Source organism: Streptococcus infantis SPAR10 (assembly GCF_000279535.1).
Classification (GTDB): Bacteria; Bacillota; Bacilli; order Lactobacillales; family Streptococcaceae; genus Streptococcus; species Streptococcus infantis_I.
This window is the reverse complement of record NZ_ALCH01000007.1, coordinates 1-45705: the sequence shown is the minus strand read 5'-3', so window position 1 is coordinate 45705 and position 45705 is coordinate 1. Positions and strand designations below refer to the sequence as shown.

Genomic DNA, 45705 nt, shown 5'->3' with positions numbered 1-45705 from the left:
TGATTGGAGACTTTTTTTAACTGTGTTCAGTAATATATTTATAGGCTTCTTGACCTGCAATAGCACCATCTCCAACTGCTGTTGTAACTTGGCGAAGGTCTTTCTGACGAACATCTCCAACTGCAAAGACACCTGCAACACTTGTCTTCATGTGGTCATCTGTCACAATCCAACCTGACTCATCTTGGATTTGTAAATCTTTTGTAAAATCGCTAACTGGATCTAAACCAACATAGATGAAGACGCCTCCAAAGGCATGTTCAGTCACTTGATTTGTTTTAACATTTTCAATGACAACTGACTCCACACGGTTTTCACCCTTAATTTCTTTGACAACAGAATCCCAAATGAAGTTGATTTTTTCATTGGCAAAGGCGCGATCTTGCAAGACTTTTTGAGCACGAAGCTCATCACGACGGTGAACGATGGTTACAGTTTTGGCAAACTGTGTTAAGAAGATTGCTTCCTCAACCGCTGAGTCACCACCACCTACAACCAACAAATCTTGGTCACGGAAAAAGGCTCCATCACAAACCGCACAGTAAGAAACACCTCGACTGTTGAGTTCTTCTTCTCCTGGAACGCCTAAGAGTCGGTGCTTAGAACCAGTCGCCACAATAACTGTGCGAGTTTCAAATTCTTCATTGTCTGTGATTACTTTCTTAACATCACCATGGTCCTCAATATTTTCTACAAAGCCATAGAGATGCTCAACACCTAGATTTTCAAGAGGTTCAAACATCTTTTCTGCCAACTCAGGTCCACTAATGTTAGCATAACCTGGATAGTTTTCAATGTCAGAAGTATTGTTCATCTGACCGCCAGGAAGACCACCTTCAATCAAAGCTACTTTGAGATTGCTGCGAGCTGCATACAAGGCTGCAGTCATCCCAGCAGGACCTGCACCGATAATAATCGTATCGTACATTCTATTTCCTTCTTTCTTGTTGTAACTATTCTTATTCTAACGGATAAAATCCTATTTGACAACTATTAAGCCTTGAGAACCAACAAGATGCTCATGGTTGCAAAAGACAATACTGGAATTGTTAAGACTCCAATCATAATCATATCATAGAGGTGAGCCTGACGCTCCTTGGCAGTTTTATCCACACCTGATAGAGCTCTAAAACCAATCCAAATCCCTAAGACAACCAAGACTAGTAAAATCGTCAAAACCAAACTCTCTAAATACAAAGCAAATAGCTGAACTAACATGCTTTCTCTCATTTCTATTATTTTTAAAGAGTAAACCCAGTTAGCTTAGCCAACTGAGTTTTTCTTATCTTCTATTATATCAGATATAGGTCCGTTTGTAACTAGCAAAGAACTCTTTTGTTCGTTCTTCTTTGGGATGGTTGATAATCTCATCCGGTGTTCCAGATTCAATAATCTTTCCTTTATCCAAGAATAAAACCTTATCAGCTACTTGAGCAACAAATGACATATCGTGACTAACTAAAACCATGGTTTGACCTGATTTTGCAGCATTGGCAATCGATCTTTCTACCTCACCAACCAATTCTGGGTCCAGTGCTGAAGTTGGTTCATCCAAGAGTAAGACGTCTGGTTTCATGGCTAGGGCACGCGCTATAGCTACCCGTTGTTTTTGCCCCCCTGACAAGTGACGCGGATAATGCTGTTCACGATCAGAAAGTCCAACCTTAGCTAGCTCTTCCTTAGCAATTTCAGTCGCTTCTTCGTCCGATAGTTTTTTAACGACCACCAAGCCTTCTTTAACATTGTCTAGTGCTGTTCTACGCTCAAACAAATTAAACTGTTGGAAAACCATCGATAGTTTGCGACGAAGAGTTAGAATTTCTTCTTGCGTAATTTGAGAAAAATCAACTTTGAAATCATCAATCTGAATACTTCCACTATCAGGTGTTTCTAGATAGTTTAGGCTACGAAGAAAAGTTGATTTCCCAGCTCCTGAAGAACCAATTAAGGCAACAACTTCTCCTTTTTGAATATCTAAGTTCAGATGATCCAAAACGGTTTGACCTGAAAAGGATTTGCTTAAATTTGAAATTTTAATCATTAGCGAAGCTCTCCTTTCACATCTGTCTCAACATTATCTGGTGCTGTAATAGCCATTTTTCTTTCAATGAAACGGCCAAGATTTTCAATAACGATATTTACCACCCAGTAGACAAGGGCAACTGAGATAAAACGTTCAAAGTAGCGATAGTCTGCACCACCCAAAATCTGAGCTTGGGCAAAGACTTCTACAACACCTGCACTGAAGGCTAGGGAAGTCCCCTTGGTCAAGCCAATCAAGGAGTTAATCAAGGTTGGTGTTGCAACTACTGCTGCATTGGGAATAATCACACGACGATAAACTTGTGCACGTGTCATACCAAGACTACGAGCAGCTTCAATCTCACCTGGATTTACAGAAAGAATTGCCGCACGAAGAGTTTCGCTGGCATAGGCCGCCTCGTTAAAAGCAAAAGCCACAATCGCAAATGTTGCTGCTGGAATAGCATTAATGTTCAGAGAAGTTCCCCATTGTTGATTCAAGGCTTTCAAAGCTAATGGAATCCCGTAATAAGTCAACATCAGTTGGACTAAAATTGGGGTTCCTTTTAGGAAACTAACAAAAAAGGCTTGTAATGGGTAAATAAATCTAACTCGGTTGATTTTCACGATAGCAAAGATTAGGGCTAGCATGATACCAAAAAAGGCACCGAATACCGTTAACATCAATGTTGTAGGTAATTGCTGTACAATTCTTGGAATCCCATCAAAGACCGAACGCCAACTAAAAAGTTTGCCATCTGGAATATATTGCATCAAATTTTGATACCAATCAGATGCTAAAATCGTTGTAACATTCATAGAAACATCCTCTCAAGATAATGATTCATTCTATCATACTTATGCTCTAATTAAAAATATTTGCTACGAGCATATCAGATTTCATCTACCTTCTAGTTTATCATACTTTAAAAGTGGGAGGTTATATATTTTATCTATCAAGGAGATAGAAAAAAACTAATTCAAATCCAAGTTATTGTATGTCTTACGGTAGCCAATTTGTTTTACAAGACCATTTTCAACAAGTATTGGACGTTTTAACAGCATACCATCACTGGCCAAGAGTTTGGCTGCTTCTTTGTTAGACAATGTTCCAACCTTATCTTTCAATCCGAGTTCACGATATTTGATTCCACTAGTATTAAAAAATTGCTTCAATTCAAATCCCGAAGTTTCGAGCCAGTTTAAAATGACCTTTTCACTCGGAGTCTCTTCAACGATATGAACATCCTGATATTCTAGTCCGAGTTGATCTAATTCTTTCTTAGCTTTTTTACAAGTTGTACATTTTGGATATTCGATAAATTCTAACATTTTTTCTCTTTCTATTTTTTATTTTCTTGATAACTTGCACCTTCATGCCTCAAGAGCCAAGCCTTCTTTTCGAGTCCCCAAGCATAGCCTGTCAGACGTCCTCCAGCACCTAGCACACGGTGACAAGGTACAAGGATAGACCAGGGATTGCGACCTACTGCTCCTCCGATTGCTTGAGCAGAAGCCACCTGCAAATCCTTAGCTATTTGCCCATAAGTAACTGTCTGACCGAAAGGAATTCCTCGCAAGTAGTTCCAGACTCTTTTTTCAAAGTCACTACCGACAGGAGCTAAAGGTAATCCAGATAAGTCTTGATCTTGCCCCTTAAAATAAGTCTCTAAATAGGAAGTAATTTGATTTAAAATGGGATGACTGTCAACAACAGTTACATCATTTTCAGATAATCCCTTCTCAAAATCGCTCTCTTCTTCAATCCATATCCCAAACAAATAGTGGTCATCTGCTAGCAGAGATAGGGGGCCAATCGGTGACTTGTATAGCATCTTTACATACTTCTTAGGCATTTGATTTTAATTTTTGATAGGCCAAGCGTTCCCCGTCTACTGGAACTTTACCAACCTGTTTGAAGCCAAGTTTCTCAAAAATATGTTGCATAGCCTTGTTTATTTCATGTGTATCTGAACGAAAATCTAGGTAATCAAAGCCTTCAATCAAGCCTTCCAAGAAGGTCTGAGCAACACCTTGACCTTGCACATCTCTAGCAACAGCAATACGGTGAAATACTAAGTATTCTGCTTCATTTCCCTCCCAGTTACCATCATAAATTGCTTCATAAGCTTTTTCGGGGCTCTTAGTCACTGCTGCATAGGCTAAGAGATCACCTTCGTCTAGGGCTACATAAGCTTGACCAGAGATGATATCTTCAATAATGGTATCTGCATCTGGGTAGCCGTTTTGCCACTGAGTGCTACCAGCTTCTGCCAAACATTTCTTGGCTCCCTCAATCACTTGTATAATTGCATCAACTTCGTTTGGAAAGGCTAAGCGAATCTCCATCATTTATCCTCTTTTCATACTATTTTCTTTCATCATAGCATAAAATATTTCTTTCTACAAGCACTTGAAACTTGACTTATTATTTCTAATATTTTATAATCTAGTTATTAAAACTAGATAAAAAGGAGTTGAAAATGAATACCACTTTTTCCTATCCAAAATGGGAAGAAATTCCAAGTATCAATCTCTATCTGGACCAGGTTCTGCTCTATGTCAATCAAATCTGTCCTCCAGCTTCTCCTGACAAGGAGAAAGGTTTGACAGCATCCATGGTGAACAACTATGTCAAACACGGTTATATCAGTAAACCTGAAAAGAAAAAATATCAACGCAAACAAATCGCACGATTGATTGCTATTACCACTCTCAAGTCTGTTTTTTCTATCCAAGAAATTGCTCAAACCCTTAATACCCTTCACACAGACACTAATTCAGAAGAACTTTATAATGCTTTTGTGGACTATATGAATGAAGATATTGATCCAGCTAATCCCATTATCCAGGCCAGCTGCCAAACGGTCAAACTCTATCATCAAACACTTGCACTAGTCTATACAGAAACCGAAGAGGAGGAAACAAATGAATACTAGTTTCAAACTTAGTAAACGACTTAGTTTTGGAGAAGAAATTGCCAACAGTGTCACCCATGCTGTAGGAGCATTTATCATGCTCATCCTACTTCCCATTTCATCTACTTACAGTTATGAGGCCCATGGTTTCTTATCGTCTATCGGTGTTTCCATCTTCGTCATCAGCCTCTTTCTCATGTTCTTATCATCAACTATTTATCATTCTATGGCTTATGGTTCAACTCATAAGTACGTGCTTCGTATCATCGACCATTCTATGATTTATGTTGCGATTGCAGGTTCTTATACCCCGGTGGTTTTAACCCTGATGAATAATTGGTTTGGTTATCTCATTATTGCTATCCAATGGGGGACAACTATTTTCGGTATTCTTTATAAAATCTTTGCCAAGAAGGTCAATGAAAAATTCAGTCTCATCCTTTACCTCATCATGGGATGGCTTGTATTGGCTATCTTACCAGCAATCATCAGTCAGACAAGTCCAATGTTTTGGAGTCTTATGGTATCAGGTGGCCTTTGCTATACAGTTGGCGCTGGATTCTACGCTAAAAAGAAACCATACTTCCATATGATTTGGCATCTCTTTATCCTAGCAGCCTCTGCTCTCCAATATATTGCTATTGTTTATTACATGTAAAAAAGAAGTTGGAAAATCCCAACCTCTTTTTTTATTTACACATATTCATAAAGTACTGATGCAAACGAAGATCATTTGTCAATTCAGGATGAAAGGAGGTTACCAGCATACTCTTTTCTTGAGCCGCAACGATTTGATTGTTCACAATCGCTAGAACATCAACACTGTCACCAACACTACTGATAATTGGGCCACGGATAAAGGTCATTGGAATTTTACCAACACCCTTGCAGTCAGCTTCTGTATAAAAGCTTCCTAGCTGACGTCCATAGGCATTGCGCTCTACTACTATGTCCATGGTCGCTAGATGGCTTTCCTCTTGAGAAGTGATTTGTTTTGCTAGCAAAATTAAACCCGCACAAGTTCCAAAGACTGGTAAACCATTGAGAATAGCCTCTCTTAGAGGAATTAGCATCTGCTGATCTCGCAACAGTTTCCCCATGGCCGTTGACTCACCTCCTGGCAAAATCAAACCTGATAGCTCACTTCGATGTTGCTGAAAATCTTCTAGGTTTCGTAGTTCAATACTTTCAACTCCTAGTTGAGCAAGCATTTTCTCGTGTTCTACAAAGGCACCTTGCAAGGCCAAGATTCCGATTTTCATCTATTTTCCTCGCTCCGCCATGAGAATTTGGATTTCATTCTCATTGATACCAACCATGGCTTCTCCCAAGTCTTCCGAAATTTGAGCCAGAATTTGAGGATTCTGATAATTGGTAACAGCTTTGACAATTGCTGCCGCACGTTTAACAGGATCACCTGATTTGAAAATCCCTGAGCCAACAAACACACCTTCTGCACCTAGCTGCATCATAAGAGCAGCGTCCGCTGGTGTTGCAACCCCTCCAGCTGCAAAGTTGACAACTGGTAATTTCCCATTTTCGTGGACATATTGAACTAATTCTACAGGTACTTGGAGTTCTTTTGCAGCAACATATAACTCGTCCTCACGGAGGTTTTGAATGCGGCGAATTTCTTGATTCATCATACGCATATGACGAACCGCCTGAACGATGTCTCCTGTTCCTGGTTCCCCTTTTGTACGGATCATAGAAGCTCCTTCAGCGATACGGCGCAAGGCTTCTCCTAGGTCTTTAGCACCACAAACAAAAGGAACTTGAAATTCTTTCTTGTCCACATGGAAACGATCGTCAGCTGGAGATAGAACTTCGCTCTCATCGATATAGTCAATCTCGATAGCTTCTAAAATCTGTGCTTCAACAAAATGCCCAATTCGAACCTTAGCCATAACTGGAATGCTGACTGCTTCTTGGATTTCCTTAATCATCTTTGGATCACTCATGCGAGAGACACCACCTGCTGCACGAATATCAGCTGGGATTCGTTCCAAAGCCATAACTGCTGCCGCACCTGCAGCCTCAGCAATTCTTGCTTGTTCAGGGTTTTGGACATCCATGATGACGCCACCTTTAAGCATCTGTGCCAAATTCTTATTTAATTCATAACGATTTTCAGTCATTTTTTTCATCCTCAATAGTTGTATTGGTAGCTACAGTTTTATTGTAAGGTATAAAAGACTGCATAACAAGATAAAATAAATCGATTTGTCCGGGTACAATTATCTCTATCACAAAAAAAGCACCCACATTGGGTACTTTTTATTTCTTAGTTTTTTTAATACTTTTTACAAGATAAAAGAGATATCCTGAAACCATGTAGGCAACAAAGATAGTTGCTGCCCATTTAAAGACAAAGCTCCAACCATGTTTGGTAGCATTCAAAAAGAAATAAGGGAAGGGACTATCCTTAGCATTAGGGACATCCATCTTTAAAACAAAACCGTTTAAAAGGGCAAAAATCATATAAAGCAAAGGAAGGCTAGTCCAAAGCATGGGATCAACTAACTTATATTGACGACTCTTATCAAAAATAATTGTATCTGCTAAAAACCAGAGAGGGACAATATAATGGCAAAGGAAATTTTCCAAACGGTAAAAATCTGTCGTCAAGGGAGCTAGCATGAAATGATAGATGACACAAGTAATCATAATACTCATAGTGACGCCACCTTTGAGACGTAGAATACCAGGATTCTGCCAACTATCACCGCCACTACGCATCTTTAACAAAAGATAACCTGTAAAAAGTACAACCAAAAGGTTAGAAAGTACTGTGTAGTAAAGCAACATCCCTAAACCACCGCGTTTGGTGATCTCCAAGTATACACCGGTAAAGGCTGCTATAAATAAAAAGATACGACTATAAAATATTACTTTTTCATTTTTAATCATGATTAAATCTTCTTCACAAATTCTGATTTAAGCTTCATAGCACCAAAACCATCAATCTTACAGTCAATGTTGTGGTCACCTTCAACAATACGGATGTTTTTCACACGAGTTCCTTGTTTGAGGTCTTTAGGAGCACCTTTAACCTTCAAATCTTTAATCAAGGTTACTGTATCTCCATCAGCTAGTTTGTTTCCATTTGCATCAATAGCAACAATGCCTTCTTCAACTTCTGCTTGTTCAGCAGGATTCCACTCATAAGCACATTCTGGACAAACAAGAAGTGCGCCATCTTCATATACATATTCTGAATTACATTTTGGGCAATTTGGTAATTGACTCATGTTATCTCCTTAAAAAATTTATGATTATTTGAATGTCAAATTTTCTTCAACAGCAACTATTATACCTTAAAACAGACTATTTGACAAATCATGATAAAAAAACGACAAACCGAAATTCAGTTCATCGTTTTTATAGTTCTTATAGATGTTTTTGAGCTTCTGATTTAATTTTTTCAACAACTTCTAAAATAGAGAGGCCAGTCGTATCCAAATAGATTGCATCCTCAGCTTGCTTGAGAGGTGAAGTTTCACGATGACTATCTTTATAATCACGCGCAGCAATCTCTTCTTTCAAAGTTTCCAAATCTGTTTCGATTCCCTTTGAAAGATTTTCCTTGTAGCGACGTTCCGCACGCTCATCTACAGATGCTACTAGAAAAATCTTCAATTCAGCCTGAGGCAAGACTACTGTTCCAATATCGCGGCCATCCATAACGATACCACCTTGTCGGGCAATTTCTTGCTGAAGGGCTACCAATTTTTCACGAACAGCTGGAATAGCAGCAAAGGCAGAAACAGCATTGGTTACTTCATTTTCTCGGATTGGATTTGTTACATCGACATCTCCAACAAAAACAAGCTGTTCTCCTGTTTCAGCGCGACCAAAGCTAATCGGATATTGTTCCAGTAATTCAAGAAGTCGTGAAGACTCCTCTGGACTTATTTGGTTGTTCAAAGCGATGTAAGTGGCAGCACGATACATAGCACCCGTATCCAGATAAGTATAGCCAAAGTCTTTAGCGATAATCTTAGCTACTGTACTCTTACCACTGGAAGCTGGCCCATCAATAGCAATCTGAATTGTTTTCATTGTCACTCCTATCTTGTCTTAAGGACATCACCAGGATTTGCAAACCAAGTTCCAGTAGACATATGACCAGGGTTTAAAGCTTCAAGTTGAGCAATGGAGATTCCAGCTCGAGCAGCAATGGCTGCTTCACCCTCTCCTGGCAAGACTGTAATTGTTCCTTCAGAATCAGTATGCGCCTCTGTATGTTCTTGTTGAGTTGTCTCTGCTTCTGTTGACTGAGTAGTTGTAGCAACTGTTGTAACTTCTTCTACTTTTGGAGCTGAAGAATCATAAAAATCTTTCAGAGCTGAAGTACGGTTGCTTCCACCTGATGACAAGTAGACCAATACAACTACCATACCAACAACAATGACAAAGAAAAGAACAGCCAAAACAGTTAAAATATGATTCGCAATGACACCTGAATCATTTTTGTTTCGTTGACGGCGTTCTGTTCTTGATTCCTCTTCTTGGTTTTCATAAATATCTTCTTGCCACGGTTCCTTTTCCATACCTTACTCCTTGAGTTTTTTTAGTTTCTTATTACAATATAAATATGAAGATTAGACTTATACCTGAACGTTGCATAGCTTGTGGGCTCTGCCAAACTTATTCAGAATTATTTGATTACCATGATAATGGTATTGTCCGTTTTTTCGATGATCCTAAGCAATCAGAAAGAGAAATTTCTTGTAGCGGCGATGTTTTAGAAGCCGTTAAAAATTGCCCTACTCGTGCTCTGATTATAGATGAATCTTAAAATTTGGTGGAACATTGATCTCTAATTTCCACTCCTTCTAGTTTAGCATATTTTTCTAGAAAATTATAGTCTTTTGCTAGCTATTTTTATACAATTTCACTTTTATTTTTTCTGATATTTTAATAATAAATAAAGTGTTCTTTTAAGACGTTTTCTATCACATAATCACTAAGCAAATTTTTTATTTCAACCACATATAAATTTATAAGAAAAGAGGAATTACTTCCTCTTTTTTTGTTTAATCAAACGATTAGTCTTCAAATCCATTTGGATGCTTGCTTTGCCAACGCCATGCATCTTCACACATTTCTGTAATACCAAGTCCAGCTTTCCAACCTAGCTCTGCTTTCGCTTTTGCTGGGTCTGAGTAGCAGGCTGCAATATCACCTGGGCGACGTTCAACGATACGGTATGGAATTGGGCGCCCAACAGCTTTTTCCATATTTTGAATAATTTCAAGAACTGAGTAGCCTTTTCCAGTACCAAGGTTATACACATTGAGTCCAGAGCCTTTTTGAAGTTTCTTAAGGGCAGCAACGTGTCCTTTTGCTAGGTCAACGACGTGGATATAGTCACGAACACCTGTTCCATCTTCAGTATCGTAGTCATCTCCGAAGACTTGAACTTGTTCTAACTTACCAACTGCGACTTGTGTTACATACGGTAGAAGGTTATTTGGAATGCCGTTTGGATTTTCTCCTAGGTCACCACTCTCATGCGCCCCAATTGGGTTGAAGTAACGAAGTAAGACAACGTTCCACTCTGAGTCTGCTTTATGGATATCTGTCAAGATTTCTTCCAGCATAAGCTTGGTACGGCCATAAGGGTTGGTAGCTGAAAGTGGGAAATCTTCTAGGATTGGAACAGAATGTGGATCTCCATAAACAGTTGCTGATGAACTGAAGATGATATTCTTACAGTTTGCCTCTTCCATAACTTTCAAGAGACTGACAGTTCCAGCTATATTGTTATCATAGTAGGCAAGCGGGATACGTGTAGACTCACCTACAGCTTTCAAACCAGCAAAATGAATCACACCTGTTGGCTCTTCATGTTTGAAGATATCACGAAGTGTATCTGTGTCACGAATATCTGCCTCGTAGAAAGGAATTTCTACCCCAGTGATTCTTTCGACTACTTCAAGACTTTTACGACTACTGTTTACCAAATTATCCACGACAACTACTTGGTGTCCAGCTTGGACCAATTCAATGACAGTGTGAGTTCCGATAAAACCTGCTCCACCTGTTACCAAAATCTTTTCTTGCATCATTTTTCCTCTATTCTTGAAACATTTTTTTCATTTTACCATTTTTGATAGGGAAAGTCATTTGCTATCCTAATCCTATCGTAAAAACTAGGTAAAAAGTTTACGATTATTTCTCTTTAATATATCTTTCAGTCGGATAATCTGCTGGATCCAATACTCCTTTTCTCCCTTGAAGCATTTGAGCTAGATGATAACCGATAATAGGACCAGTCGTTAACCCTGAAGATCCTAATCCACTCGCAACAAATACTCCTGACAAGTTTGGCACCTGTCCGAAAAACGGCGAAAAATCACTCGTATAAGCACGAATCCCCACACGTTCACCACTTATCATTGTATCTTTTAAGCTAGGATAAAACGAACTTGCTGCTTCAGCCATTTGTTGGAGCAAATTCTCATCAACGGCTAGGTCAAATCCCATATCATTTTCATGGGTAGCTCCTAGAGATAACTTACCACCGGGAAATGGTATCAAATCCCACTCACCTTCCGGCATAACTACAGGGTAAGCTCCCATGTCTTGTGGCACTTGGTAATCTCGGAGTTGCCCCTTTTGAGGACGAACGTCTACCTCATATCCTAAGGGCTCTAAGATGTGGCCAAGCCAAGCTCCTGTGGATAAGATGACTTGGTCAAACATTTGATTGTCTATCTGATAACCCGATGATAGAGGGGTTAGACTGACCTCTTTCTTTACGACCTTAACCTGACTGGCTTCAAGTAAACGACTGACTAAAAGTTGCCCATCTACTCGAGCTCCACCAGAAGCATAGAGTAAACGTTCAAATCCCTCTAGACCGGGAAATAAGTTACTAGCAGTCGCTTGATCCAAAATGGCTAATTCCCCAATCAAGGGAGATTCATCTCTACGTTGCAGAGCCAGTTGATAGAGCTCCTCTAGCTTAGAGTCATCGTTTTTAAGAAGAAAGACACCAGAACGCTGATAAAAATCAACTTTTTGACCCGATTTTTCTAGGTCAGCTAATAAATCTACATAGAAATCAGCTCCCAAACGCGCCATCTTGTACCAAGCTTTATTGCGTCGTTTAGAAAACCAGGGACTAATAATTCCTGCCGCGGCCTTGGTTGCTTGCCCATGTCCAAAATCAAAAACAGTTACTTCGATATCGGCTTCCTTAGAAAGATAGTAGGCAGCTGTGGCCCCTACAATTCCTGCACCTATAATGGCAACTTTTTTCATTGTCTTTACCTTCTAACTAGATATGATGGAATGGTTTGGTGGACGCTTGACTTGCGATAACCTCTAGAGACCAAGCATTCTCTTCCTTCCATTCATTCAGGAACGATGCAATTTTTTCAACAAAGAGAACTTCAATATAGTGGCCTGGATCCAGAGCCAACAAGCCGTCTGACAACATATCTTGGGCAGTGTGGTAATAGATGTCACCAGTAATGTAAACATGAGCTCCTTTTGCTAAAGCATCAGAGTAGAAAGACTGCCCACTACCACCACAAATAGCTACTCTTGAGATTGTTTTTTGCAAATCAGTTTCTTTATAATACACCATACGAAGGCTATCTATACCAAATACTTCCTTAACATGACTAGCAAATTCTTCAAATGTTTGAGGTTTAATATTGCCAATACGTCCGATGCCACGTTCAGGACCTGTCTCCTGTAGATACGTTGTATCCTTAATATCTAACAGTTGGCAGAACCAATCATTAAGACCATTTTCAACAATATCAATATTAGTATGGCTAACGTAGACTGCAATATCATGCTTGATAAGATCAATATAAATCTGATTTTGAGGGCGACTAACTACCAAGTCCTTAATAGGGCGAAAAATTGGCGCGTGCTTAACGATAATCAAATCGACACCCTTTTCAATAGCTTCTGCCACTGTATCTTCACGTATATCAAGGGCAACCATAACTTTTTGGATGTCTTTGTCTAAGGTACCAATCTGCAGTCCACGATTATCACCTTCCATAGAAAATTCTTGAGGACAATAGGTTTCATAACGTTTAATCACTTCACTTGCTTTCATGGAGCACCTCCTTGATGGCTTGAATTTTATTTACTAAAACTTGACGTTCTTCATGATTTTTTTCTGGGATTTGACTAAGGGCAAATTCGAGCTTACTTGCTTCTCTTTGCCACTTTTGGACAAATACGGGGCTAAGTTCTTTAGATAGAAAAGGACCAAAACGAATATCGCTTGCTGGTAAATTCATTTCTCCAACTTCCACTACTAGAATCTCGTAAAATTTTCCAGCTTCTTCTAGGATACTTTCAGCTACAATCTGAAATCCATGCTCTTGTAACCAAGAACGTAACTCATCTTCACGATTATTAGGTTGAAGAATCAATCGCTCAACATTGGCTAGTTTGTCCAAACCCTCTTCTAATATCGTAGCAATCAAACGACCACCCATTCCTGCAATAGTGATAACAGAAACCTGGTCACTTTCTTCGAAAGCTGCTAAACCATTGGCTAAACGAACCTGAATTTTCTCAGTCAAACCATGACTTTCAACATTTCTAACTGCAGATTGATAGGGCCCCTCTACAACTTCACCCGAGATGGCAGCTTCAATATGACCTTTTTCAACTAATTCAATAGGTAAATAAGCATGGTCGCTACCAACGTCCAGCAAAACAGCTCCTTGGGGAACAAAAGAAGCTACTGTTTCTAATCTCTTTGAAATCATCTTCTCTCACTTTCAAAAACTCTATTTCCCTTTATTATACCATATTTTATCTGGCAATCCTGCACCTAAAAAAGACCGCAATCATGGATTGCAGTCTTTCTTTATCTTTTAACTTGATAATGACTTGTCAGTATGAAAATCACAATAAAGACGAGCATCATAATGCCATAGATAGGCAAAGTTTGACCTGTAAGTGTTGAAATTTCAAGCAATTTTTGGATTCTTGGGAATAGAGCTGTTCCAAGGAAACCTCCAACCGACCAAATAATCAATAGCACACGCCACAAGCTAAATGGCAAGCAAGCTCTAACTACAGACATGAAACCAATCGATGCCAATAGATAATACAGAAGTGTCGAAATTTCAATGGCTGTCCAGCCTTGACTGGTTCCAAAAATTTTAACAAAGAGAACACTAAAGACTACCATCAAGGCACTTGGTAAAGCTCGAAGCATTGATTTTCTGAGGAAGTTTTGTTCCACAGGTTTGATATTTCGTTCAAAAGTTAATACAAACGGTGGGAATCCTTCCACAAACTGGTCAATCATAGTTATCTGAATCGGAATGAATGGGAAAATCAAAATCCATTCAGTACGTCCCAACAAAGCACTGGCAATACAGATAACTGCTAGCAAGAAGGAATAGATTGTCTTAATCAAGAAAATCGGAGCAATGTGGGCAATATTATTGACCACACGACGACCTTCAAAGAGAATCTCAGGAACATCATTGAAATCTGAATTCAAGAGGACCAGATTTGCAATCTGACGAGTTGCTGGGTCTCCTTCCGCCATAACAATGGAACAGTCTGCCTCACGGAGAGCTAGGATATCATTGACACCATCCCCTGTCATTGCTGTAGTATGTCCTGCTTTTTTCAGAGTTTGGATGATGAGTTTCTTTTGATGAGGTGAGACACGTCCGAAAATGGCTGTTTCCTCAGCCATGGCTATCAATTCTTCATCATTAATTTTCGAACAATCTACATAGCTCTGATAGTCTGCAAAACCTGCTTTTTGGGCAATACTTGAAACAGTGACTGGATTATCACCAGAGATAATTTTTAATCCCACTTCCTGAGAACGAAGATAGTCTAGCGTATCAGCAGCACCTTCTCGAATTGGATCTAGAATCTCAAGCAAAGCCAAAGCCTGAATATCAGATGGCTTTTGTGGCTTGTGATGGTCAAGTTTTTCTTGACTGAGCGCTAACACCAAGACACGAGATCCTCGTTCAAGAGCTTCTCTAGCTTCAGGAACTTCAGCATCCAACAACATCTCCGGTGCGCCTAGGAAAACAGTTCCTAGACCTTCCAACTCCATTGCTCCCCATTTTCGATCACTTGAAAATGGAAGGCTAGAAATCATCGGATAAGCTACCTCTCCCGCAAAACGCTTTCGAATAGCTTGGGCAGTTGGATTTTTATCCTCACTGTGTGCCATATAGCTGGTTAGTATTTTGGCAATGGTATCTTTGTTATAAGCTGGAGTAAGAGGAAGGACCGTCTCAACCTGCATCTTCCCTTGGGTGATTGTCCCTGTCTTATCCAAGCAGAGCATATCTACGCGCGCCAAGGTTTCAACAGAATACATTTCCTGCACCAAAACCTTTTTCAACCCAAGCTTGATAACAGCAGTTAAGAGAGAGGTGATGGTCAAAAGGGCGATACCTTTAGGCAACATCCCCAAAAGAGCTGTAGATGAATTGACTACAGAAGACTTCAGTGGCAGACCTTTTAAGACCAAGGCTTCAAGCAAGAGAGCAATACCAAAAGGAATGATAATTTTCCCAGTAAAGCCGGCTAACTGGTCTAGCGATTTCATGATACGAGAGTTAATCGGCTTCACTGTCTTAGCTTCAAGCATGAGTTTAGCAGCATAGTTATCCGCCCCAACATGATGTACCTGAGCAAAGACAGAACCACTTGCAAGAAAGCTACCCGACAACATTAAGTCTTCTACTTCTTTTTGCACCAAGTCGCTCTCACCCGTTAACATGGCTTCATTGACTTCTGCAAAACCTTCTAATACAATGGCATCACTTGGAATTTGATCCCCTGCAGACAAGCGAATCACATCTCCTAAAACAAGTTCTTCGGGGTCCAAAGCGATCTCTTGTCCATCACGAATAGTGATAATCTTTTCTTTATTCAAGAGATTGAGCTTATCAACCATATGTTTGGCACGTAGCTCGGTTACAATCCCAGAAAATGCATTAAAGCAGATAACCGCAAAGAAAACTAGGTTGCTCCAAGCTTGAACAAAGGCGAGCGCTAGGGCAATGGCAAAGTTTAAAGCATTGAATAAAGTAAAGACATTTCTCTTCACAATCTGCCATGTACTAGTACTAGCTGAAGCTTGGAAATCATTGACCTGTCCCTGTTTCTGACGATCTTTGACTTCTGATTGGCTTAATCCCATAATTTTATTTTTATCCATAAATTCTATCATATCATTTTTTTTGAATATTTCTAATTTCATATAAAAAGCTGTTCCGCCTAAACAAAAAACATTTGCCTGTCCTAGTATGATAAGGTATAATAAAAGAAAGAGAACTGAAGGAGACATCATGTTTTATACTTATCTGCGTGGGCTGGTTATGTTGATTCTATGGTCAATCAATGGAAATGCTCACTTTCACAATACTGAAAAAATTCCAAGTTTAGATGAAAACTATATCCTTGTTGCGCCACACCGTACCTGGTGGGATCCAGTATATATGGCTTTTGCAACAAAACCAAAGCAATTTGTCTTTATGGCAAAAAAAGAACTCTTTTCAAATCGCATCTTTGGTTGGTGGATTCGCATGTGTGGTGCTTTCCCTATCGACCGTGATAACCCAGGTTCTTCTGCTATCAAATATCCAATTAATGTTCTAAAAAAGAGCAATCGCTCACTGATTATGTTTCCAAGTGGTAGTCGTCATTCTAACGATGTTAAGGGTGGTGTTGCTCTAATCGCGAAGATGGCTAAGGTTCGCATCATGCCAGTTACTTATACTGGCCCTATGACTCTAAAAGGACTTGTCAGCCGTGAACGTATTGATATGAACTTCGGAAATCCGATTGATATCTCAGATATTAAAAAGATGAATGATGAGGGAATTGAGATGGTTGCAGACCGCATCCAATCTGAATTTCAACGCCTGGATGAGGAAACAAAACAGTGGCACAACAATAAAAAGCCAAATCCACTGTGGTGGCTGATTCGTATCCCTGCCTTGATTCTAGCAATTATAATAGGAATTCTGACAATACTCTTTACCTTTGTTGCAAGTTTTGTTTGGAACCCAGATAAAAAGAGAGAGAAATTACAATAGTCTAATTTTCACAAGCCCAAGTTTATTACTTGGGCTTTTCCAATGAGTTACCATACTAATTAGCATATTGACAAAAGCTTAAATCTATAGTATACTTTCAAAGTAAGCTGATTTAGCTCAGTAGGCAGAGCGCATCCATGGTAAGGATGAGGTCGCCGGTTCGATCCCGGCAATTAGCATCATTCATCAGTTCCTTTTTTAGGGACTGTTTTTTTCTTGACAAACTATTACCCCCTATAGTACAATAAAGTCTGCGATGAGTCGATATGTAGCAAGAGCTACAATTGCGCAAAGGAGGTCATAACGCAGGAGCGGACCTTGAGAAATTGTGTGAACCAGTTTCTCACATGGAGATGCCTCTCACACTCTCTGGTTTTCCAGAGAGTTTTTTTTATTTTTAAACTTCTTTATTATTCTACAACAAAAAAAGACCCATCACATAAGCCCGAAAGCTTGATGCGATAGGTTTTTGTTTTTTTGATTAACGTACTGTACGGATACGCATTGTGTTTGTACGAACAGCTTCGCCAAGTGGCACACCTGCAACGATAACGATATCGTCACCAGATTGTACAAGACCTGCTTCAACTGCTTTACGTTCAGCAATTTCAAACATGTCATCAGTTGATGATGGAGCTTCAGTCAACATTGGGATAACACCCCAGTTCAACATCAATCCACGTTCAGTCAATTCGTCAAATGTCAATGCCAAGATATCAGCATTTGGACGGTATTTAGAAATCAAACGTGCTGTGTGACCAGTCTTAGTCAAAGTTACAACCAATTTGATGTCCATTGAGTTAGTAGCGTCTTTAACAGCTGAAGCCATAACTTCTGTCTTAGAGTTACGTTCAAATGAATCTGAGTTCAAACGTCCGTATTCGTTAAGAAGAGTTTGAGCGTTCTTGTCGATGGTAGCCATTGTTGTTACTGACTCAAGTGGATATTTACCGTTTGCAGACTCACCTGAAAGCATTGTAGCGTCAGTTCCATCGATAACAGCGTTAAATACGTCTGATACTTCTGAACGAGTTGCACGTGGTTTTTCAGTCATTGTTTCAAGCATGTTTGTTGCAGTGATAACAACTTTACCAGCAGCGTTTACTTTAGTGATGATCATTTTTTGGTAAACTGGAACCATTTCGAATGGTACTTCGATACCCATGTCACCACGAGCGATCATGATTCCGTCAGCAGCTTCAATGATTTCGTCCAAGTTATCGATACCTTGTTGGTTTTCGATTTTAGCAAACAATTGAACGTGACCATTACCAGTTTCTTCACAGATAGCACGAACTTCGTTAACATCTTTAGCAGTACGTACGAATGAGATCGCAATAAAGTTAATACCTTGTTCCAAACCGAAACGAATATCGTCGTTATCACGTTCAGCAAGAGCAGGGAAAGGAATTTTAGTGTTAGGGATGTTCACACCTTTTTGTTTAGCGATCACACCGTCGTTTTCAACTTCAACGACAAATTCACGAGTTGCATCATCTTTTTCTACAACACGAAGACCCAATTTACCATCGTCAACCAATACTTGGCGACCAACTTCAACGTCATCATAGATGTCAAGCGCACCTGCAACGTTCAAAGCAATCACTTCACGAGTTGATTTGATTCCTTGTTTAGTTGCAACACGGATCTTTTCACCAGTTGTATAAGAGTACTCTTTAGCATCGCCTTCGAACAATTCAGTACGGATTTCTGGTCCTTTAGTATCAAGAAGGAAACCAACTTTTTTACCTGCAAGTTTTTCTGCAAGTTTAACAGTTGCCATACGTTCACCTTGTTCTTGGTGGTCACCGTGTGAGAAGTTGAAACGGAAAGTGTTAGCTCCTGCTTCAATCAATTTAGCAATGTTTTTAGCTGAAGCTTCAACGTCAAGTTTTTCACCCCAATACCCATCATCACCAAATTTTTTACCACCACGGATTTCTACCGCAGGACCTAAGGTTGCAACGATTTTTACACGTTTGTTCATGATTTTGTGACTCCTTTATATAATTCGACCTTTTATGGTCATTTTACCAGATTAGTTAAAGTTGATTATGACAAGCTCTTGTTTAAGTCAGAAAGTTCAAGATCAGCTTTATGAGGATTGTTAACCACAATCTTACCATCAGCTGTTAAGCTAAACAAAGCTCCCTCTTCTGCTGTTCCAAGAATTGGATTTTCAACCATTTTCTCGTTACGAATACCGACAGCAACACCACCGATTCCTTGTTTAAGGAGTTTAACAGCGTGTGCGCCCATACGAGATGCCAATACACGGTCACGAGCAGTTGGTGAACCACCACGTTGGATGTGACCAAGTTCTGTAACACGAAGGTCACTTGTATCACCAGCTTCTTTTAGTTTTTGACCAAATTCAGCTGCTGACATAACACCTTCTGCCAAAACAATAATGTTGTGTTTTTTACCGTGTTCATATCCAGCTTTGATGCTTGCTACGATATCTTCAAATTTGAAGCCTTCTTCAGGGATGATGATTTCGTCAGCACCTGTTGCAATACCTGCCCAAAGAGCGATATCACCTGCGTTACGTCCCATTACTTCAACAACGAAAGTACGACGGTGACTTGATGATGTATCACGAATCTTATCGATTGCATCCATTGCAGTTGTTACTGCAGTGTCAAATCCGATTGTAAAGTCAGTACCTACGATATCGTTATCGATTGTTCCAGGAAGTCCAATAGCAGGGAATCCATGTTCAGTCAGGCGCATAGCTCCATGATAAGAACCGTCACCACCGATAACCACGACACCTTCGATACCGTGTTTTTTCAATTGCTCAATCCCTTTAAGTTGACCTTCGAGTTTTGCAAACTCAGGGTAACGGGCTGAGTGAAGGAAAGTACCACCACGTGAAATGATGTCTCCTACTGAAGCAGCATCAAGTGGATAAATTTCACCAGCAACCATACCAGCGTATCCATCATAGATACCAAAAACTTCCATTCCTTCTGAGATTGCTTGACGAACAACTGCACGAATGGCAGCATTCATACCAGGGGCGTCTCCACCACTAGTCAAAACAGCAATACGTTTCATTTGGTTTTGCTCCTTTTTCTTTAACATTCTAACTGATTATACCATATTTAAAATTAAAATTCTTTTATTTTCATTGATTTTTAACGATAAATCGTTTTCATGACAATCTGTTTTAAAGATTCTTGTAAGCCAGCGTCTTTTGCAACTAAATAACCAGGCAAAAGAATATTTTTTTGTTCATTTTCATAACGAATGACAACAGGAATTTGTCCCTTGTACTGATCTAAAATATGATAAATTTCAGAATCGTGGTCATGATTGGGAACTTGAATCCAAAAACGCTCACTCACTGCCTCTTTTAAATTATTTAAAACTAATTGAAGACGACCATCTCTGGCTTGTACTTTTCCATTTAGGTAATAAAAACTTCCTTCGTGCAAAAGATTTTTAAATTGGCGGTACTGTTCAGAAAAAACAGTGACCTCCAGACTTGTTTTACTATCGGTAACTTTCAAAAAGGCCATGTTTTCACCTTTTTTAGTTCGAATCACTCGGATAGACTGAATTTCAACGAGCACTGTTGCTGTCTGTCCCTCGGAAAGTTCAGATAAACTCACAATAGGATACAAAGGATTCTTCGCTAAAACCAGCAATGGGTGTTGGCTGATGCCAACTCCTAACCATTCCTGCTCTTTTTGGAATTTTTCAATATTTGAAAAATCCTCTGTATCTATCCAACTATAGCTAGAATCCGCAAAGAGGCTACCTAATTCTTCTACAAAGATAAATAGAGTTGGTAGGTTGGTTAAGATTTTTTGACGATTTTTATCAAATCCATCAAAAAGTCCTACTTCCACTAAAGGGGTTAAGAGGCTAATCTTTTGATAATTTTTGGGTAATCTTGTGATAAAATCTTCAACACTGCTAAATGGACGATGCTCGATAATCCAGTAGGCAAAATCACGAGGCATTCCCTTAATACTCTTAAGTCCTAGATGGATTGTCTTATCTGCTAGTTTATCTTGATATGGAACCGTATTGATAGAAAGCGGAGCTAATTCAAAGCCCATTTCAAGCGCATCTAGAATATAATCCCCGCTAGCATAATTGAGCATGACCTGATAGAAGATTGCTGGAAAATGTGTTTTAAAGTAGGCAAGCTGAAAGGCTAAGGCAGCATATGCATAAGCGTGCGAACGGTTAAAACCATAACCGGCAAATTTTTCCATTACGGCAAAAACTTCTTGAGCCTGTTTTTGTCCATGCCCTTTTTCGAGAGCGCCTTGGATAAAACTCTCCTCCATTCGATGCATCTCAGCCGCATTCTTTTTCCCCATAGCACGACGTAACATATCGGCTTTCCCGAGGCTAAAACCAGCATAGCGTTGAGCTACTTGCATCACCTGTTCTTGGTAGAGCATGATGCCATAGGTCGGAGCTAAGATATCTTCTAGCACAGGGTCCAGAACCGTAACCTTTTCTTTACCATGTTTTCTGGCAACAAAGTTATCGATATAGTCGCTCGCACCTGGTCGGTTCAAGGAAGTCGTCGCCACTACTTCTTCAAAATTTTGTGGTTTCACTCGTTTCAATAAGCGTATGGCCCCAGGTTGTTCAAACTGAAAGATTCCCTTTGTCTTACCAGCTGCAAAGAGGGCTAAGGTTGCCTTATCTTCAAGATCAATATCCTCAATTCTTAGTGAAATACCTTGAGTTTCATATAAGAGCTCCTGCATTTTTTGAGCAAAGGTTAAGTTTCGTAGGCCCAAGAAATCCATCTTGAGCAAGCCATTTCCTTCAACTCCATGCGCATCATATTGGGTAATCAGCATATCCTCTCCATACTTAAGAGGGATGTAGTCTGTTAGATTTTTGTCACTAATAACGACTCCAGCAGCATGGATGGAAGTCTGTCGTGGGTAACCTTCTATCTTTTTAGCAATAGAGAAGGCCTTTTGGTACTCAATCTTACTTTGAATGAGTTGTCTAAAACCAAGATTTCCTTCATAGGCTGTCGTTAGAGTATCTTTAGAGCCTATTTTTTTCGTAATAGCTGTCAACTCATACTCAGGGACACCATAGCGTTTGAAGATATCTCGGATGGCTTGCTTGGCTCCAAAGGTTGAATAAGTGACAATCTGCGCAGCATGGATACTACCATAACGGTCACGAACATAGCGAATAAACTCAGGGCGATAGATATCTGGGATATCAATATCAATATCTGGCATGGTGTAACGTTCACGATTCAAGAAACGCTCAAAGATAAGATTTTTAGCAACAGGATCAATTCCAGTAATATCTAAAGCGTAGGCCACTAAACTTCCAACTGCGGATCCGCGTCCCATTCCCATATAATAACCTTGGGAACGACCAAAACGTAAGAGGTCCCAGACAACCAAGAAATAGTCATCGAATCCCATATCATGAATCACAGACAGTTCTTCTTCTAAACGTTCCTGATAGACTGAATCTAGTAAACCTTTCTCTTCCAAGCCCTTGATAGCTCTTTCCCGAAGTTCCTCAACAGCAGGTCTTTCTGGATTGAAACGTGGAAGCTTGAGACTACTATCAATCTCGTAGGAGGTATCCTTGATTAATCTTGCAAGATTATCCAGTGCGATTGGGAACTTCTCTAGAAAAACCTGTTCAAGACGTTCAGCAGGCAAAAACAAGCCTTGTTGAGATTGAACATCAACCTCTCTCAAGGTCACGTTTTCCTTAATCGCCTTGAGCATTTGAAGTGTTTCTAAATCCTCAGCTTCAAAAGAATTAACACGATAAAGTGGAAGAATAGGGTGAGAAAAATTCGATTGAGCTGTATCTGGAAACACTCCGATATAGTATTCATGCCCTAAGTCCAAGGAATCAATTTCAGGATAGTAAGGAACAATAACACAAATATCTTCAAGGTAGGAAGAGTAATCAGCCCATTCTTTTTTACCTGTCATCTTCAGAGACGACAGCTTCATCAGGTTTTGATAACCTCGGTTTGACAGGGCTAGAAAACGTAGATTGATCCATTCATCTTTATGATGAAGTGTTATCTCAAGGCCTAATAAAGGTTGAATCCCCTGTTTTTGGCATTCTTTGATGAAATAATAGGCTCCATAGAGATTGTCTTCATCCATGATTCCAAGTGATGAATAGCCATATTCTTTCCCAAGGCTAACATATCTCTTGATTGAAACCATACTCTCCATGAAACTATAGACAGTTTTCGTATCCAGTTGGGCAATCATTCTTTCTCACCTCCCTTTTTCTTTTTCTATTATACCATTTTAGAAAATAGAAACACAATTTCTTTCTAATCATGAAACTAAAAAACCACAGACTTAAAGGCTATGGTTTTATGATATGAAATAAGTTCGAAGAAGAGTTGCGCCTAGCTTTTTTAACTTAGTTACTTGTATCTTTCGTTAAAAATATCCCGATTAGAACTAGGACTAGTGAGAGATAAGGAAAAACCCTAAACATCTGCCAATCCGGGTCGAATGCTAAAAGTCCTGAGATCAAATAAAATCCTGCACTCGCATACAAGAAATTTCTATTTACTTTCTTGATTCCTATCCTAGTTAAAAAAGTTGCTATAGCGTAAGGAATTAAATTTGGACCTAGAAAAATCAAGAATACAATTCCCCATTTACCAGCAGATAAAGCAAGAGATATAAATAGAAGAATATAGGTAAGTGCCAAATAAAATGAGAAAGATAGAAGAGCCGAAGGTTTCTTGACTGCTTTTGGACCATTCTTCATAGCTTCCACCGAATTATTTTCTACAATTAGTTTATCTTCTTTGTTTAGCTCTACATTTGGATTTTGGTCTGACATTTTTTTCTCCAACTAATTTGTTAAGTTATTTTTATTATATCCCAATTTGTCACATTAAGCTAGATAGAAAAAGCCATCTATGTTAGTCTCAGATAAACGCACACATTTGTCTGAAAGAAACTAACATAAATGACCTACACTCCTCCCTATCAAGTTTTTCTGAGTCAGGTAAAATTGTCTCGCTCAATTTGACAAATGAGGAGTTTTTATTATTTTTCACGAATCACTTCTACCTTGTATCCATCTGGATCTTTAACAAAGTAATAGTTTGGTTGTGTTCCTGGAAGTCCATTTGGATTTGTCACTTCGTAACCCTTGTCGCTATGTTCTTTATGAAGAGCCTCAAGGTCAGGTGTGCTTAGAGCGATGTGCGCAAAACCGTCACCTACAACATAAGGTCCATGATCGTAGTTGTAAGTCAACTCCAATTCATAATCATCACCATCAAGACCTAGATAAACAATGGTAAAAGCGTGTTCTGGGAAGTCCAGACGACGCAATTCCTTAAATCCAAAAGCATCTTGATAAAAAGCAATTGATTTTTCAAGATTTTCTACTCGCAAGCAAGTGTGTAACATTTTTGAAGCCATTTTTTCTCCTTTGTTTAAAAAAGACTGGGACAAATTTGCACCAGTCTTGTGAATAATTATTTACCAAGTTTTGCTTTAGCTGCATCTGCAAGAGCTGTGAAAGCTGCTGCATCGTTAACAGCCAAGTCAGCAAGCATTTTACGGTTAACTTCGATCTCAGCCAATTTCAAACCATGCATCAATTGTGAGTATGAAAGTCCGTTCATACGAGCTGCCGCATTGATACGTGTGATCCACAATTTACGGAAGTCACGTTTCTTTTGACGACGGTCACGGTATGCATAGTAGTAAGAGTTCATTACTTGTTCTTTTGCAGTACGGAACAAGATGTGTTTAGCTCCATAGTAACCTTTTGCTAATTTTAAAATACGTTTACGACGTTTGCGTGATACAACGCCACCTTTAACACGTGCCATTTATATTTCCTCCAATATTTCCTAGAATTGTTAACTTACAAATACGCGATTATTTCAAGCGAGTAAGCATTGCTTTGATACGTTTGAAATCTCCTGAATGCACCATAGATGCTTTACGAAGATGACGACGTTGTTTCTTAGTTTTTCCGTGGAAACGGTGAGAAGTGTAAGCACGGAAACGTTTAAGTCCACCAGAACCTGTACGTTTGAAACGTTTAGCTGATGCGCGGTGTGTTTTTTGTTTTGGCATGATATTTTCTCCTTTTTTTAACTTTCTGACAGATTATTTCTTGTCAGTTGCTGGGGCCAACTGCATGAACATTTGACGACCATCCATTTTAGCACGTTGTTCGATGATAGCAATATCTTGAGTTGCTTCAGCGAAATCGGCTAAAACTTTTGCTCCAATCTCTTTATGGGTAATCATACGACCCTTAAAGCGAATGGAAACCTTCACTTTGTTCCCTTTTTCAAGGAACTTGCGAGCACTGCGAAGTTTCGTATCGAAATCACCCTTATCAATAACTGGACTCAATCGAACTTCTTTCACGGTTACAACGCTTTGTTTTTTGCGTTGTTCTTTTTGTTTCTTCTGGTACTCAAATTTGAACTTACCGTAGTCCATAATTTTCGCAACAGGAGGTTTAGCTTGAGGTTGAATGAGAACCAAGTCCACATTAGCGTCGTCCGCAAGTGCTTGCGCTTCACCAAGTGGTTTGATACCCAATTGTTCGCCCTCAAGACCGATTAAGCGAACTTCACGTACACGAATTTCATCATTGATGAATAAGTCTTGCTTTGCTATGGTTTTCACCTCTTTTTTATTTTAGAGAAAAACAAGAGCGGACTTGCTAACGCAAATCCGCTCTACATGATTATAGTTCATTTCTGAAACTTGATCTGTAGGGGCCAGACAACGTTAGTCGCAAGGCGAGAAGTTCTCACTTCTGCTTTTCTCATCTTTTATATGATATCAAGTTTTTTCCTACTTGTCAAGATAAAAATAATCTTTTTTAGTTTTTTCTAATAATTGAATTTAAATCTAATTATTGGGTACGAGAATAGTATATCTCATGTGGTTTTACACGATTCCCTAGTAATTCAGTGACTGTAACAAAGCTATACCCTTGTCCCTGCAAATATTCAATAACTTTTGGCAATGAGTTAACAGATGTTTGATGGATATCGTGAATGAGGATGATAGACCCATCTGTCGTTTGACGTTGGACTTGTGTTAGAATGGCTGCTTCGTTTTTACTCTTCCAGTCTAAGCTATCAACATCCCACATAATAAAGCTCAAATCGAGACTATTACGGATATCATCTGAGATGGCACCATATGGTGGGCGCATCAATTTTGAACTCTTTCCGAGAACACTAGTGATTGCTGTTTCTGTATCCGTAATTTGTTTCTTAGCATCTTCTAATGAGAGTTGTGTTAAAACTGGATGGTTCCAACTATGGTTTCCAACTTCGTGCCCTTCAGCCTGCATACGTTTGAGGATAGCTTCATTACCTGCAATATTTTTTCCTTGTACAAAGAAGGTTGCCTTGATTTTGTACTTAGCTAAGATGTCCAAGGCTTGTGGTGTTGTATTACCATCAGGACCATCATCAAAGGTAAGAGCTACCACTTTTTTATGTTTTTCTGCTTGAACTTTTTTATAAAGTTCAGCATCTTTTTCTGTTAGATAGGATGTTTGAATATAATCAAAGAAATCTGAAATAGGCATTGCTATCTCTTCAACATTTGTAGTTGCCTTAACTGGATATAGAACCAATTGACTATCTTTGTAAGCAAACTTCCAACTTGACAATTCTGTAGCTGAGAAATCAGCTGAAACTTGGTCGACAATTGATTGCTCTATTTTTTTATCTAGGAGAGCTGACTTAACACCCTCAAGGATTTTTTCTTTGGCTGTAGATGGGTCTGTAAAGAATTGATCCAGGGTAAAGATAGAGCCGTCCTCTTTCAGATACCGCTGGTCTAAAGTAGTATTTTCTATTTCAACGACATTAGAATTTTCCAAGTCATAGGCTTGTTTTTTTATCAAACGATTTTCAACCCCAGTTAAAGAGGAATCCCCTTTTTCTGAGTAATAAAAAATCAACTGTTCTTTACCCTCTACTTTTTCAGTGATGTCTTTTACGATGATATCTTTGGCAGAGGAAATAAGGCTGTCTCCAACTAGTGGATAATAGGTGATAATTTCAGATTTTTCCTTGCGAAAATGCTCTTTTTGACTTCCTTGGGAGTAGGCGTCATCTTTTTCCTTCTTGAGACTCTCAATCTTCTGTTCAAAGGCTTGCTTGTTCAACACTTTATAGGTAATCACACTACCGAGTGCTAACATTGTTAGAAACAAAAGCAAGACAAGAGTGCCAAGCTTTTTATTATTTTTCTTCTTTACTTTATTCTGGGGTAATCTCTTTTTTGTCATAGTCTTATCATATCAAATATGAACTATAATTTCAATGAAAACATGGCAGGGAAAGATTTAAAATAAGTAAAGAAAAGTAAAAGAACCCTAGAAAAATCTAGGATTCTTTTATAAATTAGAAACGAATACTTTCTCTTGTTTTTTCATAAGAAGTAACGAAGCGATTGGTAACACCAGGCTCAGCAACTTCTAATGCTTGAGAGATTTTTTCGAAAGATGCTTGGTAGTCAAATGTTGTTTCAAAGATATTCAAAGCTTCTTGGAAAGCTTGTTGAATACGATCATCAAATGATCTGTAACGGTTCGAATATTGAAGCAATTGTTCTGTCAATGTTGCATTTTGAACGATACTGTATGTTTCTTCTTCTAACATATTCATATCATTTGTCGCAATCTCAAGGATACGATTCACAGATTCGATATTCACTTGCGCTTGTTCCAGCTCAGCCATCAAGTCTTCTGTACTGTGGCTTGCATCAAAGAAGAGCTTCAAGAATTTTTGTGGAATTCCTGGAAGATTTCTCTTCTCCATGTAGCGTTTAATCGTATGCAGACGGTTGACATATACATTTGCTTTTTGACGAGCATTGATGTCATCTTTTTCAATTTGAACGAGACGCTCACTAACACCGATTTGGTCATCTTCAATATCTTTTAATGTAGATTGGAGATTTTCCAAACGTTCTTGTAAGACAGAATATGCTTCTGAAACTTCTGACTCTGCATTATTCATTTCTTCAATAGTGGCATTCAAGGCTGAAATATCAGCTTGAAGACGACGAACTCGATTTACATCGCTCTCTGAAATCAAATAGGTTTTCCCAAGACGTTCGATATCTTTAACCAGTACCTGATTATTTTCTTTCAAGTGTTTAAGATAGGTAGGAAGGGTAGTTACCAATTTCTCAAAAGCTTTATGGGCTGCAATTTCACGAGTGAAAATATCATAAAGTGCATTGATTTCTTCTTGGATTTGAGTATTTTCATACTCTGCATTATCCAACTCCAATGTACGGATATTTTCGTGATTATTCTTCAAGGCTTCATAGAGAAGTTGAAGACGAGATTCGATATCAGTTTCTACAAAATGGTAGTTTTCATCTAAAAGCTTGCGGTAACCAGCTTCTAAATCTTCAAGTTGTTCTGGCAATTCAGTGGTAAGCTTAGTGACAATCGCTGGAATTCTTTCAACAATATGTGTCAAAGCTAAAATATGATTTTCAGCGTTATCTAAAATGCCTGCTGCTTCAACCGGATCTCCCGATGAATTCAAGGTTACAAATTGAGAAAACTCAGATTGGATGTTCTCCAATTGTTTTTCAATTTCTGGAAGAGCTTGACCATATTTTTCAGAATCTTCAGCTACAGTGTTTTGTAGTTTCTCAAATAAATCTAGGGCATGCAGAACACGTCCACTATTTTTTGACTCTTGTTTTTCCAACTCAGACAAGGCATTACGAATTTCTGCAATATCTTCTTCAACAAGTTGGATTTGACTTTCAATTTGATCAATCTGGTGCTTAGCTTTCAAGAAACGGAATGAGTTATTGTATCCTTCAGCTTCAAAGAGGTTATTCTCGATATCTGCAAAAGAGTTAAGAGACAAATCTACCCATTTTTGGTTCCATTCTCTAAAAGCAATCTGACTTTGACCGATCAGATGCATGTTTTTTACAACCTCTACCTCATCATTAACAGGAAGGTTATATAGTTCTTCTTTTCTTTCTTCTAAAGCTGCAAGTCTACTCTCATTTCGTTTACGTAGCAAAATTGCTACTGCAAAAGCAATAAGAAGCAGGACTGCAATTCCAATCAAAGTAATAATCAACTGATTATTTGACATATCAAACTCCTTTTATACATGACACAATTGTAATGATTATATCATATTTTTCAAACATTGGGAACTATTTCCCAATATTTTTATACGTCAAGAGTACTGTAAACAGCGTTTTCTTCGATAAATTCTCGACGTGGTTCAACTCGATCACCCATGAGCATATCAAAAATCTTATCTGCTTCTGCTGCGTCATCTACTGATACACGAGCCATGAGACGATGTTCAGGATTCATCGTAGTTTCCCAAAGTTGGTGGTCATCCATCTCTCCAAGACCTTTATAACGTTGAATGGTTGGTTTGGAACGACCTTCGCTGTAGCGAGCCAAGGCTTCTTGTAGGCGGACTTCTTGGTCTGCGCCAGGTTGAATATATTCCTTAATCTCACTACCAACTTTGACACCGTAAATTGGTGGTTGAGCGATATAAACATAACCAGCCTCTAGAACGGGTTTCATATAGCGATAAATCAGAGTTAACAAGAGAGTACGAATATGGGCTCCATCGACATCGGCATCTGTCATGATAACCAGTTTTTGATAGCGAGCTTTGCTAACATCGAACTCTGCGCCAAATCCTGTTCCCATAGCTGTGAAAAGACTGCGAATCTCCTCATTTGCAAGGATTTTATCCATAGTTGCCTTTTCAACGTTAAGGATTTTACCACGAATTGGTAAGATGGCTTGGAATTCACGATTACGTCCTGATTTTGCAGACCCCCCTGCAGAGTCTCCTTCGACGATGAAAAGTTCAGTTTCAGCTGGATTGTTTGATGAACAGTCCGCTAATTTTCCTGGAAGATTTGAAATTTCTAAACCAGATTTCTTACGTGTAACTTCACGCGCACGCTTGGCAGCAACACGCGCTTTGGCAGCCAAAATCCCTTTTTCAACGATGCGCTTAGCAATCTGTGGATTTTCCAAAAGGAAGTCAGAGAATGCATCGCTGAAGAGGCGATTGGTAATCTTTACAACTTCACTATTTCCAAGTTTTGTCTTAGTTTGTCCTTCAAACTGAGGATTTGGATGCTTCACAGAGATAACAGCTGTCAATCCTTCACGGACATCCTCACCTGTTAGGTTATCTTCGTTATCTTTTAGAAGTTTGTTTTTACGAGCATAGTCATTGATAACACGAGTTAAGGCTGTACGGAAACCTTGCTCATGTGTTCCACCTTCATGGGTATGAATATTGTTGGCGAAACTCATGACATTCTCGTGGTAACCCGTTGTGTACTGCATCGCGACTTCCACTGTAATATCATCCATTTCACCATCTGTGTAGATTGGTGTATCAAAGATAACATCCTTGTTTTCGTTGATGTACTCAACGTAGCTCGCAATCCCGCCTTCGTAGTGATAATGCTTGGTTTGTTCAAGTCCTTCACGTTTGTCAGTAATAGAAATTTGAAGCCCGCGGTTCAAAAAGGCTAACTCTTGAATACGTTTATTTAATTTATCAAAATCAAATGTCGTTGTCTCAGTAAAAATTTCTGGGTCTGGAGTAAAGTGAACGATTGTCCCTGTTTTATCCGTATCCCCGATCACCTCAAGGTCTGCAACAACATGACCACGACGGTATTCTTGGTAGTGAATCTTTCCATTTTTATGAACGCGAACATCCAACTGTGTTGAAAGAGCATTTACAACTGATGACCCTACACCATGGAGTCCACCAGATACCTTGTATCCGCCACCGCCGAATTTACCTCCGGCGTGAAGAACAGTAAAGACTGTTTCAACGGCAGGACGTCCTGTTTTCTCTTGGATATCAACTGGAATTCCACGACCATCATCGATAACTGTAATGGAATCATCAGGTTCAATAAAGACCTCGATATGACTAGCAAATCCTGCCAAGGCCTCATCGATAGAATTATCTACAATTTCCCAGACTAGGTGGTGAAGACCCTCTTTCGAAGTTGAACCGATGTACATCCCTGGACGCATACGAACAGCTTCCAGACCTTCCAAAACTTGAATTTGACTGGCATCATAATCTTGTGCCTGTTGGTTTTTAATATCTTCTGTCATTTTTCCCCTTTTTCTTACATGTCTATTGCTTGTTTTAAGGACACAATATCCTCAAAGAGATAGGCATCTAAGCCTGCAGCATGTCCTGCTTCTACATCAATGGCACGGTCACCAATGACTAGACCTGACGTTATATGATACTTATCACGTAAATAAATCATCGATTCAGGATCAGGCTTGCGTTTAAAACCTGAACTAGCCGTCACTACTTCTGTAAAGTAAGGAGCTATCTCAGTTTTTGCTAAAATCTCCAATACCTGATCGTTTCGATGAGAAACCAAGAAATTACGGCCACCTTGGTTTGATATTTCTTCCAAGAGTACCGGAATCCCATCAAATAAAACTGGGTGTTCAAGCTCACGGGCTTCATTTTCCTTATATTTCTCAAGAAAGTTTTCAATACCTGGAGCATACTTTTCGATAGCAAAGGCAGTCGATATCTTCAAAGCCTCGTAAACACTATCGTGTTCCTGCTCAATCCCGAACTCTGCTAATGTTTCTACAAAAGCTGCTGTAGAAGTTTCATAATTATCAAGCAGGGTTCCACCTAAATCCCAGATGTAATCGTGATATTTCATACCCTTCATTATACCATTTTTTATAAAAAAAGCGATGTTTACCTTGGTTTTTGCCATTAAAAAAGAGAAGAATCTTCTCCATCAAGAAAGATTCTCCTCCGTTTGTTCATTATTTTTCAAATAGGTCTGTGTAGAGCATGCCATTTCTTAGAGACTCAGCATCTCCGCCCAGTGTTTCAACCAAGTAGTAAGCAAAGGCTAAAGCTGTTGCTGGTCCACGGCTCGTAATGATATTTCCATCCACTACGACTGTTTCTTTGTGGTAGTGACCGTCAGCAATTTGTTCTTGGACTCCATCATAGCAGGTGAAGTTTCTTCCTTCTAGGAGACCAGCTCGATTCAAAGCAATTGGAGCAGCACAGATGGCTGCCACCTTTTTACCTATTTTCTCAAATTTTTGAAGTTCAGTGATTAATTGTTCATTGTCCCGCAAGTGGGCAGCGCCAGGCATACCTCCTGGAAGGACAATCATGTCATACTCTGATAAATCACCATCAAACACTCGATCAGCCTGAACTTGAATGGCATGTGAACCTGTCACTTTATCTTCAAATCCTACCATATGGCAGGTGATATTTGCGCGGCGCATGACGTCTACGACCGTCAAGGCTTCAATTTCTTCAAAACCATTTGCTAGGATAACTGCAACTTTAGGCATAGCGACCTCCTTATTTCACTTTTTTCAATACAACTTTTTTACGTTTGAATCTTGTTCGACCACTCTTTTCATCAGCCAAATGGGTTTGGTAGCTCATCGATAACAGCAAACCGACACCAATTAGATTACTGATAATAGCTGATCCCCCTTGGGAAATAAAGGGCAAAGGAATCCCTGTCAGAGGAAGAAGACCAGTAACCGCACCAATATTTTCAAAGATATGGAACAAGAGCATCATGATAAATCCAGTTGAGATGTAGGTATAAAATTGATTATTGGATTTTAGGGTAATCTTTAACATGCGATAGATGAGCAGTAGATAGAGTGCAACCACTACAACTGAACCAATAAATCCAAAATCTTCCGCAATTACTGTGAAAATCATATCACTCTCGCGGACTGGAATAAGGAGATTAGACACATTAAAGCCTTGACCAAAAATTCCACCGCTACCAATCGCAATTTGACCCTGCGCCTGTTGATAGGTAGTCGTTTGGGCATAATCAAAGGGATTGAGCCAAGCTAGGATACGATTTATCTGATAAGTTGGCATCCCAATCTGATGCATAAAGGCACGCCCGTCTTTTGTGATAAAGATTGCTAGGAATCCTGCAATCGCCGATACAACTACTACAAAAATTGGAATAATAATCTTCCAAGAAACACCAGACAATAAGACAAGTCCTGCAAAGATTGCGACAAAAACCATAGCTGTACCAAGGTCACTTTGCAAGGCTAGCAAAACCATAACTGGCATCGTGAAAACAATCATCCACAAAATTAATAAAAAATCTAAACCAATCGTTCGTTCTTTGTCTTTATGTTTCTTGGTAAAGGTTACGATAACGTATGCCAGCATCAAAATATAGGATATCTTCATGAATTCGGAGGGTTGAAAAAGTGTATAACCACCGATTGACACCCAGTTTTTCGCACCAGTTGCAGCTACTAAACTCGGGTTGTAGAAGACTAAAGGCAAGACCATCAAGGCTAGACCGAGTCCATATAAATAAGGCGTGGACTGCCAGAGAAATTTTGTGTTAAAAAACATGACTATGAAGCTAAAAACAATCCCTAGCGATATCCAAGCCAGTTGTTGTCCAAGTATGGACCAAACATTGTTTGGGTAGTCATGACTAACTGCTATATAAATAGCTACAACTCCAATCACCAACAAACAAAATACTGGTAATATTAAACTATAATCGACCCTAGAGTCGAGAGAACGTTTCATAAAAGGCCTCCTTCATTCTTTCAGGTATTCATTTCATTGTTTATTTAAAAATTCTTGAACTTTTGAGAATACTTGCTCTCGGCTAATATTCCTTACTCGACTGGTACGAGACAGAGCCTTGCTGATTTGTTTGCCATATCGTTTACTTGACATACGGCTATCTAAAATCAAAACTGCGGAGCGTTGACCAACTCGGCGCATGGTTCGTCCAATCGCTTGCTTAAGACGAATAATGGCCATAGGTAGCTGATAATCGTAAAAAGGATTTTTTCCTTCCAAACGAAGTTCTTGATTCATCTTTTTAGTAAAGGGATCTTCTGGATTTTGGAAAGGCAAACGAGTCACCACTTCAATCACTCGAGGATGTCTTGAAAAATCGACACCTTCCCAAAAACTTCCCGCCCCAAGCAAGAGCTCACGCTCGCCTCTTTCAAAGCGTTTTTTCAATTGGGCTGGTTCTCCGTGCTTGTACTGGGCCAGATGGGGAACCCTCAAAGCATCTGAAACTTGCAACAATAAGTCTTTTGCAGTAAATAAGATTAGAATGGGTTCTTCAAGCTGGAATAATTCTTCTAGAACTTCTACAATTGCTTGTGCATATTCCTCGGATGAAATTTCTGTCACCAACGGAAAATCCTTCACCAACAAGATTTCCTGATTTTCCTGAAACTGTTCGTCCATGCAGTAAAAGGCAGCTTGAGGAAAACCTAACAATTCTGGTAAAGAAACCCTACTACTAATTTCAAGGGTTGCAGAGATTCCTAATAGCTGACAGGATTCTGGGAAAATCTGAGAAAAGAGCAAACGATGATTGCGACTTGAAGTGATTTCAACCTTCTTACTAGACACATCTGAAGTCGATAACCAAAATTCTCCCTCAGATGTAAAAAATCTCTGATAGTCTTTAAATTCTGGTAAATTCAACTCAGAAAAATCTTGGTGGAGCTTGTCAATGCTACTAGCTGGGCACATCTTCCGTTTACCAGATAGAAACTGATCGAGTAGGTAAGAAACTTCAAAACGAATACTTTCTAGCAAGCGTCTTTGAAGCATACCTTCTTCTCTCGATAAAGATTGGTCTAGTTGATCTAGCAAATCCGTTAACAAATAAGTTTTACGAGAAAGATTTTCCAATGTCAACAAGACTTTCTGGGCTTCATCTAAAATCAAGAGACGCCCTTCTAAAAGACTCGGATCATCTTCAAGTCGAGTAACGAGGTAAGCATGATTGGTCACAAGCAACTTACAAGAACGAGCCTTGTCCTGACCTCGTTTCCAAAAATCCTCTAGCCAAAAGAGAGAGTCTTTGTGAAGGTTGCCATCATGAACCAAGTTTGGTAAAAACTGCTGGTAGCGATATAGCTGACCAATCTCGTCTAAATCTCCTGTATCTGTTTCAGTCAACCAAACTAGAAGTTGCATCTTGAATCGTGTATACAGACGATTGGACTCTTCTTCCTCTAGAACTGTATGAAAGGCATCTAGCTTCAAGTAATTCTGAGGACCTTTAAGACTCTGAATAGAGATATGGAAAATCTCTTCTAGTCTTTTAGCCTCCTCTTGTATCACCTGATTTTGAAGGATTTTAGTCGGAACACTGAGTAGGATTCCCCCTTCATTCTCAAGTGACAAGGCCGGTAGCAGGTAACCATAGGTTTTCCCAATTCCTGTTTGAGCCTGAATAAAGGAAATGACTTCCCCTTGTAAAAACTCTTGAACCTTTTGGGCAAATTCTTCTTGTTGACTTCTCTCCTCCAAACCTAGCAAGGCAATATTAGTTTGGAAATCTTTTGAGAGTTTGCGTGGAGAAAGGACTGGCTTCTCTTTTCTTAAGAATAAGCCTTGTACTTCTACCAAATCATGCTCAACGAGGAGAGACTGTTTCTGATAAACTTCCTCGATGACTAGGTAAGATTCATAGAGTAAGCTGTCTGATAAACTCAATAAGCGCTCCAACAACCCTTTTGGCAGTCCAAACATCTTTTGTCTCATACAAAGAAAGAGTTCTGCTGTTGCTTGAGCATCAGATAGGGCTGAATGGGCTTGCTCTAGAGGAATCCCCAACTCTTGGCAAAGAATACCGAGATTATACTTCTCAAGCTGAGGGTAAAAGACTTGAGCCAACTCCACTGTATCGATACGAGGCGTGCGCAATTCATAACCCTCAAAAAAGAGGAATTCTGCCAATAAATTAGCATCGAACTGAACATTGTGCGCAACAAAAATACCGTCTTTGACCAGTTCAAAAATCTTTCCAGCCACCTGAGAAAACTCTGGAGCCTTTGCCAAACGTTTATCAGTCAAACCCGTTAATTCTTTGATATGAGAATCCAAGCGTTCATGAGGGTTGACATCAGTCGCATACTGTTCAACAATCTCACCATCTTCAATGACTACAATTCCCACTTGGATGATTTTCGCCTTACTTCCAGTACTTGTTGCTTCTAAATCTACAACCACATACCGATTATTTCTAAAGTTCATCACTAAAAATTATATCAAAATTTGCACCATTTGACACCCCTGAACTTTATTTGAAGAGTCAAGTTTCTTGCAAGATTTGAAAAAAATGATTGGATAGAATTGTAGAAAAGGAGGGAACTCATGAACCCATTAGATTTGTTTAATCAAGTAAAGGAACTCATTGAGAACAAAGATTTTTCTGCAGCAAAAACGTTTGTTGATGAAAACAAAAATCAACTCAGTGAGTACCTAAGCCAAGCACAAGTTTTGGTCTCAGGATCAGAAGGACTTAACGGTCTTGTAGATAAGGTCAAAGGCCTCTTCTAATCATCAAAAGACACCTGAAAAAATCAGGTGTCTTTTTGTATTTTTTTCATGAATGCAGGGATATGTTGACTAATCGTGGTTGGCAGAACTACAAAGTTGTCCTCAGCTAGTTCTTGGGCAATGGCTGAATGTAGATAGGTCGCTACCGTCACTCTTTCATAGAGACTAACTTGTGGGAATTGACCAGCAAAACCAGCAATCATCCCAGCTAGGGTATCTCCCATGCCCCCAGTCGCCTGATAAGGACCACCAACACCCAGTTGATAACAATCAGCTTGAGCTGCTTGCCAGATTCGAGTAGCAGGACCTTTTTGAACTAGAATCATCCCAGTAGGAAATTTCTTCAAGGCCTCCCCTGTTTCATCGGTTCCTTGGGAAGTCAAATCTAAGCCTGACAAGACTTGCCATTCCCTTTGATGTGGAGTTAAAACAAGCTGAGCCTTAGGAAATTTCATTCCCGTCTTAGCAAAAATGGATAGGGCACCACCATCCAGTATGAGGGTCTGATTTTGGACTAAATGATGAAAGACTGTTTGGAGAAGCTCTTCTCCACGCTCATCATCCACTAGTCCAGGTCCGACCAAGACAATATTAGCTTTCTGCAACTGTTGCTCAAGTAATTGCTTATCATCAAGGTCAAAAGCCATAGCCTCTGGCAGATGGCTATGTAGAGCTGGAATATTCTCTTCATCCGTTGCTACTGTCACCAAGCCTGCACCACTTCTAACAGCCCCTAAAGCAGCCATAATAATCGCTCCCTCATAGGGATACGTTCCCCCAATCAAGAGAAGACGACCGTAGTCTCCCTTATGACTAGAACGAGGACGCTCGATGATTACTTTTTTCAGTAGAGCTTGATCAATCTCTTTCATACACTACTCCTTAAACTTATCCTTACTTTGTAGCACTTGATTAACCTTGGTATTCCAAGCCTGTAACCCTTCTCCCTCATAGTCTAGGTAAATCACTCTATCTTGTAATTGACAAGGAATCAAACCTTCAAAACAAGCCTTATCTTTTGACGGGATGATACACAAATGAAGAAAGGTATCCAAATCTAAACTATCTCTTACCTTCGCAACATGATAGCCATCAAAGATATAACCTGGCGCTTGAATTAATTCTTCATACAGAAAATGAAAACTAACGCCAGGAATGAACTTTTCTTGCAATTCCTCCTCAGACGGTGCCCGTCCTAACAAACGCTCCATAGCGAGTCGGTAACCCGAAGACGTATTAGACCATCCGAACATGATATAGTCAAAATAGTCTGCTGGATCAGAAGCTGCATTACGACTATCTGTAACTAGCTCAGCCCCACTTTTACCAAATATTTTTACCGCCGACATAAGTTTTCCAGTCTGAAAAATCGCCTGAGCCACCTCAACTGTACAAGTATGACTACAAAAATTTGAAGTAACCAACTTCCTATGAATATCATAAGTAGAAGCTACAAGGCGATGACTTGGCCTGTAGGGAGGAAAATAGCTATGCTCTTGCAAGTAATCATGAATTTGTATATTTAATTCAAAATCCTCACATTCCATAATGGTCTGACGACAATGGTCCTGTTCATAAGCAATAAACTTTGCTAGCTTCTCCAATTCCCATTCTTGAATATGTGGATAGTTTTCAAGAGCAAATTGATAGATTCCATCCCACTGGAGACTATAATCTGCATTACAAACTTTTACAATCACCTAATCACCTCTACTTCATTATACTACAAAAAAATAAAGAAAAACATCAATTGAAATAAGTATCTTTACAGCAAATGAAAAGTCGAGATATCACTATCTCAACCATTTTTCATCATAAACTTAATTTTTATCCAGCGTTCTTAAAGCAGCCTGATAAGTCTGTTCCATCAGCATGGTAATGGTCATTGGACCAACTCCACCAGGTACAGGGGTGATATGACTAGCAATTGGTGCAACAGCATCGTAATCAACATCTCCACAGAGCTTGTCATTTTCATCTCGGTTCATCCCTACATCAATGACAACTGCACCTGGTTTGACAAAGTCAGCAGTCACAAACTTGGCGCGACCGATAGCTACGACCAAAATATCGGCTTTAGAAGCTACTTGGGCTAAATTATGGGTGCGAGAGTGGGTCAAGGTTACAGTTGCATTTTTAGCCAACAGTAACTGGGCCATAGGCTTCCCGACAATATTGGAACGACCAATTACGACCGCATTTTTACCTTCCAAGTCAATCCCATATTCATGAAACATTTCCATAATCCCTGCAGGTGTTGAAGGAATCATAACTGGGTGACCAGACCAGAGGCGTCCCATGTTGAGAGGATGGAAACCATCCACATCCTTTTCAGGATCAATAGCTAGTAAAACAGCTTCTTCATCGATGTGTTTTGGTAATGGAAGCTGGACCAAAATCCCATGCCATGCTGGATCTTGATTGTATTTAGCGATTAATTCTAACAATTCCTCTTGAGTAATGGTCTCCGGAACTCGCACGACTTCACTTTGGAAGCCTGCAGCGATAGCAGAACGCTCCTTGTTGCGTACGTAAACTTGGCTTGCTGGATTTTCTCCGACTAAAATAACGACCAATCCTGGAACCAAACCTGTCTCTTCCTTTAATTTAGCTGTTTTTTCAGCCAACTGTCCTTGTAGCTTGGCTGCTAAAGCCTTTCCATCAATTATCTGTGTCATGTATTTTCTCTTTTCTAACAAATATTTTCTATTATAACAAAAAATCGTTCTGCATTCTAACACTTCTTACCTAAGATACCCTATAGTCTGAAACTATAAGAAAAATCTCAGTTGGAGAACTAGGTATTCTCTTACTGGAGGATAAAGGAACTCCACAGAATAAAGATATTAATTTTTGATTCTGCATTTAAAATAATGTATAATGTAAGTAATGGAAGTCTTACAATAAAAGGAGGAAAGCCATGCCAATCTTTAATAAATATATACTATTTTTTATATTTCTTATACTAGCATTATACTCTGATAAGCTTTTCAAAAAGAACCAACAAGTTTGGAAAATTATTTTCGCAGTATTAGGTATACTTACAAGCATTACCTTCTTATTTTAACTACAAAAAGTAGGCATCAGCATTTGCTGATGCCTACTTTTTATTTATAACTTTAATCTAAACTAAGTAATGAAGTTTTGCTCTAACTTGTCGAACTATCCACCTAAAAAAAGTCGAAATGGATATAATTTTACGACTCTTACAAAACCTTACTCAAGAAATCCTTGGTTCTTTGTTCTTGGGTTTGTTCAAAAACTTGCTCTGGAGTTCCGTCTTCGACAACGACACCGTCAGCCATAAAGATGACACGATCCGCCACCTCACGAGCAAAGCCCATTTCATGCGTTACGATAACCATGGTCATTCCTGACTGAGCAAGTTCTTGCATAACTGCTAGTACTTCTCCTACCATTTCTGGGTCTAGAGCAGAAGTTGGTTCATCAAAGAGTAGGACATCTGGTTCCATAGCAAGACCACGGGCGATAGCGATACGTTGTTGTTGCCCACCAGACAGACTTTGTGGATAAGCATCTGCCTTATCTGGTAACCCAACCTTTGCCAAAAGCTCATGGGCTCTCTTTTCAGCAACTGCCTTACTTTCCCCTTTAGTCTTAATAGGAGAGAGTGTAATATTTCCCATTACCGTCATATTTGGGAAGAGATTGAATTGTTGGAAAACCATTCCCATCTTTTCGCGCATGGCAAAGAGGTCATTTTTCTTATCGGTAATGTCAACACCTTCAAATATAACTTTTCCTTTAGTAGCTTCTTCGAGGAGATTCATCGAACGAAGGAGGGTTGACTTACCGCTACCAGAAGGTCCGATAATCACCACTACTTGTCCTTTTTTGATTTCAAGATCAATTCCTTTTAAAACTTCATTTTTCCCAAAGTTTTTATGAAGGTTTTCAATTTTTATAAGTGTTTCAGTCATTATTTCTTATCTCCTTGTCCCATACGATTTTCAAAAGCTTTCAAGGCCAGTGTCAAGATAGAGGTCATAATCAAGTAGTAAAAGGCTGCAAATAAGAGCGGTGTTAAAGGTAGGTAAGTAGTTGTTGATACTGTAGTAGCTCCATTCCACAACTCCATAACCCCGATAGCTGACAAGAGCGAGCTATCCTTGATAATAGTGATAAACTCATTTCCTAGAGAAGGTAAGATATTTTTGATAGCCTGGGGCAAAATGACATAACGCATGGCATTCTTAGGACGAATACCTAGTGAATAAGCTGCTTCTAATTGTCCCTTTGGCACTGCATTAATCCCAGCACGAACTGTTTCTGATACATAGGCACCACTATTCATAGAGATAATCAAAATCCCCGGAATCAAGCGAGTCAGATCAACATCTAAGATCCCAATTTGAATAGTCGGAGCACTAATATGCATCAAGGCAAATGCAATCATAATCTGCACCATCATCGGAGTCCCACGGAAGACCCAGATATATAGATTAGCAAACCAGGCAAGTGGTTTAATCTTTGAACGTTGTGCAAAGGCCAGCAGCACTCCTAGAATGGTCCCCAAGAAGACTACCAAGATAGATATGATAATTGTTACAACGGCTCCATAGTTAAAATATGGTAGATATTTCGGTAAAAAAGAAAAATTCATGGATACTCTACTTTCTGTTTTTAATATTTAAACTTAAAACTTGTATAAGGATAACATATATTGCATAAAAATTCAACATTTTCTCCTAATATTTTCAATAAATTTTCAAAGACGATAGAAATAGCGAGAAATCTTAGTTTTTTTCTAGTCAAGTCGAGTCTGTTTATGGTAAAATAGTAAAGATAAGAAATGGAGGAGAATCAAAATGGAATCACATTTGGTTAGAATCATCAATCGCTTAGAAGCAATGACTAAAGATGGTGGTAACTTGAAACGTAACTTTGAGCGCGAAGGAGTTGTTGTCGCAGAGGTTGCTTTTAACCACGACGAAGAAAACGGACCACTCTTTACACTTCGTGACGTTGAAGCTCGTGAAACATATACATTTGATAGCATCGACCTCATTGCGATGGAAATCTACGAACTTTTATACTAATTGTTGAATAAATGCCGGAGAAGTCTCCTGCTTTGACCAATGAAAATCCTTTTTGCATGACAAATAGGATTTTTCTTTTTATCCCTATATTTCATCTACAAAACTCTTTTATCATGAGTTCTAAGACTCAATCTTTTTACTTGCTTTCCCCTTCAATCATGATATAATGAGACTAAAGAACTTTGACTATTTTTGACCTTTCTGTTTTAGTCAAAGCCAAGAAAGAAACGAGGTAGTGATATGCTCTGTCAAAATTGTAAAATCAATGATTCTACGATCCATCTTTACACCAATCTTAATGGGCAACAAAAGCAAATCGATCTTTGCCAAAATTGCTACAAAATTATCAAAACAGATCCTAACAATAGCTTATTCAAAGGCATTACAGATTTAAACAATCGTGATTTTGATCCATTTGGAGACTTCTTTAACGATCTGAATAACTTTAGACCTTCTTCAAATAATAATGTTCCTCCAACCCAGTCAGGTGGTGGAAATGGTGGCAATGGTGGTTTTGGTTCCCAAAATCGCGGGCCAGCTCAAACACCTCCTCCTAGTCAAGAAAAAGGACTCTTGGATGAGTACGGTATCAACATAACCGAGATTGCCCGCCGTGGAAATGTCGACCCTGTTATCGGTCGCGACGAAGAAATCATCCGTGTCATTGAAATTCTCAACCGTAGAACCAAAAACAATCCCGTCCTTATCGGAGAGCCTGGTGTTGGTAAGACAGCCGTTGTCGAAGGCCTCGCTCAAAAAATTGTAGATGGTGATGTTCCCCACAAACTTCAAGGGAAAGAAGTCATCCGTTTAGACGTTGTTAGCCTTGTCCAAGGTACAGGAATTCGTGGACAGTTTGAAGAGCGCATGCAGAAACTCATGGAAGAAATTCGTGAGCGCAAAGATGTCATCCTCTTTATCGATGAAATTCACGAGATTGTCGGTGCTGGTTCTGCCGGAGACGGCAATATGGATGCAGGAAATATCCTAAAACCAGCTCTTGCTCGTGGCGAACTCCAACTAGTTGGTGCTACTACCCTCAATGAATATCGCATCATCGAAAAAGATGCTGCCCTTGAACGTCGTATGCAACCTGTCAAAGTTGATGAACCAACTGTGGAAGAGACTATTATTATTCTCAAAGGTATCCAAAAGAAATACGAAGATTACCACCACGTTCATTATACAGATGCTGCTATCGAAGCTGCTGCTACTCTTTCTAACCGCTACATCCAAGATCGTTTCTTGCCGGACAAGGCTATTGACCTCCTAGATGAGGCTGGTTCTAAAATGAACTTAACTTTGAATTTTGTGGATCCTAAGGTCATCGACCAACGCTTAATCGAGGCAGAAAATCTCAAGGCCCAAGCAACTCGAGATGAAGATTTTGAGAAAGCAGCCTACTTCCGTGACCAGATTGCTAAATATAAAGAAATGCAAAAAACAAAAGTAACGGATCAGGATACTCCAATCATCAGCGAAAAGACGATTGAACACATTATTGAACAAAAGACCAATATTCCGGTTGGTGATTTAAAAGAAAAAGAACAGTCTCAACTCATCAACCTAGCAGACGACCTCAAGGCTCATGTTATCGGTCAAGATGATGCTGTTGATAAGATTGCCAAGGCTATCCGTCGTAACCGTGTTGGGCTTGGAACACCAAACCGTCCAATTGGTAGCTTCCTCTTTGTTGGTCCTACAGGTGTCGGTAAAACAGAACTGTCTAAACAACTAGCTATTGAGCTTTTTGGTTCTGCTGATAGCATGATTCGCTTTGATATGAGTGAATACATGGAAAAACACAGTGTTGCTAAACTCGTCGGTGCCCCTCCAGGATACGTTGGTTATGATGAAGCAGGTCAGTTGACAGAGAAAGTGCGTCGCAACCCTTACTCACTTATCCTCCTTGACGAGGTTGAAAAAGCCCATCCAGATGTTATGCATATGTTCCTTCAAGTATTGGATGATGGCCGCTTAACGGACGGTCAAGGACGCACTGTTAGCTTTAAGGATGCCATCATTATCATGACCTCAAATGCAGGTACAGGAAAAGCTGAAGCAAGCGTTGGATTTGGTGCAGCTAGAGAAGGTCGTACCAACTCTGTCCTTGGAGAATTAGGCAACTTCTTTAGTCCAGAATTCATGAACCGCTTTGATGGTATTATTGAATTTAAGGCTCTCAGCAAGGAAAATCTCCTACAAATCGTTGACCTTATGTTGGAAGATGTGAATAAACGTCTCTCAAGTAATAACATCCATTTAGATGTAACAGAAAAGGTTAAAGAAAAACTTGTAGACCTTGGTTACGATCCAAAAATGGGAGCTCGTCCACTCCGTCGTACCATCCAAGACTATATCGAAGATGCCATTACAGACTACTATCTTGAAAATCCGAGTGAAAAAGACCTCAAGGCAGTCATGACAAGTAAAGGTAAAATCGTGATTAAGTCCAAAAATAAAACGGAAACAGTCGAGTCAAACGACTAGTTCCTCACATACAAAAGAATGTTCTTACTTGACAGTGAGAGCATTCTTTACTATTATAGAAAGAAAGCGCACTCACGAAGGAGAACTTTATGACAAATCCAACATTTGGAGAAAAAAAAGAGGGAGTAACCTACAAAAATAGATATGGCGTTTATGCAGTCATACCTGATGCAAACCATGAAAAGATTATCCTCGTACAAGCTCCAAATGGTGCATGGTTCTTACCAGGGGGCGAAATTGAAGAAGGTGAAAATCACCTTGAAGCTCTCAAACGAGAATTGATTGAAGAATTAGGATTTACAGCTGAAATCGGCACCTACTACGGGCAAGCTGATGAATACTTTTACTCTAGACATCGTGACACCTATTACTACAATCCAGCCTATCTCTACGAAGCTACTTCTTACCAAGAAATCCAAAAACCTCTCGAGGACTTCAATCACTTAGCTTGGTTCCCAATCGATGAAGCTATTACTAACTTAAAACGTGGAAGTCACAAATGGGCGATCGAAGCTTGGAAAAAACAACATCAAATTTAAACTATCTTTACCAAATTTCCCAAAAAGTGCTATAATAGACATAGATATACAGGAGGAAACCCTATGAAGCTTATCAATACTACAAATTCACACTCGCAACTTGTTAAAAGTCAGCTAGAAAGCACAGACGCAACGCTTGTAGAGGTTTATTCTGCGGGAAATACAGATGTTATTTTTACTCAGGCTCCACTTCATTACGAAATCCTCATTTCCAATAAACATCGTGCAATCCGGGAAAAAGAAATGGAAATAATCAAAGAATTTTTCCTCAGTCGTAAAATTAATCAACAGGCTATTGATAAGGCAAATATTAAAACCCTCTATTCTGATAAATTGATTGAGATTTCAATCCCTACAAAATAGAATTAATCTACCCTACAGTTAAAACTGCGGGGTTTTTTAATACCTTTTCTTGTTTATATCTTTAAATAAATTATTGTGAATAAAGCTTTTTTGTGAAAAATTCACATTTCAATCGAAAAATGTGAGAAATTTCGTTATAATAGATAGAGAGATTTTAATGAAGGAGTTTGATATGAAAGAAATAGTATACAGAGAAGCCAGGCTAGATGAATATCAAAAAATTGGAAAAGTGTTGGCTGGTGCCTTCATGGACTACCCTTTCATGACTCTTATCAAAGACGATTTAAAAAAAACAGAATATTACCCAGCATTCTTAGAATTATTGGATAGCCTTCTGACCAAACTCTATATCAAAGGAGAGACCTGTATAGTCGCTGAACGAGACGGGGAAATCATGGCCGTTGCCCTCCTGCAACAAAAGGATTTTTCCATTCTATCTTATTTGCTGAATGGTATGGTCAAGCTTTTCCGCTTTATTACTCCTCGCAATCTCTTGAAATATCTTGATTTGGTGGAACGTTCCGAACAGCATTTGAAAAGATCAGGAAATTTTGACTGGTATTTGATGATGTTGGGAGTCAACGCTTCTAGTCAAAACCAAGGAATCGGGAGTGCTTTTCTACAAGAAGGTGTTGAACCTTATCTTAAATCCAAAGGCTGCAAACGCTTGGGCTTGATTACTAGTACTGAAAAAAATGTTTGCTTCTATGAAAAAAACAAGTATGAATTACTAGATTCGATGATGTTAGAATACGGAACAAAATCTATTGGAAACTGGGCTTTTGTAAAAATCCTGGATAACTAATTTTAAACATAAAAAAGATTGGTCTAAGGACC

General features: G+C 39.2%; 48 protein-coding genes, 1 tRNA gene and 1 other annotated feature. Of the genes, 11 read left to right on the top strand and 38 right to left on the bottom strand.

What is annotated here, in order from left to right; translation table 11 throughout:
- Positions 1-16: 16 nt before the first annotated feature.
- The 7 genes from trxB to SPAR10_RS10105 all read right to left on the bottom strand — a co-directional run bounded on the left by trxB (position 17) and on the right by SPAR10_RS10105 (position 4371).
- Positions 17-928, bottom strand: a complete 912-nt coding sequence (gene trxB / locus SPAR10_RS10135; RefSeq protein WP_004253935.1) for a thioredoxin-disulfide reductase — start codon at positions 926-928, stop codon at positions 17-19.
- A 65-nt stretch (positions 929-993) separates the two neighbouring features.
- Positions 994-1218, bottom strand: a complete 225-nt coding sequence (locus SPAR10_RS10130) for a DUF4059 family protein (RefSeq protein WP_004253933.1) — start codon at positions 1216-1218, stop codon at positions 994-996.
- Positions 1219-1297: 79 nt separating this feature from the next.
- A complete protein-coding gene (locus SPAR10_RS10125; RefSeq protein WP_004253930.1) occupies positions 1298-2041 on the bottom strand; it encodes an amino acid ABC transporter ATP-binding protein in 744 nt (247 codons plus the stop codon).
- A complete protein-coding gene (locus SPAR10_RS10120) occupies positions 2041-2841 on the bottom strand; it encodes an amino acid ABC transporter permease (protein ID WP_004253929.1) in 801 nt (266 codons plus the stop codon). Before SPAR10_RS10120 ends, SPAR10_RS10125 begins: the two co-directional genes overlap by 1 nt.
- A 156-nt stretch (positions 2842-2997) precedes the next feature.
- On the bottom strand, positions 2998-3354 hold the full coding sequence (locus tag SPAR10_RS10115) for a Spx/MgsR family RNA polymerase-binding regulatory protein (protein WP_004253927.1): 357 nt from the start codon (positions 3352-3354) through the stop codon (positions 2998-3000).
- Positions 3355-3365: 11 nt separating this feature from the next.
- The gene (locus SPAR10_RS10110) at positions 3366-3857 is read right to left on the bottom strand and encodes a methylated-DNA--[protein]-cysteine S-methyltransferase (protein WP_004253925.1); all 492 of its coding nucleotides are present in this window, start codon (positions 3855-3857) and stop codon (positions 3366-3368) included.
- A gap of 13 nt (positions 3858-3870) precedes the next feature.
- Positions 3871-4371, bottom strand: a complete 501-nt coding sequence (locus tag SPAR10_RS10105) for a GNAT family N-acetyltransferase (protein ID WP_004253923.1) — start codon at positions 4369-4371, stop codon at positions 3871-3873.
- A 134-nt stretch (positions 4372-4505) separates the two neighbouring features.
- On the opposite strand from SPAR10_RS10105, the gene SPAR10_RS10100 reads away from it, so the two are divergent.
- Both SPAR10_RS10100 and trhA read left to right on the top strand, forming a co-directional pair.
- Positions 4506-4961, top strand: coding sequence for a DUF1836 domain-containing protein (locus SPAR10_RS10100; RefSeq protein ID WP_004253915.1), 456 nt, complete (start codon positions 4506-4508; stop codon positions 4959-4961).
- Positions 4951-5598 carry a PAQR family membrane homeostasis protein TrhA gene (gene trhA, locus SPAR10_RS10095; RefSeq protein WP_004253913.1) on the top strand — a complete coding sequence of 216 codons (648 nt, stop codon included), beginning with the start codon at positions 4951-4953 and terminating at the stop codon, positions 5596-5598. The genes SPAR10_RS10100 and trhA overlap by 11 nt, the downstream gene beginning before the upstream one ends.
- Before the next feature lie 31 nt (positions 5599-5629).
- Here trhA and pdxT read toward each other — a convergent pair whose 3' ends face one another.
- From pdxT to SPAR10_RS10065, 6 genes are all read right to left on the bottom strand, one after another.
- On the bottom strand, positions 5630-6202 hold the full coding sequence (pdxT, locus tag SPAR10_RS10090; protein ID WP_004253909.1) for a pyridoxal 5'-phosphate synthase glutaminase subunit PdxT: 573 nt from the start codon (positions 6200-6202) through the stop codon (positions 5630-5632).
- Entirely contained in the window at positions 6203-7078 is an 876-nt protein-coding gene (pdxS, locus tag SPAR10_RS10085) for a pyridoxal 5'-phosphate synthase lyase subunit PdxS (protein WP_004253907.1), read from the bottom strand. It abuts the gene before it with no gap.
- Between the two features lie 139 nt (positions 7079-7217).
- Positions 7218-7850, bottom strand: coding sequence for a Pr6Pr family membrane protein (locus SPAR10_RS10080; protein ID WP_004253904.1), 633 nt, complete (start codon positions 7848-7850; stop codon positions 7218-7220).
- Positions 7851-7852: 2 nt separating this feature from the next.
- A complete protein-coding gene (locus SPAR10_RS10075; RefSeq protein ID WP_004253903.1) occupies positions 7853-8191 on the bottom strand; it encodes a zinc ribbon domain-containing protein YjdM in 339 nt (112 codons plus the stop codon).
- Between the two features lie 139 nt (positions 8192-8330).
- Complete coding sequence (gene cmk, locus SPAR10_RS10070; RefSeq protein WP_004253901.1) at positions 8331-9002, bottom strand: (d)CMP kinase; 672 nt, start codon at positions 9000-9002, stop codon at positions 8331-8333.
- A gap of 8 nt (positions 9003-9010) precedes the next feature.
- The gene (locus tag SPAR10_RS10065; RefSeq protein ID WP_004253899.1) at positions 9011-9493 is read right to left on the bottom strand and encodes an SAG1386/EF1546 family surface-associated protein; all 483 of its coding nucleotides are present in this window, start codon (positions 9491-9493) and stop codon (positions 9011-9013) included.
- A 44-nt stretch (positions 9494-9537) separates the two neighbouring features.
- On the opposite strand from SPAR10_RS10065, the gene SPAR10_RS10940 reads away from it, so the two are divergent.
- Positions 9538-9741, top strand: coding sequence for a ferredoxin (locus SPAR10_RS10940; protein ID WP_080581405.1), 204 nt, complete (start codon positions 9538-9540; stop codon positions 9739-9741).
- A 250-nt stretch (positions 9742-9991) separates the two neighbouring features.
- Here the strand turns inward: SPAR10_RS10940 and galE are convergent, their stop codons facing one another.
- The 5 genes from galE to SPAR10_RS10040 form a co-directional block, all read right to left on the bottom strand.
- On the bottom strand, positions 9992-11011 hold the full coding sequence (gene galE, locus SPAR10_RS10060) for a UDP-glucose 4-epimerase GalE (RefSeq protein WP_004253897.1): 1020 nt from the start codon (positions 11009-11011) through the stop codon (positions 9992-9994).
- 106 nt (positions 11012-11117) lie between these two features.
- On the bottom strand, positions 11118-12212 hold the full coding sequence (locus SPAR10_RS10055) for an NAD(P)/FAD-dependent oxidoreductase (protein WP_004253896.1): 1095 nt from the start codon (positions 12210-12212) through the stop codon (positions 11118-11120).
- Between the two features lie 16 nt (positions 12213-12228).
- On the bottom strand, positions 12229-13026 hold the full coding sequence (locus tag SPAR10_RS10050) for a Nif3-like dinuclear metal center hexameric protein (RefSeq protein ID WP_004253894.1): 798 nt from the start codon (positions 13024-13026) through the stop codon (positions 12229-12231).
- Positions 13013-13690, bottom strand: coding sequence for a tRNA (adenine(22)-N(1))-methyltransferase (locus SPAR10_RS10045; RefSeq protein ID WP_004253891.1), 678 nt, complete (start codon positions 13688-13690; stop codon positions 13013-13015). Before SPAR10_RS10045 ends, SPAR10_RS10050 begins: the two co-directional genes overlap by 14 nt.
- Positions 13691-13791: 101 nt before the next feature.
- Positions 13792-16128 (bottom strand): cation-translocating P-type ATPase, encoded by a 2337-nt coding sequence (locus tag SPAR10_RS10040; RefSeq protein ID WP_004253889.1) that lies wholly within the window; start codon positions 16126-16128, stop codon positions 13792-13794.
- Between the two features lie 130 nt (positions 16129-16258).
- Here SPAR10_RS10040 and SPAR10_RS10035 point away from each other — a divergent pair, with 130 nt between their 5' ends.
- Positions 16259-17008: a lysophospholipid acyltransferase family protein gene (locus SPAR10_RS10035; protein ID WP_004253887.1), complete on the top strand. Its 750-nt coding sequence runs from the start codon at positions 16259-16261 to the stop codon at positions 17006-17008.
- Between the two features lie 106 nt (positions 17009-17114).
- A tRNA-Thr gene (locus tag SPAR10_RS10030) sits at positions 17115-17187 on the top strand.
- Positions 17188-17489: 302 nt separating this feature from the next.
- Here SPAR10_RS10030 and pyk read toward each other — a convergent pair.
- The 15 genes from pyk to SPAR10_RS09955 all read right to left on the bottom strand — a co-directional run bounded on the left by pyk (position 17490) and on the right by SPAR10_RS09955 (position 36110).
- Entirely contained in the window at positions 17490-18995 is a 1506-nt protein-coding gene (gene pyk / locus SPAR10_RS10025; RefSeq protein ID WP_004253884.1) for a pyruvate kinase, read from the bottom strand.
- A gap of 65 nt (positions 18996-19060) precedes the next feature.
- The gene (pfkA, locus tag SPAR10_RS10020) at positions 19061-20068 is read right to left on the bottom strand and encodes a 6-phosphofructokinase (protein WP_004253883.1); all 1008 of its coding nucleotides are present in this window, start codon (positions 20066-20068) and stop codon (positions 19061-19063) included.
- A gap of 80 nt (positions 20069-20148) precedes the next feature.
- The gene (locus SPAR10_RS10015) at positions 20149-23250 is read right to left on the bottom strand and encodes a DNA polymerase III subunit alpha (RefSeq protein WP_004253881.1); all 3102 of its coding nucleotides are present in this window, start codon (positions 23248-23250) and stop codon (positions 20149-20151) included.
- 157 nt (positions 23251-23407) lie between these two features.
- Complete coding sequence (locus SPAR10_RS10010) at positions 23408-23839, bottom strand: hypothetical protein (RefSeq protein WP_004253878.1); 432 nt, start codon at positions 23837-23839, stop codon at positions 23408-23410.
- A 209-nt stretch (positions 23840-24048) separates the two neighbouring features.
- Positions 24049-24429: a lactoylglutathione lyase gene (gloA, locus tag SPAR10_RS10005; protein ID WP_004253875.1), complete on the bottom strand. Its 381-nt coding sequence runs from the start codon at positions 24427-24429 to the stop codon at positions 24049-24051.
- A 56-nt stretch (positions 24430-24485) separates the two neighbouring features.
- The gene (rplT, locus tag SPAR10_RS10000) at positions 24486-24845 is read right to left on the bottom strand and encodes a 50S ribosomal protein L20 (protein ID WP_000124834.1); all 360 of its coding nucleotides are present in this window, start codon (positions 24843-24845) and stop codon (positions 24486-24488) included.
- 49 nt (positions 24846-24894) lie between these two features.
- Positions 24895-25095, bottom strand: coding sequence for a 50S ribosomal protein L35 (gene rpmI / locus SPAR10_RS09995; RefSeq protein ID WP_001125942.1), 201 nt, complete (start codon positions 25093-25095; stop codon positions 24895-24897).
- 33 nt (positions 25096-25128) lie between these two features.
- Entirely contained in the window at positions 25129-25659 is a 531-nt protein-coding gene (infC, locus tag SPAR10_RS09990; protein ID WP_004253871.1) for a translation initiation factor IF-3, read from the bottom strand.
- Positions 25660-25673: 14 nt separating this feature from the next.
- Positions 25674-25804: a sequence feature (ribosomal protein L20 leader region), on the bottom strand.
- A gap of 87 nt (positions 25805-25891) precedes the next feature.
- Positions 25892-27286, bottom strand: coding sequence for a peptidoglycan-N-acetylglucosamine deacetylase PgdA (gene pgdA, locus SPAR10_RS09985; protein ID WP_004253868.1), 1395 nt, complete (start codon positions 27284-27286; stop codon positions 25892-25894).
- A 115-nt stretch (positions 27287-27401) separates the two neighbouring features.
- Positions 27402-29129, bottom strand: coding sequence for a septation ring formation regulator EzrA (gene ezrA / locus SPAR10_RS09980; RefSeq protein WP_004253859.1), 1728 nt, complete (start codon positions 29127-29129; stop codon positions 27402-27404).
- Between the two features lie 80 nt (positions 29130-29209).
- Positions 29210-31156, bottom strand: coding sequence for a DNA topoisomerase (ATP-hydrolyzing) subunit B (gyrB, locus tag SPAR10_RS09975; protein WP_004253857.1), 1947 nt, complete (start codon positions 31154-31156; stop codon positions 29210-29212).
- Positions 31157-31170: 14 nt separating this feature from the next.
- Positions 31171-31734: an HAD family hydrolase gene (locus SPAR10_RS09970; RefSeq protein ID WP_025170584.1), complete on the bottom strand. Its 564-nt coding sequence runs from the start codon at positions 31732-31734 to the stop codon at positions 31171-31173.
- 109 nt (positions 31735-31843) lie between these two features.
- On the bottom strand, positions 31844-32392 hold the full coding sequence (locus SPAR10_RS09965) for a DJ-1 family glyoxalase III (protein ID WP_004253852.1): 549 nt from the start codon (positions 32390-32392) through the stop codon (positions 31844-31846).
- Between the two features lie 10 nt (positions 32393-32402).
- On the bottom strand, positions 32403-33626 hold the full coding sequence (locus SPAR10_RS09960) for an FtsW/RodA/SpoVE family cell cycle protein (RefSeq protein ID WP_004253849.1): 1224 nt from the start codon (positions 33624-33626) through the stop codon (positions 32403-32405).
- A 33-nt stretch (positions 33627-33659) separates the two neighbouring features.
- Entirely contained in the window at positions 33660-36110 is a 2451-nt protein-coding gene (locus SPAR10_RS09955; RefSeq protein WP_025170583.1) for a bifunctional DnaQ family exonuclease/ATP-dependent helicase, read from the bottom strand.
- A gap of 120 nt (positions 36111-36230) precedes the next feature.
- On the opposite strand from SPAR10_RS09955, the gene SPAR10_RS09950 reads away from it, so the two are divergent.
- Positions 36231-36416: a hypothetical protein gene (locus SPAR10_RS09950; RefSeq protein WP_004253843.1), complete on the top strand. Its 186-nt coding sequence runs from the start codon at positions 36231-36233 to the stop codon at positions 36414-36416.
- A 23-nt stretch (positions 36417-36439) separates the two neighbouring features.
- On the opposite strand, the gene SPAR10_RS09945 is transcribed toward SPAR10_RS09950, so the two are convergent.
- From SPAR10_RS09945 to SPAR10_RS09925, 5 genes are all read right to left on the bottom strand, one after another.
- Positions 36440-37288, bottom strand: a complete 849-nt coding sequence (locus tag SPAR10_RS09945; RefSeq protein WP_004253838.1) for an NAD(P)H-hydrate dehydratase — start codon at positions 37286-37288, stop codon at positions 36440-36442.
- Positions 37289-37291: 3 nt separating this feature from the next.
- Complete coding sequence (locus tag SPAR10_RS09940; RefSeq protein ID WP_004253835.1) at positions 37292-38116, bottom strand: hypothetical protein; 825 nt, start codon at positions 38114-38116, stop codon at positions 37292-37294.
- Positions 38117-38236: 120 nt separating this feature from the next.
- A complete protein-coding gene (locus tag SPAR10_RS09935; protein WP_004253833.1) occupies positions 38237-39094 on the bottom strand; it encodes a bifunctional methylenetetrahydrofolate dehydrogenase/methenyltetrahydrofolate cyclohydrolase in 858 nt (285 codons plus the stop codon).
- Positions 39095-39622: 528 nt separating this feature from the next.
- Positions 39623-40357, bottom strand: a complete 735-nt coding sequence (locus SPAR10_RS09930; protein ID WP_004253831.1) for an amino acid ABC transporter ATP-binding protein — start codon at positions 40355-40357, stop codon at positions 39623-39625.
- Positions 40357-41040 carry an amino acid ABC transporter permease gene (locus tag SPAR10_RS09925; protein ID WP_004253828.1) on the bottom strand — a complete coding sequence of 228 codons (684 nt, stop codon included), beginning with the start codon at positions 41038-41040 and terminating at the stop codon, positions 40357-40359. The genes SPAR10_RS09930 and SPAR10_RS09925 overlap by 1 nt, the downstream gene beginning before the upstream one ends.
- Before the next feature lie 205 nt (positions 41041-41245).
- Between SPAR10_RS09925 and SPAR10_RS09920 the strand changes: the two genes are divergently transcribed.
- From SPAR10_RS09920 to SPAR10_RS09900, 5 genes are all read left to right on the top strand, one after another.
- Complete coding sequence (locus SPAR10_RS09920; protein ID WP_004253825.1) at positions 41246-41476, top strand: DUF1797 family protein; 231 nt, start codon at positions 41246-41248, stop codon at positions 41474-41476.
- 240 nt (positions 41477-41716) lie between these two features.
- A complete protein-coding gene (locus SPAR10_RS09915) occupies positions 41717-43966 on the top strand; it encodes an ATP-dependent Clp protease ATP-binding subunit (protein ID WP_004253823.1) in 2250 nt (749 codons plus the stop codon).
- Between the two features lie 89 nt (positions 43967-44055).
- Complete coding sequence (locus tag SPAR10_RS09910; RefSeq protein WP_004253820.1) at positions 44056-44505, top strand: NUDIX hydrolase; 450 nt, start codon at positions 44056-44058, stop codon at positions 44503-44505.
- A gap of 63 nt (positions 44506-44568) precedes the next feature.
- Entirely contained in the window at positions 44569-44868 is a 300-nt protein-coding gene (locus SPAR10_RS09905) for a DUF1827 family protein (protein ID WP_004253819.1), read from the top strand.
- A 172-nt stretch (positions 44869-45040) separates the two neighbouring features.
- Positions 45041-45673, top strand: a complete 633-nt coding sequence (locus SPAR10_RS09900) for a GNAT family N-acetyltransferase (RefSeq protein WP_004253818.1) — start codon at positions 45041-45043, stop codon at positions 45671-45673.
- Positions 45674-45705: the final 32 nt, after the last annotated feature.

What these genes read in the sequence shown, in the direction of transcription:
- trhA (WP_004253913.1), top strand. Translation starts at nt 4,951, where the DNA reads ATGAATACTAGTTTCAAACTTAGTAAACGACTTAGTTTTGGAGAAGAA.
- rplT (WP_000124834.1), bottom strand. Translation starts at nt 24,845, where the DNA reads ATGGCACGTGTTAAAGGTGGCGTTGTATCACGCAAACGTCGTAAACGT.
- SPAR10_RS10040 (WP_004253889.1), bottom strand. Translation starts at nt 16,128, where the DNA reads ATGGATAAAAATAAAATTATGGGATTAAGCCAATCAGAAGTCAAAGAT.
- SPAR10_RS09900 (WP_004253818.1), top strand. Translation starts at nt 45,041, where the DNA reads ATGAAAGAAATAGTATACAGAGAAGCCAGGCTAGATGAATATCAAAAA.
- SPAR10_RS09955 (WP_025170583.1), bottom strand. Translation starts at nt 36,110, where the DNA reads ATGAACTTTAGAAATAATCGGTATGTGGTTGTAGATTTAGAAGCAACA.
- SPAR10_RS10105 (WP_004253923.1), bottom strand. Translation starts at nt 4,371, where the DNA reads ATGGAGATTCGCTTAGCCTTTCCAAACGAAGTTGATGCAATTATACAA.
- rpmI (WP_001125942.1), bottom strand. Translation starts at nt 25,095, where the DNA reads ATGCCAAAACAAAAAACACACCGCGCATCAGCTAAACGTTTCAAACGT.
- SPAR10_RS10940 (WP_080581405.1), top strand. Translation starts at nt 9,538, where the DNA reads ATGAAGATTAGACTTATACCTGAACGTTGCATAGCTTGTGGGCTCTGC.
- SPAR10_RS09920 (WP_004253825.1), top strand. Translation starts at nt 41,246, where the DNA reads ATGGAATCACATTTGGTTAGAATCATCAATCGCTTAGAAGCAATGACT.
- SPAR10_RS09950 (WP_004253843.1), top strand. Translation starts at nt 36,231, where the DNA reads ATGAACCCATTAGATTTGTTTAATCAAGTAAAGGAACTCATTGAGAAC.
- SPAR10_RS09910 (WP_004253820.1), top strand. Translation starts at nt 44,056, where the DNA reads ATGACAAATCCAACATTTGGAGAAAAAAAAGAGGGAGTAACCTACAAA.
- SPAR10_RS10055 (WP_004253896.1), bottom strand. Translation starts at nt 12,212, where the DNA reads ATGAAAAAAGTTGCCATTATAGGTGCAGGAATTGTAGGGGCCACAGCT.
- SPAR10_RS10120 (WP_004253929.1), bottom strand. Translation starts at nt 2,841, where the DNA reads ATGAATGTTACAACGATTTTAGCATCTGATTGGTATCAAAATTTGATG.
- cmk (WP_004253901.1), bottom strand. Translation starts at nt 9,002, where the DNA reads ATGAAAACAATTCAGATTGCTATTGATGGGCCAGCTTCCAGTGGTAAG.
- SPAR10_RS09960 (WP_004253849.1), bottom strand. Translation starts at nt 33,626, where the DNA reads ATGAAACGTTCTCTCGACTCTAGGGTCGATTATAGTTTAATATTACCA.
- pdxT (WP_004253909.1), bottom strand. Translation starts at nt 6,202, where the DNA reads ATGAAAATCGGAATCTTGGCCTTGCAAGGTGCCTTTGTAGAACACGAG.
- trxB (WP_004253935.1), bottom strand. Translation starts at nt 928, where the DNA reads ATGTACGATACGATTATTATCGGTGCAGGTCCTGCTGGGATGACTGCA.
- gloA (WP_004253875.1), bottom strand. Translation starts at nt 24,429, where the DNA reads ATGGCTTCAAAAATGTTACACACTTGCTTGCGAGTAGAAAATCTTGAA.
- SPAR10_RS09925 (WP_004253828.1), bottom strand. Translation starts at nt 41,040, where the DNA reads ATGAATTTTTCTTTTTTACCGAAATATCTACCATATTTTAACTATGGA.
- SPAR10_RS09970 (WP_025170584.1), bottom strand. Translation starts at nt 31,734, where the DNA reads ATGAAATATCACGATTACATCTGGGATTTAGGTGGAACCCTGCTTGAT.
- SPAR10_RS10015 (WP_004253881.1), bottom strand. Translation starts at nt 23,250, where the DNA reads ATGATTGCCCAACTGGATACGAAAACTGTCTATAGTTTCATGGAGAGT.
- gyrB (WP_004253857.1), bottom strand. Translation starts at nt 31,156, where the DNA reads ATGACAGAAGATATTAAAAACCAACAGGCACAAGATTATGATGCCAGT.
- SPAR10_RS09945 (WP_004253838.1), bottom strand. Translation starts at nt 37,288, where the DNA reads ATGAAAGAGATTGATCAAGCTCTACTGAAAAAAGTAATCATCGAGCGT.
- SPAR10_RS10130 (WP_004253933.1), bottom strand. Translation starts at nt 1,218, where the DNA reads ATGTTAGTTCAGCTATTTGCTTTGTATTTAGAGAGTTTGGTTTTGACG.
- pdxS (WP_004253907.1), bottom strand. Translation starts at nt 7,078, where the DNA reads ATGACTGAAAATCGTTATGAATTAAATAAGAATTTGGCACAGATGCTT.
- SPAR10_RS10080 (WP_004253904.1), bottom strand. Translation starts at nt 7,850, where the DNA reads ATGATTAAAAATGAAAAAGTAATATTTTATAGTCGTATCTTTTTATTT.
- SPAR10_RS10115 (WP_004253927.1), bottom strand. Translation starts at nt 3,354, where the DNA reads ATGTTAGAATTTATCGAATATCCAAAATGTACAACTTGTAAAAAAGCT.
- SPAR10_RS10045 (WP_004253891.1), bottom strand. Translation starts at nt 13,690, where the DNA reads ATGATTTCAAAGAGATTAGAAACAGTAGCTTCTTTTGTTCCCCAAGGA.
- pgdA (WP_004253868.1), bottom strand. Translation starts at nt 27,286, where the DNA reads ATGACAAAAAAGAGATTACCCCAGAATAAAGTAAAGAAGAAAAATAAT.
- SPAR10_RS10050 (WP_004253894.1), bottom strand. Translation starts at nt 13,026, where the DNA reads ATGAAAGCAAGTGAAGTGATTAAACGTTATGAAACCTATTGTCCTCAA.
- SPAR10_RS10075 (WP_004253903.1), bottom strand. Translation starts at nt 8,191, where the DNA reads ATGAGTCAATTACCAAATTGCCCAAAATGTAATTCAGAATATGTATAT.
- SPAR10_RS09915 (WP_004253823.1), top strand. Translation starts at nt 41,717, where the DNA reads ATGCTCTGTCAAAATTGTAAAATCAATGATTCTACGATCCATCTTTAC.
- pfkA (WP_004253883.1), bottom strand. Translation starts at nt 20,068, where the DNA reads ATGAAACGTATTGCTGTTTTGACTAGTGGTGGAGACGCCCCTGGTATG.
- SPAR10_RS09930 (WP_004253831.1), bottom strand. Translation starts at nt 40,357, where the DNA reads ATGACTGAAACACTTATAAAAATTGAAAACCTTCATAAAAACTTTGGG.
- SPAR10_RS10100 (WP_004253915.1), top strand. Translation starts at nt 4,506, where the DNA reads ATGAATACCACTTTTTCCTATCCAAAATGGGAAGAAATTCCAAGTATC.
- SPAR10_RS09935 (WP_004253833.1), bottom strand. Translation starts at nt 39,094, where the DNA reads ATGACACAGATAATTGATGGAAAGGCTTTAGCAGCCAAGCTACAAGGA.
- SPAR10_RS10065 (WP_004253899.1), bottom strand. Translation starts at nt 9,493, where the DNA reads ATGGAAAAGGAACCGTGGCAAGAAGATATTTATGAAAACCAAGAAGAG.
- galE (WP_004253897.1), bottom strand. Translation starts at nt 11,011, where the DNA reads ATGCAAGAAAAGATTTTGGTAACAGGTGGAGCAGGTTTTATCGGAACT.
- SPAR10_RS10110 (WP_004253925.1), bottom strand. Translation starts at nt 3,857, where the DNA reads ATGCTATACAAGTCACCGATTGGCCCCCTATCTCTGCTAGCAGATGAC.
- SPAR10_RS10125 (WP_004253930.1), bottom strand. Translation starts at nt 2,041, where the DNA reads ATGATTAAAATTTCAAATTTAAGCAAATCCTTTTCAGGTCAAACCGTT.
- SPAR10_RS10035 (WP_004253887.1), top strand. Translation starts at nt 16,259, where the DNA reads ATGTTTTATACTTATCTGCGTGGGCTGGTTATGTTGATTCTATGGTCA.
- ezrA (WP_004253859.1), bottom strand. Translation starts at nt 29,129, where the DNA reads ATGTCAAATAATCAGTTGATTATTACTTTGATTGGAATTGCAGTCCTG.
- SPAR10_RS09965 (WP_004253852.1), bottom strand. Translation starts at nt 32,392, where the DNA reads ATGCCTAAAGTTGCAGTTATCCTAGCAAATGGTTTTGAAGAAATTGAA.
- pyk (WP_004253884.1), bottom strand. Translation starts at nt 18,995, where the DNA reads ATGAACAAACGTGTAAAAATCGTTGCAACCTTAGGTCCTGCGGTAGAA.
- SPAR10_RS10010 (WP_004253878.1), bottom strand. Translation starts at nt 23,839, where the DNA reads ATGTCAGACCAAAATCCAAATGTAGAGCTAAACAAAGAAGATAAACTA.
- SPAR10_RS09905 (WP_004253819.1), top strand. Translation starts at nt 44,569, where the DNA reads ATGAAGCTTATCAATACTACAAATTCACACTCGCAACTTGTTAAAAGT.